42 protein-coding genes and 1 tRNA gene are annotated in these 45,988 nt (G+C 60.3%); 22 read left to right on the top strand and 21 right to left on the bottom strand.

Annotated elements, in window-relative coordinates; genetic code table 11:
* Positions 1–68: 68 nt before the first annotated feature.
* The 3 genes from ACW9I6_RS10140 to ACW9I6_RS10130 all read right to left on the bottom strand — a co-directional run bounded on the left by ACW9I6_RS10140 (position 69) and on the right by ACW9I6_RS10130 (position 2,891).
* Positions 69–1,634 (bottom strand): ABC transporter permease, encoded by a 1,566-nt coding sequence (locus ACW9I6_RS10140; protein ID WP_301049788.1) that lies wholly within the window; start codon positions 1,632–1,634, stop codon positions 69–71.
* On the bottom strand, positions 1,634–2,659 hold the full coding sequence (locus ACW9I6_RS10135) for an extracellular solute-binding protein (protein ID WP_457339246.1): 1,026 nt from the start codon (positions 2,657–2,659) through the stop codon (positions 1,634–1,636). Before ACW9I6_RS10135 ends, ACW9I6_RS10140 begins: the two co-directional genes overlap by 1 nt.
* 145 nt (positions 2,660–2,804) lie before the next feature.
* A tRNA-Leu gene (locus ACW9I6_RS10130) sits at positions 2,805–2,891 on the bottom strand.
* Positions 2,892–3,115: 224 nt separating this feature from the next.
* Here ACW9I6_RS10130 and rnr point away from each other — a divergent pair.
* The 13 genes from rnr to ACW9I6_RS10065 all read left to right on the top strand — a co-directional run bounded on the left by rnr (position 3,116) and on the right by ACW9I6_RS10065 (position 21,415).
* Positions 3,116–5,749, top strand: coding sequence for a ribonuclease R (gene rnr, locus ACW9I6_RS10125; protein WP_003217496.1), 2,634 nt, complete (start codon positions 3,116–3,118; stop codon positions 5,747–5,749).
* The gene (rlmB, locus tag ACW9I6_RS10120) at positions 5,746–6,501 is read left to right on the top strand and encodes a 23S rRNA (guanosine(2251)-2'-O)-methyltransferase RlmB (protein WP_003217493.1); all 756 of its coding nucleotides are present in this window, start codon (positions 5,746–5,748) and stop codon (positions 6,499–6,501) included. The genes rnr and rlmB overlap by 4 nt, the downstream gene beginning before the upstream one ends.
* A gap of 307 nt (positions 6,502–6,808) precedes the next feature.
* Positions 6,809–7,231, top strand: coding sequence for a 30S ribosomal protein S6 (rpsF, locus tag ACW9I6_RS10115; RefSeq protein ID WP_003217491.1), 423 nt, complete (start codon positions 6,809–6,811; stop codon positions 7,229–7,231).
* Between the two features lie 28 nt (positions 7,232–7,259).
* Complete coding sequence (gene rpsR / locus ACW9I6_RS10110; protein WP_002551829.1) at positions 7,260–7,490, top strand: 30S ribosomal protein S18; 231 nt, start codon at positions 7,260–7,262, stop codon at positions 7,488–7,490.
* 36 nt (positions 7,491–7,526) lie between these two features.
* Positions 7,527–8,414, top strand: coding sequence for a YybS family protein (locus ACW9I6_RS10105; protein ID WP_003217488.1), 888 nt, complete (start codon positions 7,527–7,529; stop codon positions 8,412–8,414).
* 18 nt (positions 8,415–8,432) lie between these two features.
* The gene (gene rplI / locus ACW9I6_RS10100) at positions 8,433–8,879 is read left to right on the top strand and encodes a 50S ribosomal protein L9 (RefSeq protein WP_003171376.1); all 447 of its coding nucleotides are present in this window, start codon (positions 8,433–8,435) and stop codon (positions 8,877–8,879) included.
* Positions 8,880–8,999: 120 nt separating this feature from the next.
* The gene (gene dnaB, locus ACW9I6_RS10095; RefSeq protein WP_003217484.1) at positions 9,000–10,394 is read left to right on the top strand and encodes a replicative DNA helicase; all 1,395 of its coding nucleotides are present in this window, start codon (positions 9,000–9,002) and stop codon (positions 10,392–10,394) included.
* Between the two features lie 99 nt (positions 10,395–10,493).
* On the top strand, positions 10,494–12,797 hold the full coding sequence (locus tag ACW9I6_RS10090; RefSeq protein WP_008439091.1) for a YgiQ family radical SAM protein: 2,304 nt from the start codon (positions 10,494–10,496) through the stop codon (positions 12,795–12,797).
* A gap of 221 nt (positions 12,798–13,018) precedes the next feature.
* Positions 13,019–13,939 (top strand): NAD synthetase, encoded by a 921-nt coding sequence (locus ACW9I6_RS10085; protein ID WP_177022497.1) that lies wholly within the window; start codon positions 13,019–13,021, stop codon positions 13,937–13,939.
* A complete protein-coding gene (locus tag ACW9I6_RS10080) occupies positions 13,936–14,385 on the top strand; it encodes a hypothetical protein (RefSeq protein WP_134325642.1) in 450 nt (149 codons plus the stop codon). Before ACW9I6_RS10085 ends, ACW9I6_RS10080 begins: the two co-directional genes overlap by 4 nt.
* 187 nt (positions 14,386–14,572) lie before the next feature.
* A complete protein-coding gene (locus ACW9I6_RS10075; RefSeq protein ID WP_219406468.1) occupies positions 14,573–17,863 on the top strand; it encodes a transglutaminase family protein in 3,291 nt (1,096 codons plus the stop codon).
* 175 nt (positions 17,864–18,038) lie between these two features.
* Positions 18,039–20,525: a circularly permuted type 2 ATP-grasp protein gene (locus ACW9I6_RS10070; protein ID WP_457339245.1), complete on the top strand. Its 2,487-nt coding sequence runs from the start codon at positions 18,039–18,041 to the stop codon at positions 20,523–20,525.
* A complete protein-coding gene (locus ACW9I6_RS10065) occupies positions 20,525–21,415 on the top strand; it encodes a transglutaminase family protein (protein WP_003217471.1) in 891 nt (296 codons plus the stop codon). Before ACW9I6_RS10070 ends, ACW9I6_RS10065 begins: the two co-directional genes overlap by 1 nt.
* 70 nt (positions 21,416–21,485) lie before the next feature.
* Here the strand turns inward: ACW9I6_RS10065 and ACW9I6_RS10060 are convergent, their stop codons facing one another.
* A complete protein-coding gene (locus tag ACW9I6_RS10060; RefSeq protein WP_003217470.1) occupies positions 21,486–21,665 on the bottom strand; it encodes a hypothetical protein in 180 nt (59 codons plus the stop codon).
* Between the two features lie 68 nt (positions 21,666–21,733).
* Complete coding sequence (locus tag ACW9I6_RS10055; protein WP_003217468.1) at positions 21,734–22,321, bottom strand: LOG family protein; 588 nt, start codon at positions 22,319–22,321, stop codon at positions 21,734–21,736.
* A 337-nt stretch (positions 22,322–22,658) separates the two neighbouring features.
* Here ACW9I6_RS10055 and azu point away from each other — a divergent pair, with 337 nt between their 5' ends.
* A complete protein-coding gene (gene azu / locus ACW9I6_RS10050; protein WP_008439083.1) occupies positions 22,659–23,105 on the top strand; it encodes an azurin in 447 nt (148 codons plus the stop codon).
* Positions 23,106–23,337: 232 nt separating this feature from the next.
* Here the strand turns inward: azu and nadE are convergent, their stop codons facing one another.
* On the bottom strand, positions 23,338–24,165 hold the full coding sequence (gene nadE / locus ACW9I6_RS10045) for an ammonia-dependent NAD(+) synthetase (RefSeq protein ID WP_003217462.1): 828 nt from the start codon (positions 24,163–24,165) through the stop codon (positions 23,338–23,340).
* Between the two features lie 3 nt (positions 24,166–24,168).
* On the bottom strand, positions 24,169–25,383 hold the full coding sequence (gene pncB, locus ACW9I6_RS10040) for a nicotinate phosphoribosyltransferase (protein ID WP_003217456.1): 1,215 nt from the start codon (positions 25,381–25,383) through the stop codon (positions 24,169–24,171).
* 189 nt (positions 25,384–25,572) lie between these two features.
* On the opposite strand from pncB, the gene pstB reads away from it, so the two are divergent.
* From pstB to ACW9I6_RS10020, 4 genes are all read left to right on the top strand, one after another.
* Positions 25,573–26,406 (top strand): phosphate ABC transporter ATP-binding protein PstB, encoded by an 834-nt coding sequence (gene pstB, locus ACW9I6_RS10035; protein WP_003213395.1) that lies wholly within the window; start codon positions 25,573–25,575, stop codon positions 26,404–26,406.
* 72 nt (positions 26,407–26,478) lie between these two features.
* Positions 26,479–27,240, top strand: coding sequence for a phosphate signaling complex protein PhoU (gene phoU, locus ACW9I6_RS10030; protein WP_003213392.1), 762 nt, complete (start codon positions 26,479–26,481; stop codon positions 27,238–27,240).
* Between the two features lie 124 nt (positions 27,241–27,364).
* The gene (locus ACW9I6_RS10025) at positions 27,365–28,264 is read left to right on the top strand and encodes a response regulator (RefSeq protein WP_003213389.1); all 900 of its coding nucleotides are present in this window, start codon (positions 27,365–27,367) and stop codon (positions 28,262–28,264) included.
* Positions 28,265–28,500: 236 nt separating this feature from the next.
* Complete coding sequence (locus tag ACW9I6_RS10020) at positions 28,501–29,151, top strand: M23 family metallopeptidase (protein WP_008439474.1); 651 nt, start codon at positions 28,501–28,503, stop codon at positions 29,149–29,151.
* Positions 29,152–29,268: 117 nt separating this feature from the next.
* Here ACW9I6_RS10020 and ACW9I6_RS10015 read toward each other — a convergent pair whose 3' ends face one another.
* The 3 genes from ACW9I6_RS10015 to phoB all read right to left on the bottom strand — a co-directional run bounded on the left by ACW9I6_RS10015 (position 29,269) and on the right by phoB (position 32,789).
* Positions 29,269–30,609, bottom strand: a complete 1,341-nt coding sequence (locus ACW9I6_RS10015; protein WP_003213385.1) for a hemolysin family protein — start codon at positions 30,607–30,609, stop codon at positions 29,269–29,271.
* A 124-nt stretch (positions 30,610–30,733) separates the two neighbouring features.
* Positions 30,734–32,056 carry a phosphate regulon sensor histidine kinase PhoR gene (gene phoR, locus ACW9I6_RS10010; RefSeq protein WP_003213382.1) on the bottom strand — a complete coding sequence of 441 codons (1,323 nt, stop codon included), beginning with the start codon at positions 32,054–32,056 and terminating at the stop codon, positions 30,734–30,736.
* A gap of 43 nt (positions 32,057–32,099) precedes the next feature.
* Complete coding sequence (gene phoB, locus ACW9I6_RS10005) at positions 32,100–32,789, bottom strand: phosphate regulon transcriptional regulator PhoB (protein WP_003195617.1); 690 nt, start codon at positions 32,787–32,789, stop codon at positions 32,100–32,102.
* A gap of 152 nt (positions 32,790–32,941) precedes the next feature.
* Here phoB and ACW9I6_RS10000 point away from each other — a divergent pair, with 152 nt between their 5' ends.
* Entirely contained in the window at positions 32,942–33,322 is a 381-nt protein-coding gene (locus ACW9I6_RS10000) for a COG4315 family predicted lipoprotein (RefSeq protein ID WP_003213380.1), read from the top strand.
* A 33-nt stretch (positions 33,323–33,355) separates the two neighbouring features.
* Here the strand turns inward: ACW9I6_RS10000 and ubiA are convergent, their stop codons facing one another.
* Together ubiA and ACW9I6_RS09990 are read right to left on the bottom strand one after the other, a co-directional pair.
* Positions 33,356–34,246 (bottom strand): 4-hydroxybenzoate octaprenyltransferase, encoded by an 891-nt coding sequence (gene ubiA, locus ACW9I6_RS09995; protein WP_003213378.1) that lies wholly within the window; start codon positions 34,244–34,246, stop codon positions 33,356–33,358.
* The gene (locus tag ACW9I6_RS09990; protein WP_457339244.1) at positions 34,246–34,809 is read right to left on the bottom strand and encodes a chorismate--pyruvate lyase family protein; all 564 of its coding nucleotides are present in this window, start codon (positions 34,807–34,809) and stop codon (positions 34,246–34,248) included. Before ACW9I6_RS09990 ends, ubiA begins: the two co-directional genes overlap by 1 nt.
* A gap of 195 nt (positions 34,810–35,004) precedes the next feature.
* Here ACW9I6_RS09990 and ACW9I6_RS09985 point away from each other — a divergent pair, with 195 nt between their 5' ends.
* The 3 genes from ACW9I6_RS09985 (at position 35,005) to ACW9I6_RS09975 (ending at position 36,836) form a co-directional block, all read left to right on the top strand.
* Positions 35,005–35,172 (top strand): rubredoxin, encoded by a 168-nt coding sequence (locus ACW9I6_RS09985; protein ID WP_003213373.1) that lies wholly within the window; start codon positions 35,005–35,007, stop codon positions 35,170–35,172.
* Between the two features lie 48 nt (positions 35,173–35,220).
* A complete protein-coding gene (locus ACW9I6_RS09980; RefSeq protein WP_177020307.1) occupies positions 35,221–36,369 on the top strand; it encodes an NAD(P)/FAD-dependent oxidoreductase in 1,149 nt (382 codons plus the stop codon).
* 191 nt (positions 36,370–36,560) lie between these two features.
* Complete coding sequence (locus ACW9I6_RS09975) at positions 36,561–36,836, top strand: HU family DNA-binding protein (RefSeq protein ID WP_003213368.1); 276 nt, start codon at positions 36,561–36,563, stop codon at positions 36,834–36,836.
* A gap of 117 nt (positions 36,837–36,953) precedes the next feature.
* Here the strand turns inward: ACW9I6_RS09975 and ACW9I6_RS09970 are convergent, their stop codons facing one another.
* From ACW9I6_RS09970 to ACW9I6_RS09930, 9 genes are all read right to left on the bottom strand, one after another.
* Entirely contained in the window at positions 36,954–37,361 is a 408-nt protein-coding gene (locus ACW9I6_RS09970) for a hypothetical protein (RefSeq protein WP_003213360.1), read from the bottom strand.
* Positions 37,362–37,376: 15 nt separating this feature from the next.
* Positions 37,377–37,625 carry a hypothetical protein gene (locus ACW9I6_RS09965; protein ID WP_457339243.1) on the bottom strand — a complete coding sequence of 83 codons (249 nt, stop codon included), beginning with the start codon at positions 37,623–37,625 and terminating at the stop codon, positions 37,377–37,379.
* Between the two features lie 167 nt (positions 37,626–37,792).
* Positions 37,793–37,990 (bottom strand): hypothetical protein, encoded by a 198-nt coding sequence (locus tag ACW9I6_RS09960; RefSeq protein ID WP_457339242.1) that lies wholly within the window; start codon positions 37,988–37,990, stop codon positions 37,793–37,795.
* A gap of 10 nt (positions 37,991–38,000) precedes the next feature.
* Positions 38,001–38,105, bottom strand: coding sequence for a hypothetical protein (locus tag ACW9I6_RS09955; protein WP_457339247.1), 105 nt, complete (start codon positions 38,103–38,105; stop codon positions 38,001–38,003).
* 26 nt (positions 38,106–38,131) lie between these two features.
* Complete coding sequence (locus tag ACW9I6_RS09950) at positions 38,132–38,368, bottom strand: hypothetical protein (protein ID WP_457339241.1); 237 nt, start codon at positions 38,366–38,368, stop codon at positions 38,132–38,134.
* 278 nt (positions 38,369–38,646) lie between these two features.
* Positions 38,647–39,093 carry a hypothetical protein gene (locus ACW9I6_RS09945; protein ID WP_134327540.1) on the bottom strand — a complete coding sequence of 149 codons (447 nt, stop codon included), beginning with the start codon at positions 39,091–39,093 and terminating at the stop codon, positions 38,647–38,649.
* A gap of 22 nt (positions 39,094–39,115) precedes the next feature.
* Positions 39,116–43,474, bottom strand: coding sequence for an RHS repeat-associated core domain-containing protein (locus ACW9I6_RS09940; protein WP_457339240.1), 4,359 nt, complete (start codon positions 43,472–43,474; stop codon positions 39,116–39,118).
* A 14-nt stretch (positions 43,475–43,488) separates the two neighbouring features.
* The gene (locus ACW9I6_RS09935; protein ID WP_017476738.1) at positions 43,489–43,923 is read right to left on the bottom strand and encodes a DcrB-related protein; all 435 of its coding nucleotides are present in this window, start codon (positions 43,921–43,923) and stop codon (positions 43,489–43,491) included.
* Positions 43,924–43,938: 15 nt separating this feature from the next.
* On the bottom strand, positions 43,939–45,885 hold the full coding sequence (locus tag ACW9I6_RS09930) for a type VI secretion system Vgr family protein (protein WP_457339239.1): 1,947 nt from the start codon (positions 45,883–45,885) through the stop codon (positions 43,939–43,941).
* Positions 45,886–45,988 lie beyond the last annotated feature (103 nt).

Genomic DNA, 45,988 nt, shown 5'->3' with positions numbered 1-45,988 from the left:
ACATTCGACCGAGTTCCACTTCTGGAATGCGAGCAAATGTGGGAGCGGGCTTGCTCGCGAAAGCTATTTCAGCGGCTCAGATACATCCGCGTCGTAAGCAGATACACCGGCAGCCCCGACACCAAAATCAACAATGCCGCATAGGGCGCCGCTGCCGCGAATTCCACATTCGAGGTGTGCGCCCACACGGCAGTTGCCAAGGTGTTCAGCCCGGTCGGACTAAGCAGCAACGTCGCCGTCAATTCCTTCATCGCATCCAGGAATACCAGCGCAAACGCCGCCCCCAATGCCGGGAAAATAATCGGCAGCGTCACCCGGCAAAACGCACTGAACGACGACGCGCCCAGCGTTCTCGCCGCCTCTTCCAGCTGTAGTGCTGCCTTGTTCAGCGCCGTGCGGATCGGCGCCTGGGCCAGGGGCAAAAACAGCAGCGCATAAGCGATCAGCAGCAATGCCGACGTTTGATACAGCGCCGGTACGTAATGCAGGGCGAAATACACCAGTGTCAGCGCAATCACCAGGCCGGGCAGGGCGTGCAGCAGGTACGGCAGGCGCTCGGCCCACAGTGCGAGCTGGCCCTTGTAGCGCACCACCAGCAAACCCACGGGCACGGCAAACAACAGGCAAAGCGCGGCGCCGCCGAGGGACAGCGCCAACGAAGAAAGCAGCGCCTCGCTGATCTCGGCTATCGGAAATGCCGCCGAACTGCCCACTGCCAGCCAATAACCGAGCATGCCCAGTGGAATGCCGCTGCCGATGATCGCCAGGAGCAGGCAATACAGCTGCCCCAGCGCTGCCCATTTGCCGAGTCGAACCTGTTCGGCATGCCGCGCCGCGCCCTGGCCGGTACGCACGTGTCGGCCCTTGCCGCGCACCCGCAGCTCCAGCCAGAGCAGCGTCAGGCACATCACCAGCAGCACCGCCGAAAGCATCGCCGCATTGGCGTTGCTGAACTCCAGCTCGAATTGCTGGTAGATCGCGGTGGTAAACGTCTGCAAGCCGATGATCGACAGCGCGCCGAACTCCACCAGCATATGCAGGGCAATCAACAGTGCCCCGGCCAGCAGTGACGGCCACAGTAAAGGCAAGGTGATGCGAAAGAACACGCCCCAGCGATTCAGGCCAAGGGTGCGGGCCGATTCTTCCAGGGATGGATCAAGATTGCGCAGGGTTGCCGCCACCGGCAGAAACACCAGTGGGTATTTGGACAGGGTCATCACCAGGATCGCTCCGCCCAACCCTTCAAAGTTGGCGCTTAACGAAACCCAGGTAAAGCTGCTGACAAACGCCGGCACCGCGAACGGCAGGCACAGGATCACTCCCCAGATCCGCCGCCCCGGCAGGTTGCTGCGTTCCAGCAGCCAGGCCAGGGACAAGCCGATCACGCCGCAGGCCACGGTGACGCCGACCATCAGCGCCAGGGTGTTGCGCAGCAACCCGAATACATAGGGCCGCCACAGCAAATGCACCGCTTCGGCCCATCCTGCCTGCCAGGCCTTGAGGCCGACATACGCCAGCGGCAACAGGCTCAGGCCTACCAGCAGCAGGACTGGTAGCAGCAACCAGATCGAAGGGCGTTTGCGTCTCGGCGTAAAACCCCCACGCAAGGCGGGGGCGGGGAGCGATGGGTTCATCAGTTCAAGCCAACGTCACGTTCCAGTTCCAGGGCTTCTTCGGCGTTGCCCAGGTCGGCAGGGGTGACTTTCGGCGGTTGCAGCTCGCTGAAAGGCTTGAGGCCGCGGTTGGTTTCCATGCCCTTGCGCAGCGGGTATTCGGCGGAAGTGTTGGTGATCACCCGCTGGCCTTCTTCGCTGGCCATGAATGCCAGCAGTTGCTGGGCTTCCTTTGGATGCTTGCTGGATTTCAGTGCAGCCGCGGCAGACACGGTGATCAGGCCACCGGCATCGCCGTTGGTGAAGTAGTGCAGCTGCGAATCCAGGTTGGTTTTTTCTTTCTTCAGGGCGAACCAGTAGTAGTTGTTCACCAAGACAGTGGCGACTTCGCCATTTTCCACGGCCTTGAGCGCAACCATGTTGTTGCTGTAGACCTTGCCGAAAGCGCGCAGGCCGGTCAGCCACTCTTCAGCCGCTTCGCGACCGTGCAGCTTGATGATCGCTACGGCTTGTTCCTGGAACGCGCCGCTGGTGGGCACGAAACCGACCTTGCCTTGCCACTCGGGCCCGGCGAAATCCAGTACCGACTTGGGCAGGTCTTTCTCGGCGATCAGTTTCGGGTTGAAGGCCACGACGCGGGTGCGTGCGGTTACGCCCATCCAGGCGCCGTTGGCGGCCACGTATTCCTTCGGCAGGACGTCGAGGGTGCTGGCGTCGATGGTTGCCAGCAGGCCTTGCTCGCCGAGTTTATTCAGCGGCGGCGATTCTTCGGTGTAGATCACGTCGGCAGGGGAGCGGTCACCTTCTTCGACGACCTGGCTGGCCAGCTGGTTGCTGCTGCCCTTGCGCACATTGACGTGGATGCCGGTCTTGGCTTCGAAGGCCTTGGCAAGTTCATCGCCGACCTCCTTGTGTTGGCCGTTGTACAAGGTCAGTGCAACCTTGTCGGCAGAATAGGCAGCGGGCGAGAGCAGGGTCAGGCCGAGCAGAGTGATGGTCAGGCCACGCAGAAGGGATGTCTTGAGACGGGTATCGCGGATCATCATCCGGGGTTTTCCTCACTTGAGTGCAACAAATCCTTACAAGGATAAACGATAAAACTTCTCAAGTGCGGACGAGGGGGGAAATCACCGGTCAGGTTTTCAAACCCCGGAAACGAAAAAACCCGCTTTCGCGGGTTTGATCTGAATTTGGTGCCCAGGAGAAGACTCGAACTTCCACGACCTTGCGATCACCAGCACCTGAAGCTGGCGTGTCTACCAATTTCACCACCTGGGCAACATCAACAACGTTGCCGTCGTCGATGGCGCGCACTATACGGAGGCTGTTTTGAGCTGTAAAGCCCTGCCATGAAAAAAGTCTGGAATATTTCGCCGACGGTCGCGCAAGGTGCATTCCAAGGGCTACAAAGTGCTTTTACGGGCTTGTTGACACCTGAAATTTCCCGTTTCAATACGCGTATGCCAAACTAACCCGCATATAGACAAGGTGAAAACTCTCTAATGGCCGATTGGCAGTCCCTCGATCCCGAGGCCGCTCGTGAAGCGGAAAAATATGAAAACCCTATTCCTAGCCGCGAACTGATCCTGGCGCACCTCGCCGATCGGGGTTCGCCTGCTAGCCGCGAGCAGCTGGTTGAAGAATTCGGTCTGACCACCGAAGACCAACTCGAGGCCCTGCGTCGTCGCCTGCGCGCCATGGAGCGCGATGCCCAGTTGATCTACACCCGCCGAGGCACCTATGCGCCGGTGGATAAGCTCGACCTGATCCTCGGTCGCATTGCCGGCCACCGTGACGGTTTCGGTTTCCTGATCCCGGACGACGGCAGCGATGACCTGTTCATGAGCCCGGCGCAAATGCGCCTGGTGTTCGATGGCGACCGTGCCCTGGCGCGCGTTTCCGGCCTCGACCGTCGCGGTCGCCGCGAAGGCGTGATCGTCGAAGTGGTGTCCCGTGCCCACGAGTCCATCGTCGGCCGTTACTTCGAAGAAGGCGGCATCGGCTTCGTGGTGCCGGATAACCCCAAGGTCCAGCAGGAAGTGCTGATCACTCCGGGGCGCAATGGCGCCGCCAAAGTGGGCCAGTTCGTCGAGGTGAAAATCACCCACTGGCCCACTGCGCGCTTCCAGCCACAGGGCGATATCGTTGAAGTGGTCGGCAACTACATGGCGCCGGGCATGGAAATCGATGTTGCGCTGCGCACCTACGATATCCCTCACGTCTGGCCTGAGGCTGTGCTCAAAGAAGCTGCCAAGCTCAAGCCGGAAGTCGAAGAAAAAGACAAAGAGAAGCGCATCGACCTGCGTCATCTGCCGTTCGTCACCATTGACGGCGAAGATGCCCGCGACTTCGACGATGCGGTCTACTGCGAAGCCAAGCCTGGCAAACTGCGCCTGTTCTCCGGCGGCTGGAAGTTGTTCGTCGCGATTGCCGACGTGTCCAGCTACGTGAAGATCGGTTCGGCCCTGGACAACGAAGCCCAGGTGCGCGGCAACTCGGTGTACTTCCCCGAGCGCGTCATCCCTATGCTGCCTGAGCAGCTGTCCAACGGCTTGTGCTCCCTGAACCCGAAAGTCGACCGTTTGGCCATGGTGTGCGAGATGACCATCTCGAAAACCGGCGAAATGACCGACTACCAGTTCTACGAAGCGGTGATCCACTCCCAGGCGCGCCTGACCTACAACAAGGTCAGCACCATCCTGGAACAGCCGAAAACCAGCGAAGCCAAAGCCTTGCGCGGTGAGTACGGGCATGTCGTGCCGCACCTCAAGCAGCTCTATGCGCTGTACAAAGTGCTGTTGGGCGCTCGTCACGTGCGTGGCGCGATCGACTTTGAAACTCAGGAAACCCGGATTGTCTTCGGTTCCGAGCGCAAGATCGCCGCAATCACCCCGACCACCCGTAACGATGCTCACAAGCTGATCGAGGAATGCATGCTGGCGGCCAACGTGGCCACCGCAGAATTCCTCAAAAAGCACGAGATTCCTGCGTTGTACCGGGTGCACGACGGCCCGCCGCCGGAGCGTCTGGAGAAGCTGCGCGCGTTCCTCGGTGAGCTCGGCCTGTCCCTGCACAAAGGCAAGGACGGCCCGACGCCGAAGGACTACCAGGCTCTGCTCGCGAGCATCAAGGACCGTCCGGATTACCACGTGATCCAGACCGTCATGCTGCGCTCCCTGAGCCAGGCGGTGTACAGCGCCGATAACCAGGGCCACTTTGGCCTGAATTACGAAGCGTACACCCACTTCACCTCGCCGATTCGTCGTTACCCGGACTTGCTCACGCACCGGGCGATCCGCAGCGTGATCCATTCCAAGCAGAACACCCCGCACGTCAAGCGTGCTGGTGCCATGACCATTCCGAAGGCACGGATCTATCCGTACGACGAAGCGGCCCTGGAACAGTTGGGCGAGCAGTGCTCCATGAGCGAGCGCCGTGCCGACGAAGCCACCCGCGACGTAGTGAACTGGCTCAAGTGCGAGTTCATGAAAGACCGCGTGGGCGAGTCGTTCCCGGGTGTGATCACTGCCGTGACCGGTTTTGGTTTGTTCGTCGAGCTGACCGACATCTACGTCGAGGGCCTGGTGCATGTCACCGCCTTGCCGGGTGACTACTACCACTTCGACCCTGTGCATCACCGCCTGGCGGGCGAGCGCACCGGTCGCAGCTTCCGTCTGGGCGATACCGTGGAAGTGCAGGTCATGCGCGTCGACCTCGACGAGCGCAAGATCGATTTCGGTATGCCTGACAAGCCGGCTGAACCGACTGGCCGTAAAAAACGTGGCAGCGAAACTGCAGCCCCGGCCAGCAAAGGCAAAGGCGCTCCTGCGAAAGCGGCGGTCGCCGAGCCTGCGCCAGCCAAGCCTGCGCGTCGTTCGTCTGCCAAGGACAAGGCCCCCGAAGCCTACCGCCCTAGCGATGCCGCGGCGAAAAACGCCGAGCTGCGCAAGAGCCGCGAGTTGAAGCAGCAGTTGCTCAACGAAGCCAAAAGCGGTGGTAAAGCGGCGTCTGGGGGAAAGTCCCGCGAGGCGGAAAAGCCGTCGAGCAAGCCGAGTAAACACCGTAAAGGCCCGCCAAAAGCGGGTTCGGCCCCCGCGAAAAGCGGCGGGTCGCGCAAACCTAAGGCCAAGTCATGAGTCTGGAAAAAATCTACGGCGTACACGCCGTAGAAGCATTGCTGCGTCACCACCCGAAACGCGTCAAGCAGGTGTGGTTGGCAGAAGGCCGCAGTGAGCCGCGTGTTCAAGCGCTGGTCGAACTGGCCAATCAGAACAAAGTTGCCATCGGCCAGGCCGAGCGGCGCGAGATGGACGTCTGGGTCGAAGGCGTTCACCAGGGCGTGGTAGCCGACGTCAGTCCAAGCCAGGTCTGGGGCGAAGCGATGCTCGACGAGCTGCTCGACCGCACCGAAGGCGCACCGCTGTTGCTGGTGCTCGACGGCGTGACCGATCCGCACAACCTCGGCGCCTGCCTGCGTTCGGCGGATGCTGCCGGTGCGTTGGCGGTGATCGTGCCTAAAGACAAGTCGGCAACCTTGACGCCTGTCGTGCGTAAAGTCGCCTGCGGTGCGGCGGAAGTGATTCCGTTGGTGGCCGTGACCAACCTGGCGCGCACCCTGGAGAAACTCCAGCAGCGCGGCCTGTGGGTCGTGGGTACGGCGGGAGAGGCCGAGGTCAGCATTTATGACCAGGACCTCACCGGCCCGACCATCCTGATCATGGGTGCCGAAGGCAAGGGCATGCGTCGCCTGACCCGTGAGCATTGCGATTACCTGGTGCACCTGCCGATGGCCGGTAGCGTCAGCAGCCTCAACGTTTCAGTCGCAACGGGCGTCTGCCTGTTCGAAGCCCAGCGCCAGCGCGGCGCCAAGGCTAAAGCCAAGAAATAACCAAGTCTGGCGCAGGTCAAAATGTGGGAGGGGGCTTGCTCCCGAATACGGTGTATCAGTCAGTGCATTTGGTGACTGGCACATCGCTTTCGGGAGCAAGCCCCCTCCCACATTTGTTTTTGTGGTGTATGGGGGCTGTTCAAATAATCACCAATCACCTTGCACCCTTTCTCCCCCTTCTCTACAATTGCGCCCCTTGCCTTCATGGCAGGCACGCATGTGCCTCCCTTCGGCAAGATCCATAAGTGTCATTCACTCCTTGTCTGACCGTTTTTGAGCGGCAGGCTACAACCCGTAAGGAGCATTCATGCGTCATTACGAAATCATCTTTTTGGTCCACCCGGATCAAAGCGAGCAAGTCGGCGGCATGGTAGAGCGTTACACCAAGCTGATCGAAGAAGACGGCGGCAAAATCCACCGTCTGGAAGATTGGGGCCGTCGTCAACTGGCCTACGCAATCAACAATGTTCACAAGGCTCACTACGTGATGCTGAACGTTGAGTGCACTGGCAAGGCCCTGGCCGAGCTGGAAGACAACTTCCGCTACAACGATGCAGTGATCCGTAACCTGGTCATCCGTCGCGAAGAAGCCGTTACCGGCCAATCCGAGATGCTCAAGGCTGAAGAAAACCGCAGTGAGCGCCGTGAGCGTCGCGACCGTCCTGAGCACGAAGGCGCTGAAAGCGCTGATAGTGATGACAGCGACAACAGCGATAACGCTGACGAGTAATCCACGGACCTTTTAAGGAGCCTATCAAATGGCACGTTTCTTCCGTCGTCGTAAATTCTGCCGCTTCACCGCTGAAGACGTGAAGGAGATCGATTACAAAGATCTCAACACTCTGAAAGCCTACGTATCCGAGACCGGCAAAATTGTTCCAAGCCGCATCACCGGTACCAAAGCTCGTTATCAGCGTCAGCTGGCCACCGCTATCAAGCGCGCCCGCTTCCTGGCCCTGCTGGCCTACACCGACAGCCACGGCCGCTGAGACCGGGCAGTCGACAAGTAGTAAGGGATTGAATGCATGCGCGCCTTAGCTGAGTTCATCATGCGCGGTCGTGTGCAGGCCACTCTGGTAGTGGCTGGATGTGCAGCATTGCCGTTGTTGTATTGGTTGGGTGCTGCCGCGGGTTGCCTTGTGCTTCTGCGGCGCGGTTTGAAGGACGCCCTTGGCGTTCTTGCCCTGGGAATACTGCCGGCCTTGGTCTGGTGGTTGAAATTCGATGATCCACGGGTACTTCTGGTACTGCTCGGTTCATCGACCCTTGCGTTGGTTTTGCGCGCAAGTGAGTCCTGGGTCCGTACGCTGCTGGTCAGCGTGGCATTGGGGTTGGTGTATTCACTGGCGCTTGGCGCGGCTTTCCGCCCGCAAATCGAGGCGCTGGCGCAGGAGATCATCAAGATCCTGCCGCTGGCCCTCGGGGATCTCTACCAGCAGTTATCGGTAGAGGAGCGAGCGCGCTTTGCGTCAGTGGTTGCACCGATGCTTACCGGCCTGATAGCGGCACTGTTGCAGATTGTCAGCTTGCTGAGCCTGATTCTTGGGCGTTACTGGCAGGCGTTGTTGTATAACCCGGGTGGTTTTGGTCGCGAGTTTCGCAGTATCAGAATCCCCGCTGGACCGGCGATGTTGCTGCTGGCGTTCATGGTGGTCGGGCCGACTTTTGGCCTGGCGCTGTTGGTGCCGTTGTGCAGCGTACCGCTGGTATTCGCCGGCCTGTCCCTGATTCATGGGCTGGTGGCGCAAAAGCGACTGGGCAGATTCTGGCTGGTGGGGTTGTACGTGACGCTGTTGCTGTTCATGCAGCTGATCTATCCGTTACTCGTGGTCTTGGCCATTGTCGACGGCCTGATTGATTTTCGCGGTCGTCTGGCGCCGAAAGACGCCGATAACGCGAACGGTGAAGGTTAAAAGTTAGAGGATTTTCACATGCAACTGATCCTTCTGGAAAAAGTCGCCAACCTGGGCAACCTGGGCGACAAAGTGAACGTTAAGGCCGGCTACGGTCGTAACTACCTGCTGCCATACGGCAAAGCCACCGCTGCAACCGCTGCCAACCTGGCTGCGTTTGAAGAGCGTCGTGCCGAGCTGGAAAAAGCAGCAGCAGACAAAAAAGCTTCGGCCGAAACTCGCGCTGCCCAACTGGCTGAGCTGGAAGTGACTATCACTGCCACCGCCGGTGACGAAGGCAAGCTGTTCGGTTCGATCGGCACCCACGACATCGCTGATGCACTGACCGCCTCCGGCGTTGAAGTGCAGAAGAGCGAAGTTCGTCTGCCGAACGGCACCATCCGCAACGTTGGCGAATTCGATGTAGCCGTGCACCTGCACGCTGAAGTCGAAGCAACCGTACGCGTTGTTGTGGTAGCAGCTTAAGCAACACCTAACTGACTGGCACCTCGCGTGCCAGGCAGTTAACATCGGGCACGATCCTGTTCACAGGTCGTGCCTTTTGTTTTTCTGTAGCCCCAGATTCTCCAACTATTCCAAGTGGCCATGAACGATATCTCCGCTCCTGAGCAATATGACCTGCAAACCGCTGCCCTGAAGGTGCCGCCGCATTCCATCGAGGCCGAACAGGCCGTGCTCGGTGGCTTGATGCTGGACAACAACGCCTGGGAACGCGTGCTGGATCAAGTCTCGGACGGCGATTTCTACCGTCATGACCACCGCCTGATCTTCCGCGCCATTGCCAAGCTGGCCGACCAGAACTCACCGATCGACGTGGTGACCCTGGCCGAGCAGTTGGACAAGGAAGGCCAGACGTCCCAAGTGGGCGGCCTGGGTTACCTGGGCGAGCTGGCGAAAAACACGCCATCGGTCGCCAACATCAAGGCGTATGCGCAGATCGTCCGTGCGCGGGCCACGTTGCGCCAGTTGATCGGCATCGCCACCGAGATCGCCGACAGCGCGTTCAACCCGGAAGGCCGCACCGCCGAAGAGATTCTCGACGAAGCCGAACGGCAGATCTTCCAGATCGCCGAGGCCCGGCCGAAAACCGGCGGCCCGGTCAGCGTCAACGACTTGCTGACCAAGGCCATCGACCGTATCGACACCTTGTTCAACACTGACAACGCCATCACCGGCCTGTCCACCGGCTACACCGACCTCGACGGCATGACCAGCGGCCTGCAGCCAGCCGACTTGATCATCGTTGCCGGCCGTCCGTCCATGGGTAAAACCACCTTCGCCATGAACCTGGTGGAAAACGCCGTGTTGCGCAGCGACAAGGCCGTACTGGTTTATTCCCTGGAGATGCCAGGCGAATCGCTGATCATGCGTATGCTGTCGTCCCTGGGCCGCATCGACCAGACCAAGGTGCGTGCCGGCCGCCTGGAAGACGACGACTGGCCGCGCCTGACCTCGGCGGTCAACCTGCTCAACGATCGCAAGCTGTTTATCGATGACACCGCGGGCATCAGCCCGTCGGAAATGCGCGCGCGTACCCGACGCCTGGTGCGTGAGCACGGCGACATCGCCCTGATCATGATCGACTACCTGCAGTTGATGCAGATCCCGGGCTCCAGCGGTGACAGCCGGACCAACGAGATTTCCGAGATTTCCCGCTCGTTGAAAGCCCTGGCCAAGGAATTCAACTGCCCGGTGGTTGCCCTGTCGCAGCTCAACCGGTCCCTGGAGCAACGCCCGAACAAACGCCCGATCAACTCCGACTTGCGGGAATCCGGAGCGATCGAGCAGGATGCTGACGTGATCATGTTCGTATACCGGGACGAGGTGTATCACCCGGAGACCGAGCATAAAGGCATCGCCGAAATCATCATCGGTAAACAGCGTAACGGGCCAATCGGCACCACGCGCCTGGCCTTCATCGGTAAATACACCCGCTTCGAGAACCTGGCGCCGGGCAGCTATAACTTCGAAGACGAGTAAAAGCGCTGCCCGCCAATTCCGACTGCAAAGGTCGGAATTGGTCAAATTTTGTGCTATATTCCGCGCCCGCGATTTTTCATCTCAACACCGGTCACCGTCATGCAAACAGCCAAGCCGTTATTTGACTATCCCAAGTACTGGGCCGAATGTTTCGGTCCTGCGCCATTCCTGCCGATGAGCAGGGAGGAGATGGATCAGCTTGGCTGGGATTCATGCGACATCATCATCGTCACCGGTGACGCGTACGTGGACCATCCGTCGTTCGGCATGGCAATCATCGGCCGGCTGCTGGAGTCCCAGGGCTTTCGCGTCGGGATCATTGCCCAGCCCAACTGGCAGTCCAAAGACGACTTCATGAAGCTCGGCGAGCCGAACCTGTTCTTCGGCGTCGCGGCCGGCAACATGGACTCGATGATCAACCGCTACACCGCCGACAAGAAAATCCGCTCCGATGACGCCTACACCCCCGGCGGCATGGCCGGCAAACGTCCGGACCGCGCGAGCCTGGTCTACAGCCAGCGCTGCAAGGAAGCCTACAAGCACGTGCCGATCGTGCTCGGCGGCATCGAAGCGTCCCTGCGCCGCATCGCCCACTACGACTACTGGCAGGACCGTGTACGCAACTCGATCCTGATCGACGCCTGTGCCGATATCCTGCTGTACGGCAACGCCGAGCGGGCCATCGTCGAAGTCGCCCAGCGCCTGTCGTGGGGCCACAAGATCGAAGACATCACCGACGTGCGCGGCACTGCGTTCATTCGCCGTGACACGCCTGAAGGCTGGTACGAGGTGGACTCCACCCGTATCGACCGTCCGGGCAAGATCGACAAGATCATCAACCCGTACGTGAACACCCAGGACACCCAGGCCTGCGCCATCGAGCAGGAAAAGGGCCCGGTGGAAGACCCGGAAGAGGCCAAGGTGGTACAGATCCTGGCCAGCCCACGCATGACCCGTGACAAGACCGTGATCCGTCTGCCGTCCGTGGAAAAAGTCCGTGGCGACTCGGTGCTGTATGCCCACGCCAACCGCGTGCTCCACCTGGAAACCAACCCGGGCAACGCCCGCGCGCTGGTACAGAAGCACGGCGAAGTGGATGTGTGGTTCAACCCGCCGCCCATTCCCATGACTACCGAAGAAATGGACTACGTGTTCGGCATGCCTTACGCCCGTGTTCCACACCCGGCGTACGGCAAGGAAAAGATCCCGGCCTACGACATGATCCGCTTCTCGGTGAACATCATGCGTGGCTGCTTCGGCGGCTGCACCTTCTGCTCGATCACCGAGCACGAAGGCCGAATCATCCAGAACCGTTCCGAAGAGTCGATCATTCGCGAAATCGAAGAGATCCGCGACAAGGTGCCAGGCTTCACCGGCGTCATTTCCGACCTCGGCGGCCCGACCGCGAACATGTACCGCATTGCCTGCAAGAGCCCGGAAATCGAATCCGCGTGCCGCAAGCCATCCTGCGTGTTCCCGGGCATCTGCCCGAACCTGAACACCGACCACTCGTCGTTGATCCAGCTGTACCGCAGCGCCCGTGCGTTGCCGGGTGTGAAGAAGATCCTGATCGCTTCCGGCCTGCGCTACGACCTCGCGGTCGAGTCGCCGGAATACGTGAAAGAGCTGGTGACCCACCACGTTGGTGGCTACCTGAAGATCGCCCCGGAACACACCGAGGAAGGTCCGCTCAACCAGATGATGAAACCGGGCATCGGCAGCTATGACAAGTTCAAGCGCATGTTCGAGAAGTACACCAAGGAAGCGGGCAAGGAGCAGTACCTGATTCCTTACTTCATCGCCGCCCACCCGGGCACCACCGATGAAGACATGATGAACCTGGCCCTGTGGCTCAAGGGCAATGGCTTCCGCGCCGACCAGGTGCAGGCGTTCTACCCGTCGCCAATGGCCACCGCCACGGCGATGTACCACTCGGGCAAGAACCCGCTGCGCAAGGTTACCTACAAGAGCGACGCGGTGACCATCGTCAAGAGCGAAGAACAGCGCCGTCTGCACAAGGCCTTCCTGCGCTACCACGACCCGAAAGGCTGGCCGATGCTGCGTGAAGCCTTGACCCGCATGGGCCGTGCCGACCTGATCGGGCCGGGCAAGGAGCAACTGATCCCGTTGCATCAGCCGTCAACCGACAGCTACCAGAGCGCCCGTCGCAAGAACTCGACGCCGGCTGGCAGCCACAAGGTTGCGAAGGAAACCACCACCAGGATCCTCACCCAGCACACCGGCTTGCCGCCCCGTGGCAGTGACGGCAGCAACCCGTGGGACAAGCGTGAGCAAGCCAAGGCCGCGGCCATGGCGCGCAACAAGCAGGCCGCCAAGGAACGCACCGACGCCGCCAAGGGCAAAGGCAAGAAGCCAGCCCGCAAGCCGGTCGTGCCGCGTTGATCGCCGCCTGAAACGCAAAACGCCAGCCTCGTGCTGGCGTTTTGCTTTCTAGCGGGTGGGTAGCCTGTTTGTTAAGGTGGCGCCCATTCGAGCGCCATCGCAGGCAAGCCAGCTCCCACATGTGACCGGGTTTCAGCATGAGAATGCGGTCGAATGTGGGGGCGGGCTTGCTCGCGAAAGCGCCAGTTCAGACACCACCCATTTCAAGGAAGAACACCCCCATGAGCAGCCCCCTGCTTGGCATCGGCATGGACTCCAACCGCTCCCAGTTCATGGCCCGCCAGCGCATCGAAAGCCAGATCAACCTGCCACGCCTGTTTGCCGCCATCGACGCCGACCCCGGCATCGTGGGGGCGGGTGTGGTGTATATCGATGCCGACTTCAACGTCGTCACCCTGCGCGAATTCCAACCCATCTGCAGCATTGCGCCCAAACGCGTGATCCTGCGGGAAGCGCAGCGGTACATAGCGCCGGCGCAGTTCGCCCAGCAGGTGCAAGACAATCCCCGTGAATCGCGGCTGGTGGGTGAAGCGATCAACACCACGCTGTCGTGTGCCGGTGCAGTCATCGGCTGGGTAGTGGTGCTCAGCGGCTCTGTCGCGATACCGTTTTCGGCGGGTGCCAGTACGGTGGTCGCAGCCCTCGGCTACACCGCTGCGGCAGCCAGTACCGTTCAGTGTTTTGCCGGTGGCTACCGGACCGTCAACGAAATAAGAAATCCGTCGCGCAACGACGAGCTCGACGGCGAGGAATGGTATCAATACACGATGATCGCGTTGGACGCCGCATCGTTGGTCGGAGTCGGTGCATCGTCACTCACCACCCTCAAGTTGGTCCGGCTGAATAAGGCGACCACCGGCAAAAGTGTTCGGGAGGTACTGAAAGGCTTGAATCGACAAGAGCGCGCCAAACTGACCAAGGAGTTGCTGAGCATTAACGACCCTCGCTTGAGCTCGAAGATGCTCAAGTTGCGACAGTTGTCAGGTGAGCTGCCCAAGCGCTTCACGCCCACACAGGTCAAGCACGCAACGGTCACGCAAATACAGGATGCGTTGGGCGCCTCGATTGGCTTCACGGGCAGTGCGCTCTCCGGGAATGTCCGAACCATTGCCGTAGGTCTATACGAGGAGATTGAGCAATGAACCAAGCACCGAGCATTCGTGCCTTTCTATCCCGGTACTTTCCGGTTTTCATGGGGGCGATATTTGCAGCGGTATTTTCCCTGGTCTTCGCGGTGCCTTTGTTTTTTGACAGCTATTTCCGGGACCTTCCCCTGGCGGATAACGCCAAGTACTCCTTTCTCGGCGGAATCGCTCTGACGTTGGTCATCGTGCACTGCAACTTCATGATCGCCCGCGGACGCCCGCAATGGGTGTGGCCGCTGGTGGTGTTGCTGGGGCTTTGTCTTGTGTGTGTGCTGCCCACGATCGAGTACCGACCGCATCCATTTATTTATGGCATGAGCGTGCTGTTGCCGTTGCTGGCGCTGCTGGTGCTTAACAGCAAGCGCCACCGCGAAATGCGCCAGAAACTGGTCGAAGTTCGCCACCTGCGTGAAGCCGTGATCGCCAGGCACAAAGCCCGTTGACTGGGTAGATTCACCACCCACCCTCACACTCCCGCCACAAATATGTGCAACCCTCGCACCACGACGGCAGCCATCGCGCCGTTTTGGTGCTGTACTGCACCGGGTCCCACGATAAAGCGCAATGACCACTGCTCTGGCATAAGTCTTGCGCGCTTTGTTTCCATGCCCTGGCTCGCAGGAGGCCGCCGTGTCGATTCATGTCGCGTTGCACCACGTTACGCATTACCGCTACGACCGCGCGGTCGAACTCGGCCCACAGATTGTTCGTCTGCGTCCGGCGGCCCATAGCCGCACGCGGATTCTTTCCTACGCGCTGAAGGTGCTGCCGGAACAGCACTTCATCAATTGGCAACAAGATCCCCAGGGCAATTACCTGGCGCGTCTGGTGTTCCCGGAAAAAACTGACGAGCTGCGCATCGAAGTCGACCTGGTCGCGGAGATGGCGGTATTCAATCCGTTCGATTTCTTTCTGGAACCCTACGCCGAAAAAATCCCTTTCAGCTACGCCGCCGATGAGCAGCGCGAGCTGGCGCCGTACCTCGAAACATTGCCGCTGACCCCGAGATTCGCCGCGTATCTGGCGGGTATCGACCGCACGCCGTTGCCGGCGGTGGATTTCCTGGTGGGCCTGAATCAGCGCCTGGCCGCCGATATCGGCTACCTGATCCGCATGGAACCGGGGGTACAAACTCCGGAATTCACCCTGGAAAACGCCTCCGGTTCCTGCCGGGATTCGGCGTGGTTGCTGGTGCAACTGCTGCGCAACCTTGGGTTGGCGGCACGATTTGTGTCGGGCTATCTGATCCAGCTGACCGCCGACGTCAAAGCCCTCGACGGCCCGTCCGGCACCGAGGTGGATTTCACCGACCTGCACGCCTGGTGCGAAGTGTATTTGCCCGGCGCCGGCTGGATCGGCCTCGATGCCACCTCCGGTTTGTTCGCCGGTGAAGGTCATATCCCGTTGGCCTGTAGTCCTGATCCTTCTTCCGCGGCGCCCATCAGTGGCCTGGTGGAACCCTGCGAGTGCGAATTTACCCACGAGATGTCCGTGGAGCGGATTTGGGAAGCCCCCAGGGTTACCAAGCCCTACACCGAAGAGCAGTGGCTGGCGATCCAGGCCCTGGGCCGGCAGATCGACGGTGACCTGCACAAGGACGACGTACGCCTGACCATGGGCGGCGAACCCACCTTCGTTTCCATCGACGACCCCGACGGCGCCGAATGGAACACCGCCGCCCTGGGCCCGGACAAACGCCGGCTGTCCGCCGAGCTGTTCCAGCGCATGCGCAAGCACTACGCACCCAAGGGCCTGGTGCATTTCGGCCAGGGCAAGTGGTACCCCGGCGAGCAACTGCCGCGCTGGTCCCTCAACTGCTACTGGCGCCGCGACGGCGTGCCGATCTGGCACAACAGCGCGCTGATCGCCGATGAGCAGGAAAGCTATGGCGCCGACGGCGTGATGGCCGGGCGTTTTCTGGCCAGCGTTGCCGAGCGCCTGAAACTGCCCGCGCAGTTTGTATTCCCGGCCTACGAAGACAATTTCTATTACCTGTGGCGCGAAGGCGCCTTGCCGCAAAACGTCAGCGCCGAAGATCCGCGCCTGGAGGACAAGCTTGAGCGCGAGCGCCTGCGCAAGGTCTTCAGCCAGGGCCTGGATAAAGTCATCGGCCAGGTGCTGCCGCTGGCGCGCACGGCGGCCAATGACCGCTGGCAGAGCGGGCGCTGGTACCTGCGGGACAACCATTGCCGCCTGGTGCCGGGCGATTCACCGTTGGGTTATCGCCTGCCACTGGCCTCGCAACCGTGGGTAACGGCGGCGGACTATCCGTTCGTGCACCCCACCGATCCCAATCAGGACCTGGCAGACCTGCCGACCACCTCACAACTGCAAAGCCATGGCGAGGCAGCTGCCAGCCAAGACCGTATCCCGAAGATCGACGAGTCTGCCGACTGGCTGACCCGCACCGCCCTGTGCGCCGAGGCACGGGACGGCCGCTTGTACCTATTCATGCCGCCGCTGGAACGGGTCGAGGATTACCTGGAACTGGTGGCCGCCATCGAAGCCACCGCCGAAGAACTGCATTGCCCGGTGTTGCTGGAAGGTTATGAGCCGCCGAGCGACCCACGCCTGAGCAACTTCCGGGTGACGCCGGATCCGGGTGTGATCGAGGTCAACGTGCAGCCGTCCGCCACCTGGGACGAGTTGGTGGAACGCACCGAGTTTCTCTACGAAGAAGCCCGGCAAACCCGCCTCACCACAGAAAAATTCATGATCGACGGGCGCCACACCGGCACCGGCGGCGGTAACCACTTTGTGCTCGGTGGCGCTACGCCCAAGGATTCGCCGTTCCTGCGGCGTCCCGATCTGCTGCGCAGCCTGATCAGCTATTGGCATAACCACCCGTCGCTGTCCTACCTGTTTTCCGGCCTGTTCATCGGCCCGACTTCCCAGGCGCCACGGGTCGACGAAGCGCGCAACGATGCGCTGTATGAGCTGGAAATCGCCTTCGCGCAGATGCCCGAAGCGGGCGAAGAATGCCCGCCATGGTTGGTGGACCGCCTGCTGCGCAACCTGCTGATCGACGTCACTGGCAATACCCACCGCGCCGAGTTCTGCATCGACAAGCTCTACTCGCCGGACGGTGCCACCGGCCGCCTGGGCCTGCTGGAATTGCGTGCCTTTGAAATGCCGCCCCACGCCCGCATGAGCCTGACCCAGCAGTTGCTGCTGCGGGCACTGGTCGCGCGGTTCTGGCGTGAACCCTATGCGCCGCCGAAGCTGGCGCGCTGGGGTACGGAATTGCACGACCGCTTCCTGCTGCCGCACTTTATCGAGCAGGATTTTGCCGACGTGATCGTCGAGCTGAACGCGGCCGGTTATCCGCTGCGGGCTGAATGGTTTGCCGCGCACCTGGAATTCCGTTTTCCCAAGGTCGGTGATTACGCCGTCAGCGGCATCGAACTGGAATTGCGCCAGGCCCTTGAGCCCTGGCATGTGCTGGGCGAGGAGGGTGCGGTGGGCGGTACGGTGCGTTACGTGGATTCGTCCCTGGAACGCCTGCAGGTCAAGTTGAGTGGCCTGCCGCCCCAGCGTTACCTGCTGACCTGCAATGGCATCCCGGTGCCGCTGCAACCCACCGGGCGTGTCGGCGAGTTTGTGGCTGGCGTGCGTTATCGCGCCTGGCAACCGGCCAACTGTTTGCAGCCGACCATCCCGGTGCATGCGCCACTGGTGTTCGATCTTTTGGATACGTGGATGCAGCGCTCGCTGGGCGGTTGCCAGTACCATGTCGCCCACCCGGGCGGGCGCAATTACGACAGCCTGCCGGTGAATGCCAATGAAGCTGAAAGCCGGCGGATGGCGCGGTTTTTCCGCTTGGGACACAGCCCCGGGAAACTGCCGGTGCCGAGTGTGGTGATCAATGATGAATTGCCGATGACCCTGGATTTGCGGCGCTTCCCCAATAAGAATGACTAAATGCGATTCAAAATGTGGGAGCGGGCTTGCTCGCGAATACGGTGTATCAGAAACACATTCAGTGACTGACACTCCGCTTTCGCGAGCAAGCCCGCTCCCACACAAGCCCGCTCCCACAGTTGGATCGCGTGGTTTGTGAGTTAATTCGACTTCCCTTGCCTCTGCCGAGCGTTCCATGCCCGACTTGCTCGACCGTTACCCGCTGACCGCGGGCACTTATCACGAACTGCTGGACGACAGCGGCGCGGTTCGCGCCCATTGGCAGCGGCTGCTCGATCACTTGCAACGCAGCACCCCGGCGCAACTGGCCCAGCGCCAAGCCTTGCTGACTCGGCAGATCCAGGAAAACGGCGTGACCTACAACGTCTACGCCGACCCCAAGGGCGCCGATCGTCCCTGGGAGCTGGACCTGCTGCCCCACGTGCTGGCCGCCGATGAATGGAAGCAACTTGCCGCCGGCATCGCCCAGCGTGCGCGCCTGCTGAATGCAGTACTGGCCGACCTCTACGGCCCGCAACGCCTGATCGCCGAAGGCTTGCTGCCGGCAGAACTGGTGTTCGGCCATAACAATTTCCTGTGGCCGTGCCAGGGCATCCAGCCGCCCGACGGCGCGTTCCTGCACCTGTACGCCGTGGACCTGGCGCGTACGCCGGATGGCCGCTGGTGGGTCACCGCCGACCGGACCCAGGCCCCGTCCGGCGCCGGTTATGCTTTGGAAAACCGCACCATCGTGTCCCGCGCCTTCCCGGACCTGTACCGCGACTTGCAGGTGCAGCACCTCACCGGGTTCTTCCGCACCCTGCAGGAAACCCTGGCCCGCCAGGCGCCGAGCGACGACCAGCCACCGCTGATCGTGCTGCTGACCCCGGGCCGTTTCAACGAAAGCTATTTCGAGCATCTGTACCTCGCCCGCCAGCTTGGCTACCCGCTGGTGGAAGGCGGCGACCTGACCGTGCGCGACGCCACGGTGTACCTCAAGACCCTCAGCGGCCTGCGCCGGGTGCACGCGATCATGCGCCGCCTGGACGACGATTTCTGCGACCCGCTGGAACTGCGCACCGACTCGGCCCTCGGCGTGCCCGGCCTGCTGGATGCCGTGCGCCAGGGCAATGTGCTGGTGGCCAACGCCCTGGGCAGTGGCGTGCTGGAATCCCCTGGCCTGTTGGGATTTCTGCCGAAGATCAATCAATTCCTGTTTGGCGAAGAGCTGATCCTGCCGTCCATCGCGACCTGGTGGTGCGGTGAGCCGCCGGTGCTGGCCGAAGCCCTGGAGAAACTGCCGGAGCTGCTGATCAAGCCGGCGTTTCCGTCGCAAAGCTTTACCCCGGTATTTGGCCGCGACTTGAACGACGAACAACGCGAGGCCCTGGCTGAGCGCATGCGCGCGCGGCCTTACGCCTATGTCGCCCAGGAACTTGCGCAGTTGTCCCAGGCGCCGGTCTGGCACACCGTTGACGATCACCTTCAGCACCGCGCCATCGGCATGCGTCTGTACGCCGTAGCCAGCGCCGACGGTTATCGGGTACTGCCCGGTGGCCTGACCCGTGTGGCCGCCGATGCCGATGCCGAAGTGGTGTCGATGCAGCGCGGCGGTGCGAGCAAGGACACCTGGGTGCTCGGCGAACGCGCCCATGGCACCGAGCAATGGCGCGCCCAGCGAGCCATCGGCGCCCATGACCTGGTGCGGCGCGATCCGTACCTGCCGTCGCGGGTGGTGGAAAACCTGTTCTGGTTTGGCCGTTATTGCGAGCGCTGTGATGACAGTGCGCGCTGGTTGCGGATCGTCCTCGCCCGCTATGTCGACGGAGACGACCCGCTGGCGCTGCAGGCGGCGGTTGAACTGGGTGAGAACCTGCGACTGTTGCCGGAGGAGGGCGAGTTGCCTGAGCGGCTTCAGGCGGCGTTGCTCGGTGACGACTGGCCGTCGAGCCTGCGGGCCAACTTGCAGCGCTTGCAGTGGGCGGCGTCCCAGGTGCGCGGCAAGCTGTCCCGGGAAAACTGGCAGGCGCTGGTGGAGTTGCAGCGCGAAGCCCTGGAACTGGAAAGCGAAGAGCCGGACTTCGGCGAACTGCTGGATTTCCTCAACCGCCTGGTGATGTCCCTGGCCGCGCTGTCGGGCTTTGCCCTTGACGACATGACCCGCGACGAAGGCTGGCGCTTCCTGATGATGGGCCGGCGCATCGAGCGCCTGCAGTTTCTCAGCAGCAGCCTGGCGGCGTTCCTGCGCGGCGTGGCGGTGTTCGATCAGGCCGGGCTGGAGTGGTTGCTGGAGCTGGGCAACAGCAGCATCACCTATCGTTCGCGCTACCTCGCGGTACCGCAGCTGATTCCGGTGCTGGACCTGTTGCTGCTGGATGAGCAAAACCCCCACGCAGTGCTGTTCCAGCTGAAACTGGTGAGCCGCACCTTGCGCCGCTTGAATGACGATTTCGGCGTGCCCCGGGAAACCGGGCTGGCGCCGTTGGTGGAGCGCCTGGCGCGCTTTGACCTGGGCTGCCTGGAGAACCCGCTGTTCGGCGAGTCCAGTGTGCGTGCCGCGCTGGATGGCCTGGCCGACCTGCTGCAAGCGGTGGCCGATGAAAGTGGGCAAGTCTCCGACCGCCTGGCCTTGCGCCATTTTGCCCATGTGGACGATGTCAGCCAGCAAACGGTGTCTGTGTGATGAGTGCCCGCTACCAGATTTTCCACGATACCCATTACCACTACGACAGCCCGGTGTCCCTGGCCCAGCAGCTGGCGCACCTGTGGCCGCGGCCTTGCGCCTGGCAGCGCTGCAGCTCGCAGCAACTGGAGATCAGCCCAGAACCGACCTCGCGCCGGGATGAACTGGATGTGTTCGGCAACCCGATCACTCGGCTGGCATTCGAGCGGCCCCATGATGAACTGCTGGTGAACGCCGGGCTGACAGTGGAGGTGTTGGCGCGGCCGCTGCTGGATTTCAGCCTGTCGCCGGCCTGGGACCAGACCCGCAACGGCCTGACCTACAGCAGCCAGCCGCTGTCGGCCGAAGTGATCGAGGCGTGCCGCTATCGGTTCGAATCGCCCTATGTGCATTTGAAGAAAAGCTTCGTCGAGTTCTCCGAAGACTGTTTCCCGGCCGGTCGTCCGTTGCTGTTGGGTGTGCAGGCGCTGATGCAGAAGATCTTCAGCGAATTTACTTTCGATGCCGAAGCCACCCAGGTCGCCACGCCGTTGGTGGAAGTGCTGGAGCGCCGGCGCGGCGTGTGCCAGGACTTCGCCCACCTGATGCTCGCGTGCCTGCGTTCCCGGGGCCTGGCGGCGCGGTATATCAGTGGTTACCTGCTGACCCAGCCACCGCCCGGCCAACCACGGTTGATCGGCGCGGATGCGTCCCACGCGTGGGTGTCGGTGTTTTGCCCGGTGTCGGGTTGGGTGGATTTTGACCCGACCAACAATGTGCAGCCGGCACTGGAACACATCACCCTGGCCTGGGGCCGGGACTTTTCCGATGTTTCGCCGTTGCGGGGGGTGATTCTGGGGGGAGGGAGCCATGACCCGGAAGTGCGGGTGACGGTGATGCCGCTGGAGTAATGCACATATCTCAAATCGGGACGCGGAGCGCCCCAGGATGCATTCCCACGCGGAGCGTGGGAACGATCACCTATTCAGCGTCTTTCGGTGCTTCGGTTTCGTCTGTAGCCACTGTACCTTCAGCATCCGGGTTCAGTGCACCGGCTTCTTCGTCGGCTGCAATTTTCTTGCGCTGCAGCTTTTCCTCTTTCTTCTGCTCTTTGGCCAAGTCTCTCTGACGTTTGGCGAAGGAGTAATTAGGTTTTGCCATGGGCGATCCTCTGGGGTCGAAGGTGAGGTTGAGCGGCGCGTATTCTGCCTTTAATCGCGTCCCAAGGGTTAATCGGGTTTTTGGTCCACCCATTTGGGCAGGACCAGCGGTTGCCAGGCATCCAGTACGTCAAGCAGCTCAGCCGGCGATTCGCTCATTTGCAGCATGGCACGATGCGGTGCCCGGACGAAGCCTTCGCCGACGATATGATCAAGAAAATCGGTCAACTTGCGGTAAAAACCGTTCACTTCGAGCAACCCCAGCGGTTTGCCGTGGTAGCCGAGCTGGCCCCAGGTCCAGACTTCGAACAGTTCTTCCAGGGTGCCCAGGCCGCCCGGCAGCGCAATAAAGGCGTCGCTCAGTTCGGCCATGCGTGCCTTGCGGGCGTGCATGCCGTCGACCACTTCGAGGCGGGTCAGGCCTTTGTGGCCGATTTCGAGGTTTTTCAGGCTTTCGGGAATAATTCCGATCACCTCGCCGCCGGCTTCCAGCGCCGCATCGGCGACGATACCCATCAGGCCCACGGCGCCGCCGCCGTACACCAGGGTCAGCTTGCGCTCCGCCAGCGCGCGCCCGAGGGCCACGGCTGCTTCACGGTAGGCCGGGTTGGTGCCGCTGCTGGCACCGCAAAACACACAGACAGACTTCAAGGACATACCTGACTCCACTCAGTTGTGGCTAAAGAGTAAAGGCTGGCTTGCGTCTCTCAAAGGATTAAACCTCGCGTTGAGGTGTTTCGCAGGTGCCGCTGGCACCACAGGCATAGGCGGCAAGCAGGCTGCGGAACAGACTATTGAGGTGCATGGCTGGGACTCCGGAAGGGTGATGGACCGATCATAGGCCGGCACCCGCACTTTGGCCGGTAGATTGTGTCGATGAGTCTGATAGCCTAAAGTTGTATACAATCTGTTGATACAGATCATATGAAGTCCTGCCTGACTCAGGCACCCTTGTCGCGATATGCGTTTTTTAAACCCTGCCCTGGAGATTCACATGTTTGCCAAACTCGTTGCTGTTTCCCTGCTGACTCTGGCTAGCGGCCAGTTGCTTGCTGCAGAGTGCAAGGTCACTGTCGACTCCACTGACCAGATGTCCTTCAACACCAAGGCCATCGAAATCGACAAGAGCTGCAAGACGTTCACCGTTGAGTTGACCCACTCCGGCAGCTTGCCGAAAAACGTCATGGGCCATAACTGGGTGCTGAGTTCCGCCGCCGACATGCCTGGCATCGCCAGCGACGGCATGGCTGCCGGCATCGACAAGAACTACCTGAAAGACGGTGACACCCGCATCATCGCCCACACCAAGATCATCGGTGCCGGCGAGAAAGACTCCGTGACCTTCGATGTGTCGAAGCTGGCGGCAGGCACTGACTACGCGTTCTTCTGCTCGTTCCCAGGCCACATCTCGATGATGAAAGGCACTGTGACCCTGAAGTAAGCAATCTTCAGGCAAAAAAAAGCGCCCTTCGGGGCGCTTTTTTTGCCTGTAGGCAGGCTGCTCTTGTGGCGAGGGAGCTTGCTCCCGCTGGGCTGCGGAGCAGCCCCAATAAGCTCACCGCGTAGCATCAGAAAAAGCAGTAAGCAGGTTTCAGGGGCCGCTTCGCGCCCCAGCGGGAGCAAGCTCCCTCGCCACAGCAAGCCTTTTTGCCAGAATGAGCTGCTACGTCAGATCAGGGTGCAAACGGCATCACTCGCTTGTGCTCGGTCTTGCGATAGGTGTCGCAGATGATCTTGAAGGCTTCCTCGCGCACCGGCTCGCCGTGCAGGAACGCGTCGATCTCGGCATAGGTCACGCCATGGGACGCTTCGTCCGGCTTGCCCGGCGACAGGTCTTCCAGGTCGGCCGTCGGGATCTTCTCTACCAGCGATTCCGGAGCACCAAAGTGCCGGGCAATCGCGCGCACCTGGTTCTTCACCAGCCCGCTCAGCGGTGCCAGGTCGCAGGCACCGTCACCGAACTTGGTGAAAAAGCCCATCACGGCTTCCGCCGCATGGTCGGTACCGATCACCAAACCACCGGCCGCGCCGGCGATGGTGTACTGCGCCACCATGCGCATGCGCGCCTTGGTGTTGCCCAGCACGAAGTCCCGGGAGACTGCGGCCTTGCCTTCAAACGCCGCCACTTCATTGGCCAGGGATTTCACCGCCGGGCCGATGTTCACTGTGTGGCGCTCGTCGGGCTCGATAAAGTCCACGGACGCCTGGGCGTCGTGTTCGTCGAACTGGGTTTCGTAGGGCAGGCGCACCGCGATAAAGCGGTACGCATCGTCACCCTTGGCAGCCCGCAACTCTTGCATTGCACGCTGGGCCAGCAGGCCGGCGGTCAGGGAGTCGACGCCGCCGCTGATGCCCAGCACCAACGTCTTGAGGCCTGAATTGAGCAGGCAATCCTGGATAAAGGTAACGCGCCGGGCGACCTCCGCCTCAAGGGCGGCCTGGTCCTTGAACGGCGGTTGGACCTTGAGCTGTTCAGCAATCTCGCGCTGTACGGCTTGCATGATTCACTCCTTGCTGGGTAGGGCAGGTACTTTGAAAACGTGGCGCAAATAGGCGACAAAGTTCGGATCGGTGCAGTGGGTCTTGCCCGCTTCATCGGAAATCTTCGCGACGGGCTGGCCATTACAGGCAGTCATTTTAAGCACGATGCTCATCGGTTCCACACCTGGAATATCACAGGTCAGGTTGGTGCCGATGCCGAAGCTCACATTGATCCGACCACGCAGCGCGCGGAAAATCTCCAGCGCCTTGGGCAGCGACAGGCTGTCGGAGAACACCAGGGTCTTGCTCATGGGCTCGATCCCCAGCTTGTGGTAGTGGGCGATCGCCTTTTCGGCCCATTGCACCGGGTCACCGGAGTCGTGGCGCAGGCCGTCGAAGAGCTTGGCGAAGTACAGGTCGAAATCGCTGAGAAACGCATCGGTGGTGATGCAATCGGTCAGGGCGATGCCCAGCAGGCCACGGTACTCGCGCACCCAGCAGTCGAGGGCGGCGATCTGGCTGTCGATCAGGCGCGGGCCGAGTTGCTGGTGGGCCATGATCCATTCGTGGGCCATGGTGCCCAGCGGCTTCATGTTCAGCTCGCGGGCCAGGTGCACGTTGCTGGTGCCGACAAAACGCCCGGGGAAGTCGTGCTTGAGCACGTTCACCACTTCTTCCTGCACGCGGTAGGAGAAGCGTCGACGCGTGCCAAAATCCGCGACCTGCAGTTCGGACAGTTCTTCGACGCTGGCGTTGGCCGTCAGCCAGTCGAACTTGCGATACAGCTGCTCGCGGGCCTGTTCGAGGATAACGCTCTGGTAGCGATAGCGGTTACGCACTTCGCTGACGATGGCCAGCATCGGCACTTCAAACAGGATCACGTGCAGCCATGGCCCGCGTAGGCGGATAAACAGCTCACCGTTTTCGATACCGGTGTGCACGTAGCGCAGGTTGAAGCGAAACAGCCCGAGGAAACGCAGGAAATCCGGCTTCATGAAGCTGATGCGTTCCAGGAAGCCCAGTTGGTCGGGGCTCAGGCTCAGCTCGGCGAGGCGCTCGATCTGGTAGCGGATCTCCGCCAGGTACGGGCGCAGGTCTTCACTGTTGCGGCAACGAAACTCCCATTCAACTTCCACGTTCGGGTAGTTGTGCAGCACCGCCTGCATCATGGTCAGCTTGTAGAAGTCGGTGTCGAGCAGGTTCTGCACGATGCGATCGGCAAACACACTCTCGCTCATAACGGGAATCTCCAGACGGGTCGACGATGGGCGCCGACCTTTACGCACAATTAAGGAATGGCGCTAGTGGCGCATAGACCTGTGCTGTTTTGCCAGTGTTTTTTCAGCTGGGCATTGTTGTTTGGCCCCTGACGCCTTCGCGAGCAAGCCCGCTCCCACAAAACGAATTGGTAGCACAGGGAGCATCCCATGCAACATGAAACCCATTCCCACGGCATCAACATGTCAGCCCTGGGTCGCGACAAGCAGAGCCTGAGCCTGGCCCAGGAAACCGTGGCCATCGAAGTACCGGGCCTGAGCCTGTACTACGGCGACAAGCAAGCGCTGTACGACGTCAGCATGAACATTCCGAAGCAGCGCGTGACCGCCTTCATCGGCCCGTCCGGTTGCGGCAAGTCGACCCTGCTGCGCACCTTCAACCGGATGAACGATCTGGTGGACGGCTGCCGCGTCGAGGGCGCGATCAACCTGTACGGCACCAACATCTACCGCAAGGGCGAAGACGTAGCCGAGCTGCGGCGCCGGGTGGGCATGGTGTTCCAGAAGCCCAACCCGTTTCCCAAGACCATCTACGAAAACGTGGTCTACGGCCTGCGCATCCAGGGCATCAACAAAAAGCGCGTCCTCGACGAAGCCGTTGAGTGGGCACTGAAAGGCGCGGCGCTGTGGGACGAGGTCAAGGACCGCCTGCACGAGTCGGCCCTCGGTTTGTCCGGCGGCCAGCAGCAACGCCTGGTGATCGCCCGCACCATCGCCGTGGAGCCGGAAGTGCTGCTGCTCGACGAACCGTGCTCGGCACTCGACCCCATCTCCACGTTGAAAGTCGAAGAGCTGATCTACGAACTCAAATCCAAGTTCACCATCGTCATCGTGACCCACAACATGCAACAGGCGGCGCGGGTTTCCGACTACACCGCGTTCATGTACATGGGCAAGCTGGTGGAATTTGGCGACACCGATACCCTGTTCACCAACCCGGCGAAGAAGCAGACCGAAGACTACATCACCGGTCGCTACGGCTAGCAGGTGGCTGGTTGCTCACTGAACTGATGCTGCGGTCGACCGCACCTTACTGGACGTTCCAAGGACGCCAACATGATTAGCAAAGAAGGCCTTACCCATCACATCTCCGCGCAGTTCAACGCCGAGCTTGAGGAGGTGCGCAGCCACCTCCTGGCCATGGGCGGGCTGGTGGAGAAGCAAGTCAACGACGCCGTCACCGCGCTGATCGAGGCCGACTCGGGCCTGGCCCAGCAAGTGCGCGAGATCGATGACCAGATCAACCAGATGGAACGCAACATCGACGAAGAATGCCTGCGCATCCTGGCCCGTCGTCAGCCGGCGGCGTCCGACCTGCGTTTGATCATCAGCATCTCCAAGTCGGTGATCGACCTGGAGCGCATCGGTGACGAAGCCACCAAGATCGCCCGCCGCGCCATCCAGTTGTGTGAGGAAGGCGAAGCGCCGCGTGGTTATGTCGAAGTGCGCCACATCGGTGACCAGGTGCGCAACATGGTTCGCGACGCCCTCGACGCGTTTGCCCGTTTCGACGCCGAGCTGGCGTTGTCGGTGGCCCAATACGACAAGACCATCGACCGCGAATACAAGACGGCGCTGCGCGAACTGGCGACCTACATGATGGAAGACCCGCGCTCTATCTCGCGGGTACTGAGCATCATCTGGGTACTGCGTTCGCTGGAACGCATCGGCGACCACGCACGCAACATCTCGGAACTGGTGATTTACCTGGTGCGGGGTACTGACGTGCGGCACATGGGCCTCAAGCGGATGAAAGCAGAAGTTGAAGGTACGACCGATCAAATCCCTAATGTTCCGGGCGTTCCTGACGATAAGTAAGATTGCCCGAGAAATAAACGCCCGGCCTTTGGTCGGGCGTTTTCGTTTGTGGTGTTGGAATTTTTGGCAAAACGCCATCAGCGAAGCGTTATGCTTGCCGGGGTTTTTATAGGATGAAGGGTCGATGAGCAAAGTCAGTGTATTGGTGGTGGATGACGCCTCGTTTATTCGCGACCTGGTGAAGAAGTGCCTGCGTAACTACTTCCCGGGGATCAAGATCGAAGATGCGGTGAACGGCAAAAAGGCCCAGGCCATCCTGATGCGCGAAACCTTCGACATGGTGCTGTGCGACTGGGAAATGCCGGAAATGTCCGGCCTGGAACTGTTGACCTGGTGCCGTGAACAGCCTCATCTCAAAGCCATGCCTTTCGTCATGGTGACCAGCCGTGGCGACAAGGAAAACGTGGTGCAGGCGATCCAGGCCGGGGTTTCCGGCTACGTCAGCAAGCCATTCACCAACGAGCAGTTGCTGAACAAGGTCAAGCAGGCACTGAATAAGATTGGCCGCCTCGACGCGCTGATCGCCAGCGCACCGACCAAGATGAACTCGGCGTTCGGTAACGATTCCCTCAGCGCCCTCACTGGTGGCAAGCCTGACGCAGTCAAGCCGGCCCCGGTGGCCGCGCCCAGCAAAGGCCTGCTCAACAGCCCGCCGGTGCAGGTGGCTGCGGCAGCGTCGCCTGCCAGCGGTCGTGGCCAGGGCCAGCTGCGCTTGTCCAGTGGCACCCAGCAGTGTGTGATCAAGGCCCTGAGCATCAAGGAGGCGCTGCTGGTGGTGCGTCGTGGTGAAATCCTGCCTCAGGTACTGGAAAGCGCCGTGCTCGACCTGGAGCAGGGTGAGAACGCTGAAGTGGCGCGTCTGAATGGCTACCTGCATGCCGTGGTGGCCTACGAGCCCAAGCCCGACAGTGACTGGCTGCAACTGACCTTCCGGTTTATCGACCAGGATGCGCAGAAGCTTGACTACATTTCGCGGCTGATCGCCCGCGGGACTGCACAGAAGCATTTTGTGCCGGGTGCGTGACTTGATGGGGTCTCCAAAAAACCTGTGGCGAGGGGGCTTGTCCCCCGTTGGGCTGCGTAGCGGCCCCAAACCCTGTAATTGAGTTCTGCCTGACCCTGCGCGATAACTCTACTGGGGCCGCTGCGCAGCCCAACGGGGGACAAGCCCCCTCGCCACAGGGTTAGTGTTTGGTTCACATAGCACTGTCATGATCCCTTGTTAGCCTGCCATTCAGTCGTCCCTGGCAGGCCAACCCGATGCTCGTGCGCTCACTGTTGTTGTGTGGACTGTTCGCCGTTGTCATGCCGGCGATGTCCATGACCCTCTACAAATCCATCGACGCCGACGGCGCTGTGGTCTTCAGCGACCGGTACACGCCCGGGGCGCAGGCGTTTGTGTATCAGGAGCGGGTGATTCCCAAGCCTGTATATCCGTCGCAACCCGCTTCCTATCGTTATCCCTTGCCCTGGCGTGGCGGGCCGTTCCGTCTCACCCAAGGCCCCAACGGTACCTTCAGCCACTCCGAGCTCAAAAGCCGTTATGCGATGGACATTGCCATGCCTGAAGGCACGCCAATCATCGCGGCACGTGGCGGTGTCGTACTGAAAACCGAGAACGAGCAGAGCGGGCGCGGCAGCGATCCATCGGGCAATTTCGTGCGGGTGCAGCACGATGACGGCACGCAAGGCGTGTACCTGCACCTCAAGCAAGGGTCGGTCAGCGTCAGGGAAGGGCAGCGCGTGGCGGTGGGCAGCCCGCTGGCGCTGTCGGGCAATACCGGTAACAGCAGCGGGCCGCATCTGCATTTTGTGGTGCAGCGCACGACGGCGTCGGGGCTGGTGTCGATTCCCTATGAATTCAACCAGCCGGTGCAGGCGTTGCCCAACTTTGCGCTGGGCACGCGATAAGGCTTTTGTAGGAGCGAGCTTGCTCGCGAAAAACCTGAGGGCGCTGCCGGGTGTCAGGGTCCCAGCGTTATTGTTAACGTCCTTCGCGAGCAAGCTCGCTCCTACAGGGGGTGTGCCCTAGTCGAGCAATAGCACCTTGGCCAACACGATCTTCGGCCCTTTCATCTTCTTGATGATGATGCGCAGGCCTTCGACTTCCAGCACTTCTTCCTCTTCCGGCACCCGTTTCAGGGTGTCGTAGATCAGCCCGGCGAGGGTTTCGGCTTCGATGTGGTCCAGGTCGACGCCCAGCAGGCGCTCCACCTTGAACAGCGGCGTGTCGCCACGCACCAGCAATTTGCCCGGCTGGTAAGCGAGGATGCCGCGCTCAGCCTTGCGGTGTTCGTCCTGGATGTCGCCTACCAGTACTTCCAGCACGTCTTCCATGGTCAGGTAGCCGATGACCTTGCCGTCGGCCTCTTCCACCAGGGCGAAGTGCGCGCCGCCTTTACGGAACTGCTCGAGCAGTTGCGACAGCGGCATATGGCGCGATACGCGTTCCAGCGGGCGGGTCAGCTCGGCCAGGTTGAACGACTCGGGAATGTGGTCCAGGGCCGCCAGTTCCAGCAGCAGGTCCTTGATGTGCAGCAGGCCGACGAACTCGTTGCGCACGGCGTCGTACACCGGGTAACGGCTGAACTTGTGGCGACGGAACAGCGCCAGGATTTCCTTGAGCGGTGCGTTGAAGTCCAGGGTCACCAGGTCTTCCCGGGAGTTGGCCCAGTCCACCACTTCCAGCTCGCCCATTTCCACGGCGGAGGCCAACACGCGCATGCCTTGGTCGCTCGGGTCCTGGCCACGGCTGGAGTGCAGGATCAGTTTCAGTTCTTCACGGCTGTAATGGTGCTCGTGGTGCGGGCCAGGCTCGCCTTGGCCGGCGATGCGCAGGATGGCGTTGGCACTGGCGTTGAGCAGGTAGATCGCCGGGTACATGGCCCAGTAGAACAGGTACAGCGGCACGGCGGTCCACAGCGACAGCAACTCGGGCTTGCGAATGGCCCAGGACTTGGGCGCCAGTTCACCGACCACGATGTGCAGGTACGAGATCACGAAGAAGGCGGCAAAGAACGACACGCCCTTGATCACTTCCGGCGACTGCACACCGATCGCGCCCAGCAACGGCTCGAGGATGTGCGCGAAGGCCGGCTCACCGACCCAGCCCAGGCCCAGGGAGGCGAGGGTGATACCCAACTGGCAGGCCGACAGATAGGCGTCGAGCTGGCTGTGTACGGTGCGCAGGATCTGCCCGCGCCAGCCGTTCTTGTGGGCGATGGCCTCGACCCGGGTCGAGCGCAGTTTGACCATGGCAAATTCCGCCGCAACGAAAAAGCCGTTGAGCAGTACCAGGATCAGTGCAAAAAGAATCATGCCGAAGTCGGCGAAGAGTGTCGCGAGGGTGATGCCAGGGGAAGGGTCCATGATGGGGTTTTGCGGGTTCCGTCTAATCGAAAAGGGTGAGCAGGTGGGCCTGAAAGGCAGGCGCAAGTCCGCCAATGTAGCGGCTGACGGGGCGCTTGCCTAGTGGCGGCTGCCGGGCGGAGGGTCACTCGTCCTGATGAAGGACCCGGGAATGTGTCACCTGGGCCGGCGGGAAATGGCAGGTAAAGGTACTGCCGTGGCCGAGCACGCTACTGATTTCCAGCCGCGCGCGATGGCGCAGCAGCACATGTTTGACGATGGCCAGGCCGAGCCCGGTGCCGCCGGTGTTGGAGTTGCGGCTGGAGTCGACGCGGTAGAAACGCTCGGTAAGGCGCGGCAAATGCTTGGCGTCGATGCCCATCCCGGAGTCCTGCACGCTGAGGTGTGCGCCCTGGTCGTCGGCCCACCAGCGGATGCGGATGTTGCCTTTGTCCTGGGTGTATTTGACGGCGTTGAACACCAGGTTGGAAAACGCGCTGCGCAACTCGCCCTCGCTGCCCTTGAGCAGTATCGATGGGTCGGCTTCAAGGGTGATCTGCTGTTCACGCTGCCCGGACAATGCCTGGGCGTCGCTCTTGATCGTCTGCAACAGGCTTTGCACCGGCACCGGATGGTTGTCCGAGGGGTAATCGGTGGCTTCCAGCTTGGCCAGCAACAGCAGGTCGTTAAGCAGGGTTTGCATGCGCGAGCCTTGCTGCTGCATCTGTTGCAGGGCACGGGTCCAGCGCGGGTTCACGTCTTCGACGTTATCGAGCAGCGTCTCCAGATAACCGCAGATCACCGTCAGCGGTGTGCGCAGTTCGTGGGAGACGTTGGCGACGAAGTCCTTGCGCATCTGTTCCAGCTGATGGATGCGTGTGACATCACGCACCAGCATCAAGTGTTCGTTATTGCCGTAGCGCGTCAGGTACAGCTGGATACGCACGCGGTCGTTGGTCGGTGACGGGATTTCCAGGGCTTCTTCGTAGTTGTCCTGCTCGAAATACTCCTTGAAACGCGGGTGGCGCACCAGGTTGGTCACCGGCTGGCCGCTGTCCTGAGGCGTCTTGAGGCCCAGCAAGGTCTCTGCGGCGCGGTTCCACCATTCCAGGTTGCCGTCGCTGTCGAGCATGATCACCGCGTCTTTCAGTGCGGCGGTGGACTCCTGCACCCGGTCGATCACCGCTTGCAGGCGCCCGCGTACACGCTGGTCGCGGCGTTGCAAGTGGTAGATGCTGTCGAACACCTCGCCCCACAGGCCGTAGCCGTCGGGTGGTGCTTCGTCGGGTTTGTGCTGGCGCAGCCATTCGTGCAGGCGCAGCAGTTGCTTGAGGGTCCAGCCCAGGTAAAGGCCCAGGCCGACGGCCAGGCTCCAGCCGTAATAGCCGCTGACCAGGCCCACCAGCAGGCAGCCGGTGATCAACAGGAGCATGTGGCGGATCAGGGTGCCATGCCAGTTTTGGTTCACTTAAACACGCGTCCTTTCAGCTGTCTGGGCAGTTCGGGCTGGCTCAGCCTTTGGTGGAAAACCGGTAGCCGGTGCCGCGCACGGTTTGTACCAGATTCTCGTAAGCGTCGCCCAAGGCTTTGCGCAAGCGGCGGATATGCACGTCGACGGTGCGCTCTTCCACATACACATTGCCGCCCCAGACCTGGTCCAGCAGTTGGCCGCGGGTGTAGGCGCGCTCCTGGTGGGTCATGAAGAATTGCAGCAGGCGGTATTCGGTGGGGCCCATCTCGGCGGGTTTGCCGTCGATGGTCACGCGGTGGCTGATCGGGTCAAGGATCAGGCCGTCGACTTCGATAGGCGCTTCACCATCGGTGGGGCCGGCACGGCGCAGAACGGCTTTCAGACGGGCGACCAGTTCCCGTGGGGAAAAGGGCTTGGTGATGTAGTCATCGGCGCCGACTTCCAGGCCCTGGATCTTGTTGTCCTCTTCGCCCTTGGCGGTGAGCATGATGATCGGGATATCCCCGGTCAGCTCGTCACGCTTGAGGCGGCGGGCCAGTTCGATGCCGGAGGTGCCGGGCAGCATCCAGTCCAGCAGGATCAGGTCCGGCTTGCGGTCGACGATAATGGCATGGGCCTGCTGGGAGTTCTCCGCCTCCAGGCAGTCATAGCCGGCCATTTCCAACGCAACGGCGATCATCTCGCGAATGGGCGCTTCGTCGTCAACGATCAGAATGCTCCTGCCAACCATGCTAAATCCTCTTGTCATTTAACTGTCTTGCGCCGCATTAGATAACGGAATTATTGCAGTCGTGTGACAGTAATTTAGTCGCCTGGGCAATCCTTGCCTCTCTGGACTACGCTTTGAGTCCGAATCCTGACAACCACAAAAGGAAGGTTCCCATGACTCACAGTACTTTTTCCTGGAAAGCCCTGCTGGTAACGGCCGCGTTAACGCTGCCGACACTGGCGTTTGCGGCAGACCCGGCGATGACCAAGGACGGGATGCTGGTGGACCACAACGGCATGACCCTCTACACCTTTGCCAAGGACGCTGATGGCAAATCCATGTGCAACGACAAGTGCGCCACCAACTGGCCGCCGTTGATGGCCGAATCCACCGACAAGCCCATGGGCAAGTGGACCGTGATCACCCGTGACGACCAGAAAAGCCAGTGGGCCTACAGCGGCAAGCCGCTCTACACCTTCATCATGGACAAGAAGGCCGGTGACATGACCGGCGAAGGCAAAATGGACGGGGCGTGGAAGGTCGCCAAGCCTTGATGTGAGCCGGATAAGGGTGAGGGGCCTGGCCTCTCACCGAAATCCGTAGTCCGCGACAATCCCGACAAAAATCGCCAACCCGGCCCAGTGGTTGTGCAAAAACGCCTTGAAGCATTTGAGCCGGTCCTTGTCCCGGGTGTACCAGAACTCCCAGGCAAAACACCCGGCCGCCGCCAGCAAGCCCAGGTGGAACCAGCCGCCCAGCTCAAAACGCATCCCCGCCAGCCACAGGCACACCAGTGCCAGGCCCTGCAGGGTCAGGATGATCACCCGGTCGGCATCGCCGAACAGAATCGCGGTGGATTTGACCCCGATTTTCAGGTCATCGTCGCGATCGGTCATCGCGTAGTACGTGTCGTAACCCACCGTCCACAACAGGTTGGCGATGTACAACAGCCATGCCGCGGCGGGCAGGCTGCCCGTCTCGGCGGTGAACGCCATCGGCATGCCCCACGAGAACGCCGCGCCCAATACCACCTGCGGGTAATAGGTGTAGCGCTTCATGAACGGGTAGCTGGCCGCCAGCGCGAGGCCGCCCAGGGACAGCCAGATCGTCATGGAGTTGGTCAGCAACACCAGCAGGAAACTGATGACCATCAGCACCGCGAAGAACACCAGGGCCTCTTTCGAGCTGATCCTGCCGCTGACCAGCGGGCGCTGCTCGGTGCGTTTCACATGGCCGTCGACCTTGCGATCGGCCCAGTCATTGATGACGCAACCGCCGGCCCGGGTGAGTACCACGCCGAGCACGAAGATCAGGATATTGAGCAGCGATGGCGAACCCTTGCCGGCTATCCACAGCGCCCACAGCGTGGGCCATAGCAGCAGGTAAATGCCGATGGGCTTGTCCATGCGGGTCAACTGGATGAAGTCCCAGGCCCTTGGGTTCAGGTGATTCAGGGATTTGAGCAGGCGCTGGTACATCAGAAACGCTCCGGATGGTCGTGCACGGCTTGCCACAGGGTGGGCAGGAAGATCTCGGCCACCAGCACGCTCAGCGGCCCGCGGTCGAAGCGCGAGCGGCGTGCCCACAGGTGATCGGCCTGGTCCGGCGGGGGCAGCCATTCCCGTGGGTAGCGGCGTACCTCGATGGCCTGGCGCGTGAAGGCGTGGTCACAAAACAGCAATTCCCCGAGAGACCGGCTGCCCAACTCATCCATGTGCAAGCCGTCGCCCTGCAAGGCGCTGCGGGCCGCCACGCTGCGGGCAAACACCCACGGCTGGCCATGGCCACGCAAATACACCTCGCGCACCCAGCCGATGCTGGCGGCGGGCAAGTCCAGGGTGGCGCATTCGTCGTCTCGCAGTGGCTGCCAGCCTTCGAACAACGGCGTCACGCTGAAGCCATCGTCGGACAGGCGCGTCAGGCGCCGGGTCAGCGAACCTTCATCGAACAGCCAGTTGAGTGTCAGCGGCGCGGGCAGTGGGCTCAGAAGGCTCTGGGTCAGCCATCGGCAAGCATCGGGAAGGGCGTTTGAATGCGGCACGGAGGGTCATTATTGGCAGTTAATGAGGCGGCGAGCTTACCATGGTGCCCTGGACTTTTGCCGGAGTGCGCCAGGCCCATGCGTCGATCATGCTTGCATCTGCGCCTGCTGATCAGTACAAAACGCCCTGAGCCGCACGGCAAGGTTGCATCTATCGACCGTCGGCCAACGCGCCTGGACCTGAGGAAACAAGTAATGAAGAAGTGGCAATGTGTTGTCTGTGGCCTGATCTACGACGAGAAAGACGGATGGCCGGATGACGGCATCGCGCCGGGCACCCTGTGGCAGGACGTCCCCGAAGACTGGCTGTGCCCGGACTGCGGCGTGGGCAAAATGGATTTCGAAATGATCGAAATCGGCTGATTGCTGATTTAAATCGCAATTCAAGAAACGTACTACAAGGAGAAAGGAATGAACGCACCTGTCGTGATCGTCGGCACGGGTTTGGCCGGTTACAACCTGGCTCGGGAGTTTCGCAAGCTCGATAGCGAAACCCCGCTGTTGCTGATCACCGCAGATGACGGGCGCTCCTACTCCAAGCCCATGCTCTCCACCGGTTTTGGCAAGAACAAGGAAGCCGATGGCCTGAGCATGGCTGAACCGGGCGCCATGGCCGAGCAACTGAAGGCCGAAGTGCGTACCCACACCCGCATCAGCGGCATCGACCCGGGCCACAAGCGCTTGTGGATCGGTGAGGAAGCGGTGGCCTATCGCGACCTGATCCTGGCCTGGGGCGCAGAAACCGTGCGGGTGCCGGTACAGGGCGACGCCGCCGAGCTGATTTTCCCGATCAACGACCTCGAAGACTACGCACGCTTTCGTGCCGCTGCGGCCGGAAAACGCCGGGTGCTGTTGCTGGGGGCCGGGCTGATCGGCTGCGAGTTCGCCAACGACCTGATCCTCGGCGGCTACGAGATCGACCTGGTGGCGCCGTGCGAGCAAGTCATGCCGACCCTGCTGCACCCGGCCGCCGCCGCAGCGGTGCAGGCCGGTCTGGAAGGCCTGGGGGCGCGTTTCCACCTGGGCCCGGTGCTCAATCGCCTGCAGCGCACCGCTGACGGCCTGGAAGCCCACTTGTCTGATGGCGAAGTGATCCAGTGCGACCTGGTGGTATCTGCCATCGGCCTGCGCCCGCGTGTCGACCTGGCCGCCGCCGCCGGGTTGCAGATCAACCGCGGGATCATGGTCGACCGCCACCTCAAGACCTCCCACGCCAACATCTACGCCCTGGGCGACTGCGCCGAGGTCGATGGCCTGAACCTGCTGTACGTAATGCCCCTGATGAGCTGCGCCCGCGCCCTGGCCCAGACCCTGGCGGGTAACGCGACGGCCGTCAGCTACGGTCCGATGCCCGTCACGGTAAAAACCCCGATCTGCCCGCTGGTCGTCTCGCCACCGCCACGGGGCAGCGAAGGTGTGTGGAGCGTCGAAGGGCAGGGCGGCGACATCAAGGCCCTGTGCCGCGACGCCAGCGGCCGACTGCTGGGCTACGCCCTGACCGGCACGGCCGTGATGGAAAAACTGGCCCTCAACAAAGAACTTCCGCCGCTGCTGGCGTAAATGCTGGTCGTTCTGTCGGAATAAGCATCATTTTGACCATAGAAAGGTCGCCGTGAGACTGGCGCAGGCCCCGATGGCATGCCATCCTCACTCCCGTCTGCCGCAGAGTAGAGCCTGCGGCGCCTTGGGCGCTGCTCCGATAGAGAGCAGCACGGACATAACAACAAAAAACCGTCAAAGAGGCTTCACTTATGCGTAAACCAGAACTCGCAGCCGCTATTGCAGAAAAAGCAGACCTGACCAAAGAACAGGCCAACCGCGTACTCAACGCCGTACTCGAAGAAATCACCGGCGCGCTGCATCGCAAGGACAGCGTCACCCTGGTGGGCTTCGGCACCTTCCTGCAGCGCCACCGCGGCGCCCGCACCGGCAAAAACCCGCAAACCGGCGAGCCGGTGAAAATCAAGGCGAGCAACACCGTTGCGTTCAAGCCAGGCAAGTCGCTTAAAGACAGCGTCAATCCGTAAGTCATGTAGAACGCGCTACGCACATGCGAGTGTGAGCGCGGGATGAAAAATGGGCACGCCGACTGGGTCGGGTGCCCATTTTTTGTGGGTGGGCAATCCTTGCTCAATCGTTGAGCTTCAAGCTGTCCACTCGTTCTCAATACACCATTGCTGTACATCCGCAATTAGTTGCGCCGATACCGGTTGCAGATTGGGGAGTTTTTTCTCGTATTTCTTAATACTTTCAACAAAAAATGTAATGAATGCCGCACCTATTAATTTGCGCTGAGCAGCTATGTCTTTTTTCAGTGGAACAAAATCTTCCTCGTCCATGGCGATATCCAGACCGAACATTTTGTCTTTTGCGTAATAACGGCAAAATGTTTTTCGTTCCAGGTTCTTCGGCAGGCATCGCATGCAGACCGCCAGTTCCCAGTCGAGGGTGGGATACTTTTTTTCAAGAATCTCACTCAGGCCATTTAGCTCGTCGGTGATTTCAAAGACCTTTGTCCAACTCGGTGAGTCCGATGTCGTATCGACTCGCATAAAGTATTCCTTATGTCAGTGCCTGCATTTGTTGCCCGGGGGTAGTTTTCCTCGGCGTTTAAAATATTTTCCGATTTTTAATCTTTCCCATACCTGCATATTGCCCTTCGTCGGTGCTGCCATAACCCTTTTGTAGGCAAGATTTTTGGATTTCAGCCACTTTTGGGTATATCGCCGATTCGGATTGACGGTTTCACCGACTTTCCAAACTTCACCTTTTTTCAAATAGACTTGGCCTATTGGCTTTTTATGGCCCCATGCCATCTCGTCATAAAAGCCGTCCTTTTTCGCAATCAGGTAATAAAGCTCGGGGGCCAGTCCCCGGTAAAGGGGACAGATTTATTTAATTTGTCTTATTGCCGTTAATTTAAATAAATCTGTCTCTTTCATATGTTCTCCGAACTGGCCATCGGCTTTATAATGGTCGTGTATCATAATGCTATAGGGGCGTAAGAAATGATTTTGTCGGCAATGAGTTCGGCGGTCCATTCATGCTGAAAAATGTAGTCGACAGCTTCTGGATCTAAAGCACTATTTACCAATAGTTCTATGTCCGCATCTGCCTCTTCTTCAGTTCCTTCGTTTCGCTGAATTTTTAATATAAGTTTTATTAACTCGTCGCGAGACATGGTTAAATCCTCAAAAGTGATAATCCCTGTCCAGCACATCCAGGTGAAACTTCGGCGTTACGATCATTAAGTTATCCATGTCATATACGCCTCCTCCGTGGTAAAGGGGACGGATTTATCTAAGTTCTTATTTCCGTTAATTTAAATAAGTCGTTCCCTTTTATATCTGGCGGCTTCTTCAGCAACAGTCATTGCTGCGCTCCAAGAAACGTGAAAATTAGTTAAGTCACTCATGTCTGCTCTTTCACGGCTTTCTACCATCGACAAAGCGGACCGGTATATTTGATTTTTGGCAGTCACTTGGCCAGGCGATTCATAAATAAAGCCATGCAATTTTTTATCGCAATTATCCGATAAGTTTGTAGTAAGGGCTTCCATTCGTTGCAAGAAACTCTTGCAATTCATCATCTTCAACTGACGCCTCCCCTTGAGATGTCATCCATGTGTTGTCTTCTATCCAGAATGAATCATCATTGGTTTGGATGAGTGGGTAATAGGGACGGATTTATTTAATTTATCTGACGGCCTTTTATCTAAATAAATCTGCCCCCTTTATTGTTCTTTGTTCCACTTTGATTGCTTGTCAGAACGTTATCTGTTTCAGGTGTCTGTGCGAAGGCGTACGTGAGATACCTGACCTCGCTTTTTTGTACGGTCTAGACCAGTACTTCCACTGTGGTTTCACCTTCAAGGGTTTGAACGGCCGTGCGATATATATCAGTCCACGTATCCCCTGCCGGCCTTTTGAGGCGATGTTTTGCGCCAAACACGTAAACGGTGTCACCAAGAGAGATTTTTTCTTTAATGTGCTGTGCTGAAGGTGAAACTGAAAACTGGTGTAAAAACACCATAGGTTGGCCCTGATGGTACAACCAAGCCGGCTCTCCTACCCATGCCGGGCGCTCCTTCAAACACAGGAATTCATTTTCAAGTCGTTCTGCCAGCCATTTCTTTTTATTCTTCGGCGCGCCTTGCTCAACATATTCATCGTAAAGCAGCCGGGCGAAATCCTCCGCTCCGTCAGCCTCCATCGAGGCGGATTTCTTCTCAGCAACAGCCATCGCCGCGCCCCAGAAAACGTGAAAATCAGTCAACTCACTCATGTCTGCTCCTTCAAGGCGTGACTTACCATTGCCCTGTGGTTTTCACAACTCTCACCAAGTCCCAGCCGGTATGGCGAAATTTATCCATTGATTCGTGCCCCCAAGGGGTAGCTTTAGTCAGGTTCCACTCCCCGTGAGCAACGTTTGATCGAGATCGCTGAGGAATGTACTGATGATTCAGCTCCATCGGCACATCGATGACTTTGGTTTTGCCAACACGCCCGAGTCGCCTGTTCCTCGCACTGTCACGATAACGAACTTCAACTCTCATCCTGGGCGCTTTACCTTCCGACATCCGCGCTAGGTTTCTAGAGGAATATTTGCCGGGTGGCGCCTTGGCTGCAGCACTTTTCCAGACGCCTTTCCTTGCGGTGCTCCAACATTTCCAGCCCCAGGGGTCGACCCAGGCCAATGGGTTCGGGGCATATTGATATAGATTGACGCCCCCCGCCAATCCAATAGGATCTGGCGTGGTAAACCGTCCCACGTCCGGGTCATAAAACCTGTAGGTATTGAAATGAAGCCCAGTTTCCCGGTCCAGGTACTGTCCCTGAAACCGAAGATTCTGATCTTCGATGTACGAGGCCTCGCGTACTTCCTCCATGGCAGTGCCCCACACTCGAAAGCTTGCCCGCCAGAGGGGGTGCCCATCGGTTTCGGTTAGCTGCTCCGGCATGCCGTTGAGGTCATTGTGATAGTGACGGACTTTTTGCTGTGGGCCGGAGCCATCTATGCGAGCAAGCGGCATGTAACCTTCGTCTTCATAGACATAGAGGCTGGTCTGACTGTGTTTGTATTCTTGCAGCAGCCGCAATCCATCCCAAATGAAGCGCGTTATGCCCAATGCGTACCCGACGCTGTCGTGTTCAGTCTTCTCGATGCGACGGCCCAGAGGGTCGTAGGCCATTTTGACCACGTTGCCATTTTCATTGCGTACTTCAACTAATCGGCTTTCAGCATCGTAGGCGAAACGCTGCACGCCACGAACAGAGCTGCGTTTTTCGATCATTCGACCAAAAGCATCGTATTTATAGCGTTTGTCTTGGTAGGTGAGCAGCCTGTTATGCCTTACCAAGCCACCCTGTCGTGGGCCGTCGAGCAGGTTGGCTGCCGCGTCATAAGCAAAGGTTTCGGTCTGGCCTACTTGGTGGCTGACGAGAATACGTTCGGTACTGTCGTAACCCAACTGCTCTTGACGATCATGAACACGGTCAACACGCCGACGCCCGATCAGGTTATCGCTGGGATCGTAGCTGTAGTCAGTCTCAACCAACGGCGGCAACTGCCACGGTTGGTCAATACTGCGGCGCTGGCGTGAGCGAACCCTTCCACTGCGGTCATACGCGGTGTTCGTCCTGAGTTGGCCTTGAGTGCGCTGCACTTCGCGATGCAAACGATCACGCTCGAAGTCGCTGATGACCTTCCCATCGAGATTCAACTGATGCAGGTGACCGCTGCCGTAGTAGAGGCGGTTGAGCCATCGACCGTCGGGCAACTGGGTCTGAATCAGGTTCCCCAATTCGTCGTAGTGATGCTGCAAGGAGCCCGCTGTGCTTTGCTCCTGCAGCAGTTGCCCCAGTGCGTCGTAGCTGAAACCCAGTCGCTGCTGCTGACCGTCAAGCGCGGTGAACGTGACGCCGACCAGTTGGTCGTTCAGGTCATGTTCGTAAACGGTGGTGCCGTCGGCGGTGACTTTGCTGACCAGGCGTCCAACCGGATCTCGCTGAAACTGGTGTGACAATGGCGCTACCGGTTCGCCTTCCGTCCCCGGCAGGAAGTCCACGGCGACGACATCATCCAGCGGATCATAGGTGTAGCAGCGCTGACTCTGGTCGAGGTCTTGCTGCCGCACCATGCGGTCGCATGCATCCCACTCAAAGCGATAGCTTTCGCCGTTCTCATTGGTCAGCCTGCGCAATCGGCCATAGGCGTCATGGTCGAACATGACCGTGCGGTTATGCGCATCCCAGCGCTGTTTGACCAGGCCACGCAGGTCATAGGCATAGCGCGTGGTGCTGCCGGCCGGGTCGACATGGGCCGTCAGGTAACCGCTGGCGCTGCGTTGGAACTGTTCCACGCGGCCATCCGGGAGCTGGCATTCCAGCAATAGCCCCTGGGGACCGTACCGGTAGCGAACCGACTCACCTTCCGCATTGGTCTGCACCACCAGATTGCCAAAGGCATCGTATTGATAACGGGTGGGATAACCCGAGCAATCCACCGCTTCGACCAGTTGGCTCCATTCGTTCCAATGCAGCGTTTTGGTTTTTTCCGTGGCGTCGATGATGCGCACTGGTTGACCGAACCCGTCGTAGACGTAGCGCGTGCTATTGCCCAGCGGGTCGATTTCCTCGATGCAGTTGCCTCGCTGGTCATAGCGATAGTGCCAACTGTTGCCCGCAAGGTCGGTCTCTACTTGGGGCAACGCCCAGTGCGCGAGCCACTGCGTGCCGCTGGTTCTGGACAGTGGATCGATCACCGCGCTCAGGTTGCCGGACGAGTCATAATTGAAGCGCCACTGACCGTTTTGCGGGTCAATCGCGCCGAGCAACTGGCGATCTTCGCTCCACTCGAACTGCCACGTATGGCCCAGGTTATCGACGTAGCGAGTGATCTGGTACTGCGGGTTCCACTCTCGTGTGCTGACGCGCATCAAGCCATCGGTCACGCGGGTAAAGCCGGCGTCGAGATCGTAGTCGAAGGTGTATTCATCGCCTGCGTCTGTCCAGTGGCGGCTCACGCGCCACTCTTCACCGTCCGGGCCGGTCACTGCACTCCATTGATAGAAGCAGCGCAGGCCACTCGGCAACTGGTGTTCGACCATTCGCCGGCCATTGTCATAAGCAAAGCGTCGGAGGGTTGTGCCTTGCACATCCAACACTTCAGCCAGGTCGCCGTTGCTGTCATAGCGGTAGCTGACGAGCACATCGCTGCGCGCATCGAAATGTTCCTGGCGCAGATAACGCCGTTCGATGTGGTTCACGCGCCGTGGGTGTTCAGCCGAGTAGCTCAGTTCGACGTGCATCAAGTCATGGGTGTCGCGCAGGCGATACAGCCGCCCCTGAGCGTCGTAGTCGAGAAAGATCCGCCCTTCATTACGATCACCCAGCAGCTGCAGACGCATCCGCGCGCTGTTCAGCGGGTCGGGCTCGAACAGGCGATACAGGCCGTCGATGCTCTCGATCAATACCGCGCCGTCGGCACTGCGCCTGACCGCAAGGCCTTCGCCCGGGTCGAATGCTCCGCCGGACAAGGGGATGTAGCCGATCTCCAGACGGCGTCCTTGCTCATCGATGTAGAGCAGGTTTTCGTCTGCATCTATCTCGATCGAAACTTCATACGCAACGCTCCAGCCCGCGCCAAAGAGGCCGTCCTGGCGTGTGTCGAGGCTGCTGTAGAAACGCTGCCAATCTATCGGGAGCAAGCCCGGCAGCACGAAGTCCAGCTCCTCGTCCCCACCCAGGACCTTGGCCCCGGTCGCGCTGTGAACCGGATTGGGCGAGCCATTCATGGCGCTCTTGAGCGCAGAGGTGACCTTGCTGGTTGCATACGAAATGGCACCGCCCACCACCAAGCCACCGACCAGGCACGGCAGCTTGGTCCAGAAACACTTCAGGTTGCCCCGCAACGCCATCACCACCGCAATCGCCAAACCCACGCCCGGCGTCTTGCCGCTGCGAATCTCTTGCACCACGATGGTCCCGCCACCGATGCGCACATCCGGCGAGATCAGGCCCGGGGCTGTGCCGATCTTGGCGTCGCACGTGCTGCGATCTCCACTGCGCGCCGCAGGCTGGCCATTGATGAATACCGAGCTGGACCCCTCGGCAATGAATTGCAGGGGCATGGGCGGGTGCTTGTTGCACGCCACGGTGTCCAGCGGGCAAGGCTCGGTGCCGGGGGCGGGGGAGGCGACGGTCGGGCGCCACATCTGTGAGAAAAACTCCCCGGCCATGTCCAGGAAGCTGGGGGCTGGCGGTTCGCTGGGTGCGACCGGAACCGCAGTCATCTTGCCTGCGGCGCGGGCAGCTTTTTTGCCATTGATGAAGACGTTGTCCGAACCGCTGGTGATGAAGGCATCAATCACCGGCGGGAACACCCAGTTGGTGGCGGACTCGCACCAACTGGATATTTTCAGGTCAGCCCCTGTGAGCCCTGCGGTGATCCCAACGACTGCCCCCACTACCAAGACCAATGCAACGCCGCCTGTGGCGATGGTCGCACCGGTCGCGAGGAAAACCGCCCCTGCAACGGCCAGGCAGCCCACGGTAGTGAGTGCGGCATAGGCGGCCACTTCCAGCACGCCGCCGAGAATATCGGCCATCACCGAGGTGTGCAGCAGTGCGTCGCCTTCGCGGGCAGCCCAGAGGTCTTCACTCATTGTTCAGACTCTGCTCAGGGGGTGACGGCAAAGTTGAGCGTGTTCTTGAGCGTTGCCCAATGTGCCGCCTCGGCAGGTCCCAGGGGCTGGGTCTTGACGTAGCTCAAGGCGATCAGGTTGCGTGTGCCGGGTATCTGCATTGCCAACTGATATTGGTAAATATTGTCGCTGCCTTTGTTGAAACGGTTCTGCACTTCAAAGGCGTCGATGTCCTGCGCCGGCCCCACCTTGATGGCTTGCGCCGGCGAATAACGAAGGTCCTTGACCTGCTGTTCGAGCTTTTTCAGCTGGCCCTCGAAGTTGTTTTGCAAGGTCTCGCCATCTGCCAACGGGCTGCGACTCACCACCAGGGTGGTGCCCAGCTTGGCGAACTTGAGGATATTGATTGAGGTGTCCTGTACCTCTGCATCGGGCAGGGTGAATTGGGCTTCGTTGATCAGGTAATTCATCGTGGAGAAATCTCGTTATTGACCGGCGCCGGGCTTGCCGGGAAATTTTGATTCGACGGCGGACTTGATCGTGCTTTGCACGCCTTGGGCGCCGGGCACCGTGCCCTTGTCGCTGCCAAGGTTGATATCCAGTTTGCCCTTCGTCTGGATTTTGCTGCTGCCGGTGGAAAACAGGTTGAACGAGCCACAGGTCAGGTTGATGTCTCCGCCAGCCTTGAGCTCAATCACACTGTCGCCGCACACCAGGCGAATACTGTCGCCAGCCTCGACGGTGTAGGTCGTGGCGGCGCTGTCGGACTTGGCCCCGCCCACAATCACGGTGTCGTTGTTGCGCACGACCCGCAGGCGGTTTGAGCCAATCGTCACCGTCTCGTTATGCCCAATACTCTTGTTCCGGTCATGCCCCACCGAATGACTTTCATCCACCTCCACCACGATGTCCTGATTACGCTCGGCATGGATGTACAACTGCTCCAACCCCTTCTTGTCCTCCATGCGGATTTCATTGAAGTTGGCCGGCGTGCCGCCTTTGCTGGAGCGGCTTTTCATCCCGCTTTGGGTGGCGTTTTCCGGCAGATCGTAAGGCACGGTCTGCTCGGCGTTGTACACGCGGCCGGTGATGATCGGCCGGTCGGGATCGCCTTCCAGGAAGCTCACAATCACTTCCTGGCCGATCCGTGGAATCTGCATCGAGCCCCAGTTTTTTCCGGCCCAGGACTGCGATACGCGAATCCAGCATGAGCTGTTTTCGTTGGACTGGTCGTGGCGGTCCCAATAGAAATGCACCTTGACCCGGCCATATTGGTCGGTCCAGATTTCTTCGCCCTTGGGGCCCACTACCTGCGCGGTCTGCGGGCCTTTGACGATGGGCCGGTAGGTGTTGGCCAGCGGGCGGAAACTCTGTTGCGCGTCGATGCAGGTAAGGGTGCTTTCGAACTGCGCCGAAGGCGCGCCACCGCCGCTTTCGAGGCTTTCCTGGGAGATGTAGTAGCGGGCGCCGACGATCAGGTATTCGCGGTTCTGGTCGCGGCGACTGAAGCCGGTGAGGCTGAACAGGTGGCCGGAACCCAGGCCCCGGGCGTTGCCGCTGAACTCCACTTGTTCGTGCAGGGTTTGCAGGGCTTCGATGCGGGTGCGGGCGTAGTGTTCGCCGTCTTCGCTTTTGACGTAGGTGCCGGGGTAGTCGTACAGCGGGTAGTCGCCGGCGGTGTGCGGGCGCGGCATGGCCGAGCGCACGTCGATGCTCGCGCTGGGGCGCTGGAAGTCGTAGTCGTTGAGCTCAAGGGAGCCGGGCTGTACTTCCTGTGCCAGGTGCCAGTTGTGCATATGGTCGCGTTCGCGCTGCTGCTCGTCCTTGGGGTAGTAAGGCACCGAGGCGTAGCCGGGCACGTTGGCGTGGGCACCGTAGGCATCGGCCAGCACCAGCACGTGGCGGTCCTGCTCGTGGCGGAAGAAGTAGTAGATGCCTTCCTGTTCCATCAGGCGGCTGACGAAATCGAAGCTGGTCTCGCGGTACTGCACGCAGTATTCCCACTCGCGGTACGGGCGGCTCAAGGCGTCTTCGAAGTCGGAAAAACCCAGGTCGCGAAACACCTGCTTGATGATCTGCGGGATGCTCAGGTTCTGGAAAATCCGGCAGTCGGAGGTGCGGCTCAGCAGCCACAACCACGGGCGCAAAGTCACCTGATAGCTGGCGAACTGGCCCTGGTCGATGTTCTGGCTGCAGCGGGCGACGATGCCGTGGAAGTGCCGCTCGCCACCGTCCGCCAGTTGCAGGTTCAGGCTCATGGGCTTGCCCAGCAACTGGTTGAGGTCGATGTTGGCGTCCAGCGAGGTCAGCTGCAGTTCGAAATTGAACAGCCGACCCAGCTCTTCGCCGCCACCCATTTCATTGAGCAGCAGCACATCCGGCCCCAGGGGGCTGGTGATCTTGGCCAGGCGTGAGGCTTGGTTGAATAACATCGGTTAACCCGTAAATAGCGTAATAACTGTAGGAACCGGCTCCAACTGTGGGAGCGGGCGTGCTCGCGAATGCGGTGAATCAGCCACTGGATGCATCAACTGA

Source organism: Pseudomonas sp. SDO5522_S412 (genome assembly GCF_054071215.1).
This window is presented reverse-complemented; position numbering and strand designations above follow the sequence as displayed.

Excerpts from the sequence above, each read along its gene's own strand:
- ACW9I6_RS10135 (WP_457339246.1), bottom strand. The coding sequence starts at position 2,659 with ATGATGATCCGCGATACCCGTCTCAAGACATCCCTTCTGCGTGGCCTG.
- rplI (WP_003171376.1), top strand. The coding sequence starts at position 8,433 with ATGCAACTGATCCTTCTGGAAAAAGTCGCCAACCTGGGCAACCTGGGC.
- ACW9I6_RS10020 (WP_008439474.1), top strand. The coding sequence starts at position 28,501 with ATGCTCGTGCGCTCACTGTTGTTGTGTGGACTGTTCGCCGTTGTCATG.
- ACW9I6_RS09940 (WP_457339240.1), bottom strand. The coding sequence starts at position 43,474 with ATGAGTGAAGACCTCTGGGCTGCCCGCGAAGGCGACGCACTGCTGCAC.
- ACW9I6_RS09945 (WP_134327540.1), bottom strand. The coding sequence starts at position 39,093 with ATGAGTGAGTTGACTGATTTTCACGTTTTCTGGGGCGCGGCGATGGCT.
- ACW9I6_RS10065 (WP_003217471.1), top strand. The coding sequence starts at position 20,525 with ATGAGTGCCCGCTACCAGATTTTCCACGATACCCATTACCACTACGAC.
- azu (WP_008439083.1), top strand. The coding sequence starts at position 22,659 with ATGTTTGCCAAACTCGTTGCTGTTTCCCTGCTGACTCTGGCTAGCGGC.
- ACW9I6_RS10000 (WP_003213380.1), top strand. The coding sequence starts at position 32,942 with ATGACTCACAGTACTTTTTCCTGGAAAGCCCTGCTGGTAACGGCCGCG.
- ACW9I6_RS10025 (WP_003213389.1), top strand. The coding sequence starts at position 27,365 with ATGAGCAAAGTCAGTGTATTGGTGGTGGATGACGCCTCGTTTATTCGC.
- ACW9I6_RS10015 (WP_003213385.1), bottom strand. The coding sequence starts at position 30,609 with ATGGACCCTTCCCCTGGCATCACCCTCGCGACACTCTTCGCCGACTTC.
- rnr (WP_003217496.1), top strand. The coding sequence starts at position 3,116 with ATGGCCGATTGGCAGTCCCTCGATCCCGAGGCCGCTCGTGAAGCGGAA.
- ACW9I6_RS10060 (WP_003217470.1), bottom strand. The coding sequence starts at position 21,665 with ATGGCAAAACCTAATTACTCCTTCGCCAAACGTCAGAGAGACTTGGCC.
- dnaB (WP_003217484.1), top strand. The coding sequence starts at position 9,000 with ATGAACGATATCTCCGCTCCTGAGCAATATGACCTGCAAACCGCTGCC.
- pncB (WP_003217456.1), bottom strand. The coding sequence starts at position 25,383 with ATGAGCGAGAGTGTGTTTGCCGATCGCATCGTGCAGAACCTGCTCGAC.
- ACW9I6_RS10085 (WP_177022497.1), top strand. The coding sequence starts at position 13,019 with ATGAGCAGCCCCCTGCTTGGCATCGGCATGGACTCCAACCGCTCCCAG.
- ACW9I6_RS10080 (WP_134325642.1), top strand. The coding sequence starts at position 13,936 with ATGAACCAAGCACCGAGCATTCGTGCCTTTCTATCCCGGTACTTTCCG.
- ACW9I6_RS09935 (WP_017476738.1), bottom strand. The coding sequence starts at position 43,923 with ATGAATTACCTGATCAACGAAGCCCAATTCACCCTGCCCGATGCAGAG.
- ACW9I6_RS09930 (WP_457339239.1), bottom strand. The coding sequence starts at position 45,885 with ATGTTATTCAACCAAGCCTCACGCCTGGCCAAGATCACCAGCCCCCTG.
- ACW9I6_RS10070 (WP_457339245.1), top strand. The coding sequence starts at position 18,039 with ATGCCCGACTTGCTCGACCGTTACCCGCTGACCGCGGGCACTTATCAC.
- rlmB (WP_003217493.1), top strand. The coding sequence starts at position 5,746 with ATGAGTCTGGAAAAAATCTACGGCGTACACGCCGTAGAAGCATTGCTG.
- ACW9I6_RS10140 (WP_301049788.1), bottom strand. The coding sequence starts at position 1,634 with ATGAACCCATCGCTCCCCGCCCCCGCCTTGCGTGGGGGTTTTACGCCG.
- ACW9I6_RS09950 (WP_457339241.1), bottom strand. The coding sequence starts at position 38,368 with ATGGAAGCCCTTACTACAAACTTATCGGATAATTGCGATAAAAAATTG.
- ACW9I6_RS09975 (WP_003213368.1), top strand. The coding sequence starts at position 36,561 with ATGCGTAAACCAGAACTCGCAGCCGCTATTGCAGAAAAAGCAGACCTG.
- ACW9I6_RS09960 (WP_457339242.1), bottom strand. The coding sequence starts at position 37,990 with ATGTCTCGCGACGAGTTAATAAAACTTATATTAAAAATTCAGCGAAAC.
- ubiA (WP_003213378.1), bottom strand. The coding sequence starts at position 34,246 with ATGTACCAGCGCCTGCTCAAATCCCTGAATCACCTGAACCCAAGGGCC.
- phoU (WP_003213392.1), top strand. The coding sequence starts at position 26,479 with ATGATTAGCAAAGAAGGCCTTACCCATCACATCTCCGCGCAGTTCAAC.
- ACW9I6_RS10090 (WP_008439091.1), top strand. The coding sequence starts at position 10,494 with ATGCAAACAGCCAAGCCGTTATTTGACTATCCCAAGTACTGGGCCGAA.
- nadE (WP_003217462.1), bottom strand. The coding sequence starts at position 24,165 with ATGCAAGCCGTACAGCGCGAGATTGCTGAACAGCTCAAGGTCCAACCG.
- ACW9I6_RS09980 (WP_177020307.1), top strand. The coding sequence starts at position 35,221 with ATGAACGCACCTGTCGTGATCGTCGGCACGGGTTTGGCCGGTTACAAC.
- ACW9I6_RS10055 (WP_003217468.1), bottom strand. The coding sequence starts at position 22,321 with ATGTCCTTGAAGTCTGTCTGTGTGTTTTGCGGTGCCAGCAGCGGCACC.
- phoB (WP_003195617.1), bottom strand. The coding sequence starts at position 32,789 with ATGGTTGGCAGGAGCATTCTGATCGTTGACGACGAAGCGCCCATTCGC.
- pstB (WP_003213395.1), top strand. The coding sequence starts at position 25,573 with ATGCAACATGAAACCCATTCCCACGGCATCAACATGTCAGCCCTGGGT.
- rpsR (WP_002551829.1), top strand. The coding sequence starts at position 7,260 with ATGGCACGTTTCTTCCGTCGTCGTAAATTCTGCCGCTTCACCGCTGAA.
- ACW9I6_RS09970 (WP_003213360.1), bottom strand. The coding sequence starts at position 37,361 with ATGCGAGTCGATACGACATCGGACTCACCGAGTTGGACAAAGGTCTTT.
- ACW9I6_RS10105 (WP_003217488.1), top strand. The coding sequence starts at position 7,527 with ATGCGCGCCTTAGCTGAGTTCATCATGCGCGGTCGTGTGCAGGCCACT.
- ACW9I6_RS09985 (WP_003213373.1), top strand. The coding sequence starts at position 35,005 with ATGAAGAAGTGGCAATGTGTTGTCTGTGGCCTGATCTACGACGAGAAA.
- ACW9I6_RS09965 (WP_457339243.1), bottom strand. The coding sequence starts at position 37,625 with ATGGCATGGGGCCATAAAAAGCCAATAGGCCAAGTCTATTTGAAAAAA.
- rpsF (WP_003217491.1), top strand. The coding sequence starts at position 6,809 with ATGCGTCATTACGAAATCATCTTTTTGGTCCACCCGGATCAAAGCGAG.